Genomic DNA, 57671 nt, shown 5'->3' with positions numbered 1-57671 from the left:
TTACGAAGATTATCTGAAACAACCCAAAGATTTAAGGTGTTGTCTTGAGATTCATCTCTACGAATTCTACCTACAAAAACTTCATCTTTATTGTGTGCTGTTATTGGCATTGGATATAAATTATTAGCTACATCATCTTGCACTATAATTCCGGCAGTATTATTTAAGATTTCACGAACTTCTTTTAAATCGAAATCATTTTTAAACTGCACATTCACTGCTTCTGAATGTCCGCCTGCAGTAGGAATTCTAACCGCAGTGGCAGTAATAGAAAAAGAATCATCACGTAAAATTTTCTTTGGCTCTTTTACCAATTTCATTTCTTCCTTAGTGTATCCGTTTTCTAAAAAAACGTCACAATGTGGCAAAGCATTTCTTCCTATTTTATGAGGATAAGCCATTTCGCCTTCAATGCCAGCCTCTTCGTTATCTAATTGCTGAACAGCTTTTATACCGGTTCCTGAAACAGATTGATAGGTAGAAATTACCACACGCTTCATCATATATTTTTTATGCAAAGGCGCTAATGCCATTACTAACTGAATCGTAGAACAGTTAGGATTTGCTATAATTTTATCTTCTGATGTTAACACATCTCCGTTAATTTCAGGAACAACTAATTTTTTGGTCGGATCCATTCTCCAAGTAGAAGAATTATCAATTACCGTTGTACCAACTTCAGCAAACTTCGGAGCCCAAATTAAAGAAGTTTCACCTCCCGCAGAAAACAATGCCAAATCTGGCTTCATTTTAACGGCGGTCTCTAAACCAACAACAGTATATTCAGTTCCTTTAAAATCAATTTTATTACCTACTGAACGTTCAGAAGCAACAGGTATTAATTCTGTTACGCGAAAATTACGTTCTGCTAATATTTGTAACATTACATTACCTACCATTCCGGTGGCGCCAACAACTGCTACTCTCATTTTTTATTATTTAGTTGTGTTAATCAATAATACTACAAAGGTTTAAAAAAATTGAATTAGTTGTATCTGTTTTTATTGATATTTTTAGTTAAAGTTCAAAAAACATCAAATTGCAGTAAAAAGTGTGGTTTTAAACATTAAAAATCAAAAAAGGACTACATTTGCAAAGATTTTATAGAAATCACCACATATTTTGACTAACTAAAAAAAGTATAGCATGCAACTGTACAATAAGTTAAGCGCAAAAGAACGCGCTGCATTAATTGACGAAGCCGGTAAGGATCGTTTAACAATTTCTTTCTATCAATATTTTAAGATAGAAAATCCACAATTATTTAGAGATAAATTATTCCTAGAATGGAATGAATTAGAAGTTCTTGGTAGAATATACGTTTCTTACGAAGGAATTAACGCCCAAATGTCTGTTCCTGCGGATAATTTCTTACAACTGAAAGAGCAATTAGATGCTATTTCTTTTTTAAAAGATATTCGGTTAAATGTTGCGGTTGAACACGATAACAAATCATTTTTAAAGTTAAAAGTAAAGGTTCGTAACAAGATTGTAGCCGATGGTTTAAATGATGATACTTTTGATGTTACCGATAAAGGTGTGCATTTAAATGCTAAAGAATTTAATGAAATGTTAGCCAACCCAAACACTGTTTGTGTGGATATGCGTAATCATTACGAAAGTGAAATTGGGCATTTTGGTGGCGCAATTACTCCCGATGTAGATACTTTTCGAGATTCTTTAGATATTATTGAAGAAGATTTAAAAGACAACAAAGAAGATAAAAATTTATTGATGTATTGTACTGGCGGAATTCGTTGCGAAAAGGCTTCTGCATATTACAAACACAAAGGTTTTAAAAACGTTTTTCAGTTAGAAGGCGGAATTATAGAATACACACGTCAGGTAAAAGATGAAGGTGTTGAAAATAAATTTATTGGTAAAAATTTTGTTTTTGATCACAGAAGAGCAGAGCGCATTACAGATGATGTAGTTTCTAATTGTCATCAATGTGGCGAATCATCTGATGAGCATGTAAATTGTGAGAATCAAGCGTGTCACTTATTATTTATTCAATGTAAATCTTGTTCAGAGAAAATGAATACTTGTTGTTCTGACGAATGTAAAGAAATTGCTGCATTGCCTTTTGAAGAGCAAAAAGAACTTCGTAGAGGAAAAGGAAATAGTAATAAAATTTTCAAAAAAGGAAGATCTGAAGTCCTAAAGTTTAAGAAATAAATCAATTTAAAAGCGCTCTTTCGAGTGCTTTTTCTTTTTAAATGAGTAATTTCATCTTCTAATTTAGCTTCAAAAAATGTCTCTTCAACCGCCATATCGTAAAATTATTCATGTAGACATGGATGCCTTTTATGCTTCGGTTGAGCAATTAGACAATCCTGACTTAAGAAATAAACCTCTTGCTGTTGGCGGTAATGAAATACGTGGTGTAGTTTCAGCTGCTAGCTACGAAGCTCGAAAATTTGGCGTTAGATCAGCCATGAGTGGTATGTTAGCTAAAAAAAAATGCCCTCATTTAATATTTGTTCCTCCTAGGTTTGATCGTTACAAAGAAATTTCCTCAAAAATTAGAGCAATTTTTTACGATTATACCGATTTGGTAGAACCACTGTCTTTAGATGAAGCTTATTTAGATGTTACCGATAACAAAAAAAGTAATTTATCAGCTAGTTTAATTGCCGAAGAAATTCGTGAACGCATTTGGAACGAACTCGAATTAAGAGCATCCGCAGGAATATCTATCAATAAATTTGTAGCTAAAATTGCTTCTGATATTAATAAACCTAACGGTCAGAAAACCATTAATCCTGATGAAGTTGTTCCGTTTTTAGAAGAACTGTCTGTCAATAAATTTTACGGTGTCGGTAAGGTTACCGCTGCCAAAATGCATAATTTAGGTATTTTTAAAGGGTTAGATTTAAAGAAAAAAACACTAGAAGAGCTTACTATTTTATTTGGCAAATCTGGGTTGCATTATTACAATATTGTAAGAGGGATTCATAATAGCGAGGTAAAACCGAATAGAATTAGAAAGTCTGTTGCTGCCGAAACTACTTTTAATGAAAATTTATCTTCTGAAATTTTTATGTTACAACGTCTTGAAAAAATAGCAGATGAGTTAGAACGCAGAATGAAAAAATCAAATACCAAGGGAAAAACCGTTACTCTAAAGATAAAATACAGCGATTTTACACAACAAACTAGAAGTAAAACTATTGATAATTATATTCAAGATAAAAAAGATTTTTATCCGATTATAAAAGAGCTATTATATCAAGAATCCTTAAAAAACTCTGTTCGTTTACTTGGTATTTCTTTTAGCAATTTAAACACCGAAATAAAAGAAACAACATGGGTGCAGTTAAAATTTAACTTTTAAATTAAAGGTAGTTTTAAAGATACTTTTGTTCCTTTAATTTCACCTTTTTCATCTATTAAATCAACATAAACCAATGAATAATCATTTTCAAATTGAGAAGAAAAATTCATCAATCTTTCTTTAGTCAAATCAATACCTATCGATTTTCTATTTAATGTTTTATTGCTTTTAATTCTAAAAGCTTCTTTACGTCCAACTCCGTTATCTTCTATATCAATTTGAACAAATTTATTTGAGATTTTATCAACAGATAATACTACTTTTTTATTTCCTTTCTTTGAAGACAAACCATGCCAAATAGAATTTTCTAAAAAAGGTTGTAAAATTAATGGTGGTATTTTAATAACTTCCATATTTACATTTGAATTTATTTTTTCTTCATATATTATTTCATTTGAAAAACGAATATTTTCAATACTCATATATAAATTCATTGTTTTAAGCTCTTCTGCAAGACTCACTTCTTTTACCGTACTAGACTCTAGAATGTTTCTGATTAACTTTGAAAATTTATTTAAATAACGAACTGCATTTTTTTGTTCGTTATTAATAATATACAACTTAATAGAATTTAATGCATTAAACACAAAATGAGGGTTCATTTGAATTCTTAAAGCATCTTGTTCTAAAAGTAATATTTGTTTATCATTTTTTAACAAACGCTGTCTGTATATTGAGTATAATAAAACTCCAAATAAAGCTATTGATACCAGTGCTATAATTAAAATATTACGGTTTCTTAATAATTTTAGTTTAGCTATTTCATTTTCTTTTGCTAAGCCTTTAATTTTATTAGTATTTACCTCACTATCATACCTATCAATAAGGCTGTTTACATATCTAATATTTTTATTATTATACGTTTTTCTCTCTACATCTATAGATTTGTGATAGTAATCTAAAGCCTTTTTATAATCTCCTTTTTTTTGATTTAATTCAGATAAGTGTGCATATGATAATGTTAAACTAGAAAGAATATTATTTTCTAAGCCTATTTTAAGTGATCTTTCTAAATAATCTTTAGCATCTTTATCTTTATTTAACTTTATAGATATCCAACCAAACGTATTGTATACTTCTGCTAAATAATATCTATTACCTATTTCTTCTGCTACGGTAATAACTTCTATAATATATTCGTATGCTTCATTGTATTTTCCTTTTTGAATTAAAACATCAGCAATACTATTATGGCAAATTACTTTTCCTAATTTGTCATTATTTAAAGTATTATATCTTAATGATTTTTGATAATTTTCTAACGCTAAATCTAAATCTCCAATGTTTTTATAGGCAAACCCAATATTTTGATGGTTAATTGCTAAACCTTTTCTATCATTTAAGTTATCCTGAATAAGTATAGATTGGTTAAATTTTTCTAAAGCTCTTCCGTATTGTTTTAGTGCCAAATAAATGTTTCCAATACTATTTATAGTAATACTATTGCTCTTTTTAATATCCTCATTTGGGTTTTGTATTTTAGAAACAATTTCTAAAGCTGCTTGATGATGGTTTAAGGCTGATTTAATTTCATCTTGACGCCTATAAACAACTCCTAATTGATTTAATATTACAATCTCTGCTTCTTTACTGTTTATTCGTTTTGCTAACTGTAATGCCTCGTTATACTTTTCTACTGCCTTGCTATACTCTGTTGTATTTCTAAATAAACGCCCTTCAACCTTTTTTGCAAATATTTCTCCTATCACATAATCACTCTCAGTACTTTCTTTTAAAAGTCTTTTTATCTGTGCTTCAGTAAATATCGCTCTTTTAAAATGTTGTTGAACTTTAAAATAATTGGTTTCTTTTTTATCTAAAAAACTTGTAATCAAGCTATCAACTTTGTTCTGTGATAGACAAATACTAGTAGTTAAAAAAAATAAGAATACTATATGGAAGGATTTCATTTTTAAAATTTTTCTAGAAAGTCAGACTTCCTTTGGCGTGAAACAGGTATTTTATGATTATCTTCTAAAATCACATAACCATCCGACCTTAAAAATTCTTTAATCTTATTTAAATTGATAACAAATGAATTATGAATTCTAAAAAAATGTTCTTCTGGGAGTAATAAATTAATTTCTTTTAACTTTTTTGTTACTACAATTTTTTTATTGTTGGTGGTATGAATAGAACAATAATTCCCATCAGATTCAACAAATAAAATTTCTGATTCTTCTAAGAAAATTAATTTTCCATCAGTATTTATTGTTATTTTTCTTTTTTTAAATTTCTTGTTAAAGTTTGAAAGTATTTGCTCGAATTTTTCGTGGCTATTATTTTTAACGTAATGACTTTTAATTCTATTTAATGTTTCTTCCAAATCATCAGAATCTACAGGTTTAAGCAAATAATCGATTGCTTCATTTTTTAGAGCCTTTATAGCATACTCATTATAAGCTGTTGTAATTACAATTGCAAAATCTTTTTTATCTAATTTTTCAAGCAATTGAAAACCATCCATTGTTGGCATTTCAATATCTAAAAACAAACAATCTATAGAGTTACTATTAATATATTTTATAGCTTCCTCTGCATCAGTAAATGTTTCTATAACTTCTAAATCAGTGTCAAAATTAGACAATTCCCAAGTAAGCCCTTGTATAGCCTTAGGCTCGTCATCAACAATTATAGCTTTTAACATATAGTAGTATTTCTACCAAATGTAACTGATATTAATGTAATAATAAAACGTAAAAAATGAAGAAACTGTCTAAAAAACATAAAAACTTACCTAAAAAAACAATACAAAAACCATTTATACACAAATTAATGCCGTTTACACATTAGTGGCTTTATAAAATATATTTACATTATATATTTGCGTCATAATACACAAGGGAATCATATTGATAAATTGGGGGATTAATCAATAAGAAATTAAAAAAACAAGCATTACTTTATAGTAGTGTTTTTTTTTGCACTAAATTTAATTTCGTTTTAAAACACAAAAAAGCTCAAACAACATGTGTTTGAGCTTTAATTTATTAAATCAAAAATTTCTTAAGCCTCGAAAGGAACTATAGAAACGTATGATCTGTTGTTTCTTTTCTTTCTGAATTCAACTACACCATCAACTCTAGCATGTAAAGTATGATCTTTTCCCATGTAAACATTTTCACCTGGGTTGTGAGTTGTTCCTCTTTGACGAACAATAATGTTTCCTGCAATTGCAGCTTGTCCTCCAAAAATCTTTACTCCTAGTCGTTTCGATTCTGATTCTCTACCGTTCTTCGAACTACCGACACCTTTTTTATGAGCCATCTCTCTAAGTTTTTAAAGTTAATTATTTGCTTAACGCTTCAATTAATTCTGCTTTCTTTAAAGAAGTATATCCTGAGATACCATTTTCTTTAGCTAAAGCTTTTAATTCAGCAACAGTCATTGAACTTAAGTCCTTAGATTCCGCTTTCACTTCTTCCTTAGAAGCTGCTGCTTTAGTTACTGTTTTTTTAGCACCAGATGCAGCAATTCCTTCGATTTGAATCTCAGTTAAATACTGTCTGTGTCCGTTTTTCTTCTTGTAACCTTTTCTTCTTTTCTTCTTGAAAACGATTACTTTATCACCTTTTAAGTGACGTAATACCTTTGCAGTTACTCCTGCACCTGTTATAGCTGGGGCGCCAATAGTTACGTTCCCTTTGTCTTCAATTAGCATTACATTATCAAAAATTACTTCTGATCCTTCTGCGTCTTGTAAACGGTGTACGAATACCTTTTGGTCTTTTGCTACTTTAAATTGCTGCCCTGCTATCTCTACGATTGCGTACATACTTTTTGTTTTGCGTTATACTTATTTTACACTTTCTTAGTGAAAATGCGGATGCAAATATACATTTTTTACAACAAACAAGCTTTAATTCAGTAAATTAATCTTCAGTTTATAAAAAATAATTTATTCTGCCTTTTTTAGTGTAACGAATATCTTAATTTCACGTCACATATATTAAAATCAGTTAAAACTAAAATTTTATCAATGAAAAAAAGTATTATAACTCTTAGTGCTGTTTTGTTTATTGGCTTTGCTGCTAATGCACAAAAAGTAGCCTTTGAAGAGTACGATTTAAGTAATGGAATGCATGTAATTTTGCATCAAGATAAATCTGCACCAGTAGTAACAACAGCTGTAATGTACCATGTTGGTGCTAAAGATGAACAGCCAGACAGAACAGGAATGGCTCATTTTTTCGAACATTTACTGTTTGAAGGAACCAAAAACATTAAAAAAGGAGATTGGTTTAAAATTGTTTCTTCTAACGGAGGTAAAAACAATGCAAATACAACCGACGACAGAACATATTATTACGAAGTATTTCCTTCTAACAACTTAGAATTAGGTTTATGGATGGAATCTGAGCGTTTATTACACCCCGTTATTAACCAAGGTGGAGTTGATACTCAGAATGAAGTTGTAAAAGAAGAAAAAAGATTACGTGTAGATAATCAACCTTACGGTAGCTTTTTAGAGAACGTTAAAAAGAACGTTTTTAAAAAACACCCTTATAAAGGAACTACTATTGGAAAAATGAAACATTTAGATGATGCTACTTTAGCTGAATTCTTAGCGTTCAATAAAAAATTCTACGTTCCTAATAACGCAACTTTAGTTGTTGCTGGTGATATTGATATTAAAACAACTAAGAAAATGGTACAAGATTATTTTGGCCCAATTCCTAGAGGTGCAGAAATAACTAGAACTTTCTTAAAAGAAGACCCTATTACCAAGCAAATAAATGCAAAGGCATACGATGCTAACATTCAAATACCTGCAATAGTTAATGCCTACAGAACTCCATCTATGAAAACAAGAGATGCTAGAGTTTTAGATATGATTTCTACTTATTTAAGCGATGGTAAAAGTTCTGTTTTATATAAAAAATTAGTAGATACTAAAAAAATGGCATTACAAGTTGGTGCTTTTAGTTCTAATCAAGAAGATTACGGAACGTATATTGTTTACGGTCTTCCTTTAGGAAAAACACCCTTAACTGATTTAACTAAAGAAATTGATGAAGAGATTGTAAAAATTCAAACCAATTTGATTTCTGAAAAGGCATATCAAAAATTACAAAACAAATTCGAAAACAATTTTGTAAACGCTAACGCTAGTGTTGAAGGAATTGCAAATTCATTAGCTCGTTACAATGTTTTATATGGAGATACTAATTTAATTAATACAGAAATTGATATTTACCGTTCAATTACTCGTGAAGAAATTAAAGAGGTTGCTAAAAAATATTTAAACCCTAATCAACGATTAGTTTTAGAATATTTACCAAAAAAGAAATAAATCAAAAGACAATAATATATTATGAAGACAAAAATAGTATCACTTATCGCAATCTTAGCAATGTCTTTTGCTACAACTGCACAGATAGATAGAAGCGTACAACCCAAGCCAGGACCAGCACCAAAAGTGCAATTAGGTAAAGTTGATAAATTTACATTGCCAAACGGGCTACAGGTTATAATGGTTGAAAACCATAAATTACCAAGAGCCTCTGCAAGTTTAACTATTGATAACAAAGCTGTTATTGAAGGGAACAAAGCAGGTGTATCTAGTATGATGGGAAGTTTATTAGGCCGCGGAACAGTAAATATTACAAAAGATGAGTTTAACGAAAAGGTAGATTATCTTGGTGCTCGTGTTAACTTTTTTAGTTCTGGAGCTGCTGCTGCATCATTAAAAAAATACTTTCCTGAAGTATTAGGGTTAATGGCAGACGGAGTTAAGAACTCTCAGTTTACTCAAGAAGAATTCGACAAAGAGGTTAAAGTTACTTTAGACGGATTAAAATCTGAAGAAAAAAGTGTAACAGCTATCGCTAGAAGAGTTGAAGGTGCTTTAATCTATGGTAAAAATCACCCTTTTGGTGAGTTTACCACCAAAGAATCTATCGGTAACATTTCACTTACAGATGTTCAGAATAATTTTAACACCTATTACAAACCAAATAATGCTTACTTAGTAATTGTTGGAGATATTGATCCTTCAGAAACTAAAAAAATGGTAACAAAGTTGTTTGGTGACTGGAAAAAAGGAAATGTACCTGCGGTTGCTTTTTCTAAGCCAGAAAACGTAAATACTACCGAAATTAACTTTATCAACATGTCTAATGCAGTACAATCAGAAATTGTAGTTGCAAATAACATTGATTTAAAATTAGGTGATAAAGATTATTATGCTGCTTTATTAGCAAACAGTATTTTGGGTGGTGGCGGAACTGCTCGTTTATTCATGAATTTACGTGAAGATAAAGGGTACACTTATGGTTCTTACTCTAGTGTTAGGCAAAGCAGAGATGCTGCTACATTTAGGGCTACAGCAAGTGTTCGTAATGCTGTAACTGATAGTTCTGTTGTAGAAATTCTAAAAGAAATCAACAAAATTCGTTATCAAAAAGTATCTGCTGAAGAATTAAAAAATGCCAAAGCTAAATATGTTGGTGATTTTGTAATGGAGGTTCAAAAGCCAGCAACTGCTGCACGTTATGCTTTAAACATTGCACTTTATAACTTGCCTGCAGATTTTTATGAAAACTACTTAAAAAATATTAACGCTGTAACTTTAGACGATGTTCAAAATGCAGCAATTAAATATTTTAGAGGTGATAAAGCTCGTATTATAATTACTGGTAAAGGAATTGAGGTTTTAAAGAATTTAGAAAAAAATTCTGATTATAAAATCAACTACTTCGATACTGAAGGAAATCCTACTACTAAGCCTGCAATGACACTACCTGTTCCTGCAGGAATGACTTCTGCTAATGTTGTAGATAAATATTTTACTGCAATTGGAGGTAAAGACAAAGTTGCAGCTGTAAAATCATTAATGATTTCTTCTGATGCCAAAATACAAGGAATGCAATTGAATTTAGTTCAAAAAAATGTAGCTCCTAATAAATCATTAGTATTAGTTTCTATGATGGGTAATGTAATGCAAAAAGTAGTTTTTAATGGAGATAAAGGCTATCAAGAAGCTCAAGGTCAGAAAAAAGAAATGGCTGGTGAAGAGTTGGATGAAGCAAAATCTACAGCAGCTCCTTTTACAGATTTAGCTTACAAAAAGGGTGAATTATTAAGAGTAGAACCTATTGATGGTAAAAATGCTTATGTCATTAAATATGGTAAATCTGAAATATTTTATGACGTGGCTTCTGGACTAAAGATAAAAGAAGTGAAAACGGCAAAAGGCCCTCAAGGAGAAATGAAAGTTCCAACAACTTTTTCTGATTATAAAGAATTCAAAGGGATTAAGTTCGCGCACAAAGTTACCCGAACAAACGGACCTATGAAAATGGAATTCATTGTAAAAGAAATAAAAATTAACGAAGGTGTTTCTGATGCCGATTTTCAGTAAATAGAAAAATGTTAAAATAAATAAGAGAGCCGAAGCGAAAGTTTTGGCTCTCTTTTATTTTGATCTATTTGTAATCCAAACTCCAAATAAGATAACTCCACCAGCAAGCAATTGAATTACACTTAATTGCTCACCGTCAATAATTCCCCACATTACTGCTATAATCGGAATTAAATAAGTTACAGACGAAGCAAAAATTGGCGAAGAAATATGTACTAAATCATTAAAAATAACCTTTGCCATTGCCGTTCCTAAAAGCGCTAAAACAATTATATATAATAACGCTGGCTTAGTTTCAGAATTTAATTCGAACTCAGTAAAAAAGCCTGTACAACCTAATATTATTAACACAGGAATTATCACTATTAAAAAGTGCCCAGTAGTAATAGTAAGTCCATCTAAATCATGTAAATATTTCTTTATAATATTTACATTAAACGCATAACCCACTGAAGAAATAATAGGTAACAAAGCATACCAATAATTCTGATTTGGATTTAAGTCTGCTCCTTTTAAAATTAAAATTAGCGTTCCTACCAAACCTATAAAAATTCCTATAAACTGCCTTTTCTTAAAAGCAAAACCAAACACTAAAGCACCAATAATAAAAGTATTAAATGGTGTTAGTGAATTTAATATTGATGCTATTGAGCTATCGATTCCTTTAATTGCGTATGCAAACAAAAATGCTGGAAAAAAAGTACCTACTAAAGTACTTATGAAAACATATTTCCAATGTCTTTTTTTTATTTTTCGTAAACTTTTAAAACCAACTATAATCACAAAAATAGCAGCAAAAAAAGTTCGTAAAGCAGCCACATGAATAGGCGATATACTTATTAATGCTTTTTTCATTAAAATAAAAGAACTTCCCCAAACTAGTGAAAGAACTACTAAATAGAACCATTTTCGTTGTTGATTATTCATTTTCAATTCATTTAAGCACAAAATTCGTTTATTAATATCTATAAATTTGATTTTATTAATAACTTTGCTAAATAACTCAATAAATTAAAATAATGAAAATTCAAAAAATAATATTCGTTTTAACTCTTGTTAGTTTTTTGTCCGTTGGATGCAAAAACGAAGCAAAGAAAGATGACGCTACTAAAGGTGAAAAAACTGAAGTTGCTGCAAATACAAAAGAGCTTTCTTTAAATATTTCAGGAATGACCTGCGAAATAGGATGTGCTAAAAAAATAGCATCTGATTTATCTAAAAAAGAAGGAGTATTAGAAGCTAACGTGGTATTTAACGATAGTATTGCCAATGTAAAATATGATGCAAACATTACAAACAAAGCCGATTTAATTGCTTTTGTGGAAGGAATTGGTAGTGGCGACATGTACAAAGCTTCAGAAACAAGTAAAAAAGAATGCAAAGAAGGTTGCACCATGGCTTGTTGTGCGAAAAAAAACATAGAAAAGAAAACCTGTGATGCCGACTGTAAAAAAGAATGTTGCACAAAAGGTGATGCTAAGAAAAAAGCATAAATTTGGTCTTAAAAATAAAAATCAAGCTCCTCTTTTGAGGGGCTTTTTTTATGCGATTATCTTATCTTTGTAAAAACTTTTCTTCTGATGAAAAAACATTTTCCGCTCATAGTCAAAATTTCATTGATTGCTGTATACCTTATTTTTTTAGCAGGTTCTGTAGTTCGTATGACAGGATCTGGAATGGGCTGCCCAGATTGGCCAAAATGTTTCGGGTATTACATTCCACCAACCTCAGAAGAGCAAATTACTTGGCAACCCAACACTTCATATAAACAAGGAATGATAATCGTTAAAAACGAGGTTTTATTCGTTGCTGAGAGTGATGTGAAAACAACAGTAGAGTTTAACAATAATAATTGGATTAAATACACCAAGCACAGCTACGCAAAATTTAATAAATTTCATACTTGGACAGAGTACATCAACCGGTTAGCTTCTGCTTTGGCTGGAATTCCGTTTTTGTTTTTAATTTTCGTTTCCACTAAATTTTGGAGAGAAAAGAAAATCATTACACTTTTATCTTTCGGAGCTTTCTTTTTAATGCTTTTTGAAGCTTGGCTAGGTAAAACTGTGGTAGATTCTAACTTAAAACCTACTATTATTACCATTCACATGGTTGGTGGTTTAGTTATTGTTGGCTTGCTATTATGGTTGCTATTTATAGTTTCTAAAGCTAAAAATATATCAGCTACGCACGAAGAGACAAATAAAAGTAAATACAATTCGCTTTTTAATAAATTGTTAATCGTTTCTGTAGTATTTTCTTTAGTTCAAATTGCACTCGGAACTCAAGTTCGTCAATTTATTGATGAGCAAGTAAAATTATTCGGATTCGACAACAAACAGTATAGTTTACTAAATCCCAGTTTTAAGTTTTACTTTCACCGTTCGTTTACCATTGCAATCGTATTGGTAAATATGGGAATATTTTACTTAAATCAAATTAAAAACTTAGGGTACAAATTAGTAAACTGGATTGTGTTCTTGATTTTTTTAGAAACCATGACTGGTATTTTAATGTATTATGCTGATTTTCCTATCGGAACGCAAGCAATACACTTACTTTCTGGAGCTATTTTATTCGGATTACAATTTTACTTATTACTACAAAATAGGAGTGTGAAAGAATAAGTTCGAAGTAACGAAACTTTATGAAATTTCTAGCCCCGATTGTAGCATTTGTTTGAGCTCCTCGCAGAGAGCGAGTGCGGAAAGCGGGAAATAGCTTCAACAAAAATTAATCCTCCCACTCTAAGGTTTCCAACATATGAATCATATCTTTTTTGATATATTCAACTGCTGGTAAAATAGAATCGTAATTAGGTTTTGTGTAAAAAAACAGCGATCCTTTTAAAAAATGATTTGTGCTGTCGGTAACATGAAATTGAATTTGAGAGGCCGCATTTCCTGATATTTCACACATTTTACCATATATTTTTTTATCTGCATCTGCATAATCTCTCCAAGAAATATGGTCGGCTTTTACGGTATGCTCTAAAACCAATTTTTCAGCTTCAACTAGCAATTCTTTTAAATTATTATTTACAGGTCGGTACGTAATATCTACCGAAGCCTTTAATTTAGGGTATTGTATTTTTAACCAATTTTGCGGTAAATTTGTAACCGTCGCGTTTTTTGCAACATCAAAACGGTAAGGTCTTGTTTTATTTAACTTATTATATGCTGTTTCTGGATACTCAAGACTTAAATAACCTTTAGGTTTTGGCAAAATTTCTTCACCACAACTTAATAATAACATTACTGAGATCAACAATAAAAATTTATGCATTTCGTGTTGCTTTTACTTGTTTTATACGCTTCTTATCTAATGCTTCTATAGTAAACGTATAAATATTAAAGATTATTTTCTCCCCCTTTTTAGGAAACTTACCAGATACCTCTAAAATAAAACCTGCTAAAGTTTCACTTTCTCCTTTTAACTCTTCAAACTTCTCTTCATCATTATCATCTAATACACGACAAAAATCTTTAATAGTTGTTTTACCTTCAAAAATATAATTGTTTTCATCAATTTTAGAATATGTTAAATCATCATCATCAAATTCATCATTTATATCTCCTACAATTTCTTCGATAACATCTTCTAGCGTTACAATTCCGCTTGTTCCGCCATATTCATCTACAACAATTGCTAAGTGTTTTTTCATCTCCTGAAACTCACTTAATAAATCATCTAATTTCTTATTCTCTGGTATAAAAAAAGCTTCGCGCAATAATTCCTGCCACTGAAAACTCTTTTTATTTAAATATGCCAATAGATCTTTTGCATATAAAACACCTCTAATATTATCTATATTTTCGTGATAAACAGGGATTCTTGAATAACCATTTTTTAAAATCATTTTTAAAACCTCTTCATACGAAGTATCGTCTGCAATTGCACAAACATCAGTTCTCGGTTTCATAATCTGTACCGTTTCAGTATTACCAAAACTTACAATACCTTCTAAAATTTTTTGCTCTTCTTTTGTTGTTGCTCCGCTTGATGTTAACTCTAAAGCCTGTGACAAGCGCTCTACAGAAAGATTGTTATTTTTGTTACCTAGCTTATTTTCTACAATACTAGTTAACTTTATAAGTGGCGTGCTTAACGGAGTTAAAAGAATATTTAAAACCTGAATAGGCTTAGCCATAAAACTAGCAAATTTCATTGATTTTCTGGTCGCATATACTTTTGGCAATACTTCACCAAACAATAAAATTAAAAAAGTTACTAAAACAACTTCTATTAAAAATTTTATTCCGCTAGAAAGTCCACTAAAAAAAACCTCCCCTAAGGAAGCAAATATTAGTACAATAAGAATATTTATGAAATTGTTTGTTATTAAGATTGTTCCTAATAATTTCTTCGGATTTTCAAGAAGCAATACAACGGTGCTTTTTCCTTTTAATGAAGATGAAAGCTCATCTAATTGAGTTTGTGATATTGAAAAAAAAGCTACTTCGGTTCCTGAAACCAAAGCTGAGCAAACTAATAAAAAAAGTAATGCAAAACAGTTTATTGTTGTTAACCAATTAATGGCTGACAAGACTAAAAACAAGGAGTTGGGTTCTGTATCCAATTTTTATAATTTAAGTAAACTAGAATGGTAAATCATCATTATTTCGTGGTGCTACATTAGGTGCAGCATTATTTTTTTGTACTATTTCGGTATTAGAACCTCCGTTAGTTAAGTCTTTTTTTGTTGTTAGAAAAGTCATTTCTTGTATCTGAATTTCTGTAGCATAACGTTTTTGACCGTCTGCTTCGTACTGACGTGTTTTAATTCGTCCTTCACAATACACTTTATCTCCTTTTGTTAAATATTTCTCACAAATTTCTGCCAGTTTATTGCGTACAACAATATTATGCCACTCTACATTGGTTACTTTCTCGCCTGTTTGACGATTTGTGTACGTTTCGTTTGTTGCCAAAGGGAAACGACCAATAGCGCTACCGCCTTCAAAATAATGCATTTTTACAGCATCACCTAAATGACCTATCAAAATAACTTTATTAATTGTACCTGCCATAATTTACTGTATAAAATCAAATATACAAAATTTACTATTTGTTCTCTGTAAATTCGTTCAAAAACTTATCTATCAAAACAGGCACAGGATACTGCTTAATATCTTGCCATAAAATAGTTTTTTCTTCGGTATTTGAAATTTTAACAATCCAAAATTTTGTAAATAAATGCTGATGTGATAATTTATGAACAATATCTTCTTTATTAAATAACGACAATAAGGTTTCTTTAGGAAAAAGCAATGAAAATTGCTCGCTAGCAACTAATGCTGTTTCAGATACTGGTTCTTTTGTTTCAATTAACGGAAATTGATACATTCCTTGCCAAATACCTTTACCTATTCTTTGCTCTATAATTGTTTTTTTTTCATCTGTAATAACCACCAAGAAATTAAAATAACGCTTTTTTATTTTGATTTTCTTCTCTTTTACAGGAAGTTCCTTAATTTGTTTTTTAGCTAATGCAATACAACTTTCAGATAACGGACAAGAATCGCATAGCGGATTCTGCGGCTTACACTGCATTGCACCGAAATCCATTATTGCTTGATTGTAAGTTCCTGGTTGAGAAACATCAATTAATGTTTGTGCTAATTCTTTAAACTCCTTTATTCCTTGTGATGAGTTTATTGGCGTACTGATTCCGTAATAACGCGCCAAAACTCGATACACATTTCCATCAACAACCGCCACAGGCTCATCGTAACAAACAGATGCTATTGCAGAAGCTGTATAATCTCCAACTCCTTTTAATTTTATGAGCTCTTTATAGTTTTTCGGAAAAACACCGTTAAGTTCGTTAGCTATATGTTTAGCTGTAAAATGTAGGTTTCTTGCCCTTGAATAATACCCTAAACCTTGCCACAATTTAAGCACTTTACTTTCATCGGCTTTTGCCAAGTCAAACACTGTGTCAAACTCACTTGTAAAGGTCATAAAATACGGTAATCCTTGCGCTACTCTTGTTTGTTGCAACATAATTTCACTTAACCAAACCAAGTAAGGATCTTTAGTTTTACGCCAAGGCAAATCTCTTTTGTTTTTTAAATACCATGTTAAAATTCGTTTATTCATTTTTATCTTTTTTGTTTTTTTTTAAAAAAACTCATAAAAAAAAGTTAAATTGTTATTTTTTCACTACTTTCACAGCCTAATTCATCTTTAATATACTATAAATAAATACAAGACTAAATCATTAATTTTTAAGGTTTTTAATAGAGTGTTTTATTTCTACTCTAATATTTAAATATATTAACCAGCAAAAATAGCAGTAAATATGTTCCATTGCTTTAGATAAAAGGGATATTTTACAAATACTAATTCAAATATTTAATTTTATGCACAAAATTACAAAAACACTGATACTGTTTTTTATTTTAGCTTTTCAACTCACCTATGGACAGGAAGACCTAACCATTAAAGGTGTTGTTTCTGATCAATCTGGGCCATTGCCTGGTGTTACAGTAATAATTAAAGGTACTACACAAGGTACTGAAACAGATTTTGATGGAAATTACTCTATTAAAACAAAATTAAAAAGTGTACTTGTTTTTAGTTTTGTTGGAATGATAACTGTAGAAAAGACAGTTAACTCAGTCGCTCCTATTAGAGTTGTTATGACTGAAGACAGTAATCTTCTTGAGGAAGTTGTTGTTACTGGTATGACAGTTACAGATAAAAGGTTATTTACTGGAGCCTCAACCTCTATAAAAGCAGTAGATGCAAAATTAGATGGTGTTCCAGAAATAAGTAGAGCATTAGAAGGTAGAGCTGCTGGTGTAACTGTACAAAATGTATCGGGAACTTTTGGTGCTGCTCCAAGAATTAGAGTTCGTGGTGCAACATCAATTTATGGTAACTCTAAACCTTTATGGGTTGTTGATGGAATTATTTTAGAAGATGCAATTGACATCTCTGCAGGTGATTTATCTTCTGGAGATGCAACTACGTTAATTAGTTCTTCTATCGCTGGTTTAAACGCTGATGACATTGAAAGTTTTGAAGTTTTAAAGGACGGTTCTGCAACTTCAATTTACGGTGCACGTGCAATGGCAGGGGTTATTGTTATTACCACTAAAAAAGGTAAGGCGGGTGTTAGTAATATAAACTATACAAATGAAACTACCTACAGAATGAGACCTTCTTATAATGATTTTAACATTATGAATTCTCAAGAGCAAATGTCTGTATACGAAGAAATGCGTACTGGTGGATGGTTAAATTATGGAAGTGTCGCTAATGCTAGAGATAGTGGTGTGTACGGTGAAATGTACCAATCATTTAATCAATTAGATTCAAACGGAAATTTCCTTGTTCAAAATACCCCTGAGGGTAGAGCTGCTTTTTTAAGAAAAGCAGAACTTAGAAACACCAATTGGTTCAACGAATTATTTAATGTAAATGCTATGCAAAATCACTCTATTAACATGTCCTCAGGAACTGATAGAGCAACATACTATGCTTCGTTAAGTGCTTTAGTAGATCCAGGATGGACTAAAGCAAGTAGCGTTAACCGTTATACAGCTAATTTTAAATCAATCTTTAAAGTTTCAGATAAATTAACTTTAAATACTATTAGTACAGGTTCTTATAGAAAACAAAAAGCACCAGGTACATTGTCTAGAGATGTTGATGTTGTAAGTGGTACGGTAAAAAGAGATTTTGATATAAATCCATATTCTTTTGCGCTAAACTCTTCAAGAGCATTAGATCCAAATAAGAATTATACAAGAAACTATACTGATTTTAATATAGCTAATGAATTAGAAGAAAACTATATTGATATTAACATTGTGGACTTAAAGTTTCAAGGAGAATTACAGTATAAAGTAAATTCAAAAGTAAATTTAAGTGTATTAGGGGCTTTAAAATACCAAACTTCTTCATTAGAACACAATACAACAGAGTTTTCTAATCAAGCAAATGCTTTCAGAGCTATGGGTAACGAAATAATTAGAGGTTCTAATACATTCTTATACACAGACCCAGATGATCCTTTTGCTGTACCTATAAGTGTTTTACCAGAAGGTGGTATTTATAGAAAAACAGATTATGATATGTTAGGATATGACCTTAGGGGTACTTTTTCATATAAAGATGTTATTAAAGACGATCATACTGTAAACTTTTATGCTGGAGCAGAAATGAATTCAGCTGATAGAAGTACAACTAATTTTACAGGATGGGGACTACAGTACTCATTAGGCGAAGTACCTTTTTATGGATATGAATTATTTAAAAAAGGAGTTGAAGAAAACAACCTTTATTACGGTGTAGGTAATACAAAATATAGAAATTTAGCTTTTTTCGGAAACGCTACTTATTCATGGAAAAGACGTTATACTGTTAATGGTACTTTCCGTTACGAAGGATCAAATAAATTAGGAAAAGCTACTAGTTCTAGATGGCTACCTACTTGGAACGTATCTGGTGCTTGGAATGTTCACGAAGAAGATTTCTTCGAAAACTTAGGTCCTTTGGAAAATCTTACACTAAGAGCTTCTTACAGTTTAACTGCAGATAGGGGGCCAGAAAGTGTGTCTAATTCTTTAGCTGACATTAGAAGTTTTAACCCTTGGAGACCGTCTGCAGGAGTAAAAGAAAGCGCTTTATTTGTAAGTTCTTTAGAAAATAGCGAACTAACCTATGAGAAGAAACATGAATTGAATTTAGGACTTGATGCAGGCTTCTTTAATAACCGTTTAAGTTTAGGTATGGACTGGTATCAAAGGAATAATTTTGATCTTATCGGGCCTATTAATACACAAGGTATAGGTGGTGAAATTACAAAATTTGGTAACGTTGCAGAAATGGAGTCAAGTGGTTTAGAATTAGCTATATCAGGAACTCCTATAAAAACGGATAACTTCTCTTGGCAAACAAGTTTTATCTATTCTAAAACAAAAAACAAAGTAACCAAATTAGAATCTCAACAAAGAGTAATCGATTTAGTTACTGGATATGGTTTTGCTAGAGAAAACTTTCCTGTAAGAGCAATTTTCTCAATTCCTTTTGCTGGGTTAAACGATGAAGGGTTACCTACATTCTTAGATCAAGATGGTAATACCTCTATTTCAGATGTTAATTTTCAAGAAAGAGATAAATTAGATTTTTTAAAATATTCAGGTTCTGCAGATCCTACAGATGTAGGTAGTTTTGGAAATATCTTTAAATATAAAAATTTACGTTTAAATATTTTTACAACGTATTCGTTTGGTAATGTAATAAGATTAAACCCTGTATTTAGTTCATCATATTCAGACTTATCTGCTTTACCAAGAGAATTTGAAAATAGATGGGTGTTACCTGGTGATGAAAACAGAACAGATGTACCTGTTATTGCAACAACAAGACAGGCTCAAGAAATTGGAGCATTTAATTTAAGAACAGCATATAATGCGTATAATTATTCTGATGCTAGAATAGCAAAAGGTGATTTTATCCGTCTTAAAGAAGTTTCTTTAGCTTATAATTTTCCAAATGATCTTGTAGAAAGATTAAGCCTTAAAAGCTTATCACTAAAATTACAAGCTACTAATTTATTACTATTATATTCAGATGATAAATTAAACGGGCAAGATCCAGAATTTTTTAACTCTGGTGGAGTTGCAAGTCCTTTAGCAAAGCAACTTACATTTACATTAAAATTAGGATTATAATTTATAAAAAATAATAAAATGAAAAATAATATAAGCAAATTATTTGCACTACTTTTTCTATCTTTTATTGTTGTTTCTTGTGATGAATTTTTAGATGAATTACCTGATAACAGAACAGAAGTAGATAATAATAATAAAATCCGAAAGATATTAGTTTCAGCATACCCAACAACCAGTTATGGTTTAATTGCTGAATTATCTTCAGATAATATTGATGACTATGGTGAAAACGCACCAGGTTCTACTAGATTTTATGAGCAAACAGCATATTGGGAGGAAATTACAGAAACCGACAACGATGGTCCCTCTTCTGTATGGGGTGCACTTTATAGTGCTATTGCAAATGCCAACCAAGCATTAGACGCAATTGAAAGTCAAGGAAGCCCTGCTACATTATCTGCAGAAAAAGGAGAAGCTTTAATGGCAAGAGCTTACGGACACTTTATACTAGTAAATATGTTTAGTCAGCACTACAATACCCAAACAAGTGCTACTGATTTAGGTGTTCCTTATTTACAAGTTGCAGAAACTACTCTTAACCCACAATATGAAAGAGGTACAGTAAAAGATGTCTATGAAAAAATTAATGAAGATATCGAAAAAGCATTACCACTTATTCGTGATGATATTTATGATGTGCCTCAGTATCATTTTAATGTAAAAGCATCATATGCATTTGCTGCAAGATTTAACTTATATTACGAAAACTGGGCAAAAGCAAAAGAATATGCATCTGTGGTATTAACAACAAACCCAACTAGTGTATTAAAAGATTGGCAGGCGTTAGGGTTAATACCTAATGGTAACAAACCTATTTCTTATACAGAAGCTAATGGTAACTTACTAACACAAGCCACTGGTGGTTCTGCAGGAGTAGTTTTTGGAGCCTATAGAGCTGGTGAACGCTTCAATCATACAAGTACCGTTAATAATAGAGAAACATTAGGTGTTGCCTTGCCTTGGGCTAGCAATGCACGATTATACCCTTATTTCCAACCTCGTTCAATAGTTATTGCTAATCTTGACAAAATTCTATCTTTAAAATTAGCATATCTATTCGAAGTAACAGATGCTGTTTCAGGAATTGGATTTAGTAGATGTGTTAGAAACCCTTTTACTACTGACGAAACATTATTAGTAAGAGCAGAAGCTAATATTATGTTAAAGCAATATGCTGATGGTTTAGAAGACTTAAATATATTTACAAGAAACTATAATCAATTAAGTCCTGAAACAAACATCGCTGAGGTGAATTCTTTTTATGATGGCGTTGCTTATTCTTCTGAGGCTACAGCAACACAGAAGAAAAACTTAAACCCTAAGTTTACGATTGATGCAGGTACACAAGAGAACATGCTACATTACACACTTCAACTAAGAAGAATACTTACCATGCATGAAGGTTTACGTTGGTTTGATAATAAAAGATATGGAATGAGTATACCTAGATACCAAAACGGAACAGGTGTTGTCGATGTATTGGCTGCCGATGATGCTCGTAAGGCAATACAATTACCACAGGATGTTATTTCTGCTGGCTTAACACCTAATCCTAGATAAATTTAAAATATTATAATTATGAAAAATATAAAATATTTAATCTTAGCTTTTGTAATTACTCTTGGTAGTTGTGAAGAAAAAGATTTACCGAACCCGGATAAAAGCGCAATTAACACTGATTTTGGGCCACAAAATCAATTTGATAACTTCTTAAAAAGAGAATTTGTAGCACCTTATAATATTGAAATTTTATATAAGCTACCTGATATTGAAACTGACTATTTATATACGTTAGTGCCAGCTGAGTATGAAAAATCTATTAGGTTAGCAAACCTTATTAAGTACTTATGTCTAGAACCTTATAATATTGTAGCTCCTGCAAACTTTCTAAAACAAACGTTTCCTAAACAACTTGTTTTTGTTGGTTCAGCAGGTTACAATGCCAATTCAAGACTTTTAGGTACTGCTGAAGGTGGTGTAAAAGTTTCTCTATACGACATCAACGCTTTAGATATTAATGATGTTGATGCTTTAAATGAATTATTTTTTAACACCATACATCATGAATTTGGTCACGTGTTGCATCAAAGAATACCTTTCTCTACAGATTTCACTCAAATAACTTTTGATTCTGGTGAGAGATATGTAGCAGGTAGTTGGAATACTGTTGACGGATACGGAAGTGATGCTGCTGCTTTAGAGGCTGGTTTCATTTCATTATATGCGAGTAACCAAGAAAGCGATGATTTCGTTGAGTTAATTGCTCGTTATGTTCTTTCTACAGAGGCAGATTGGGCAACTAAAATTTCAAATGCAGGACCAGGAGGACCAATCATCACTTCTAAAATGGCAATTATTAAAACGTATTTAAAAAGTAATTGGAAAATAGATATTGATGATTTAAGAGATGAGATACAATACAGGTACGATAATTTAAGTTCACAAGATTTAGATAACATAAATTAAGAAAAATGAAAAAATTTATAAACAAAACCTTAGCGATTTTGCTATTTGTTGGTGTCGCTATATCTTGTGATAACAATGAAGATGCGATATTTAATGAACCTTCTTCTGAAAGGATTCAAAACGCTATTAGCGAATATAAAGACCTATTAACTTCATCTGATAATGGATGGATTATGGAATACTACCCAGATGAATCACAATCTTATGGTGGTTTTAATTATGGCGTTAAGTTTAACAATGATTTAAATGCTGAAGTTATAATGGAATTATTTGATTTCTCTTCTAGAGAAACAAATTCTTTTAATATAATTGCTAACGGAGGACCAGTTTTAACTTTTGACACTCATAATGCAATAACGCATTTCTTTGCTACACCTAATCAGTCTAATCCTAATGCTTTAGGAGGAGATTACGAATTCTTCTTAATTTCTAAAACAGAGAGTTCAATTACTTTAAAAGGTGCAAGATCAAGTAATACAATGCGCATGTTTAAGCTTACTGAATCACCAGAAGCGTATTTAACAAAAGTACTTGATGTTAAAGAATATTTAGCTCCTGCTGCATACACTATTGCTATAGACGGTACTGATTTAGATTTACCTAATACAGGTAGTAAGTTGGTTTTTCCTCAAGGAGATGAAGAATCTATTCCTATGGCATATAATTATACTGACAAAGGTATAAAGCTATACCAACCCGTTACAATAGGTGGTGTTGAAGTGTTAGAATTTATTTTAGATAAAGATGCAAATGAGTTAGTTTCTTTAGATGGTAGCGTGGTTATCTCAATTATTTTGATACCAGATGCACCAATAAATATGGAACAGGATTGGCAAGTGCTTCCTACAAATCCAGTTGCTGCTTCACCTGCAATTATAGACATGTTTGCTCAAGTAGATGCAGCAAATACAGCTCGTTGGGGAGAAACTTTAAGAACTTTCTTTCTTATTGGTAATACTGACCCAACAGGTAGTGCTGTTAGCCCTGGAGTTATGTTTATTTCTGACCCTGGACCTTATGCAGCCCAATACTTATTAGCTTTTAAAGGAGTTATTGGAGCACCAGATCAACTTAATATTACGAAAGTTGAGGGTGGTTTTAATTGGACTTTTTATAACCAAATTGAACCACTGGTTGATTTAATTGCTAACAATGCACCGTACACAGTAGATACTACTGACCCTGCTGCAACGCAAATAAAATTAACTAGTGCTGCTGATCCTACAATTTGGTTTTTTATATTAAGATAAGGTATAAATGTTATTTTAAAAAATGTAACAAAAAAGCTCTAAGATTTAATATCTTAGAGCTTTTTATCTTTAATATTATTATTTTTAATTTTAACTTTTTGGAATAGATATAATTATCTTATATTTGCAGCCTCATTTCAAAAAATAAATTCAAAATATATATAGAATGACAAAAGCAGATATCGTATCTAAAATTTCAGAGAAGAGTGGAATTGAAAAAGCAGATGTTTTAGCAACTGTTGAAGCGTTTATGGACGAGGTAAAGGATGCATTAGAGAGCGGTGATAATGTATATTTAAGAGGTTTTGGTAGTTTTATCATCAAGACTAGAGCAGAAAAAACTGGTAGAAATATTTCAAAAAATACAACTATTAAGATTCCTGCACACAACATACCTGCTTTTAAACCATCAAAAGTGTTTACAGAGGGTGTAAAAACTAAAGTTTCTGTAAAAGAATAAAATCATTAATCAAAGGTCTTTATTTCTAAAGACTTTATAAAACATTTAAAATTATGCCAAGCGGTAAAAAAAGAAAAAGAGCTAAGATCTCTACACACAAAAGAAAGAAAAGAGCAAGAGCAAATCGTCACAAGAAAAAGTAAGCTAACGCTTACTTTTTCGTTGCTTTTATAAGCTTATTTAAGTTCATTGACATTAAGGTTTAAACACCTTAAAACGGTATAAAAATTATACCTGTTTACAAATTTTAATCCGTCTTCGTAAAATTATTACGTTGGCACAAAACTATATTCAGAATGAAAACAGAATTAATAATTCGTTCAAATTCTTCTGATATTGATTTCGCCTTACTAAGAGATGGTAGACTTATTGAATTAAACAAAGAAACAAGCGATAATAAATTTTCAGTCGGAGATGTTTTTCTAGCAAAAATAGGAAAAGTGATGACTGGTTTAAACGCCGCTTTTGTAAATGTTGGTTACCCTAAAGATGGTTTTTTACATTATCATGATTTAGGACCACAAGTACAATCTTTAAACAAATTCATTAAGAAGGTAAGCACAGGTAATTATAAAGAATTCACTTTAAAAAACTTTCGCTCTGAGAATGATATCAATAAAGACGGGAGTATTAATGATGTACTAAAATCAGGTCAAAATTTATTAGTACAAATTGTAAAAGAACCAATATCTACCAAAGGTCCGCGTATTAGCTCGGAACTATCAATAGCTGGTAGATTTTTAGTTTTAGTTCCTTTTTCTAACAGAGTATCTGTATCTCAGAAAATAGCAGACCCAAAAGAAAAAGAACGTTTAAAAAAATTAGCAAAAAGCATAAAACCAAAAGGTTTTGGGCTTATTTTACGTACTGTTGCCCAAGACAAAAAGGTAGCAGAACTAGATAAAGATTTACAAAATTCACTGGAACGTTGGGAGAAAATGTGTAATAGCATCGCTAACAAAAACACGCCAACAAAAATATTAAGTGAGTTAAACAGAGCATCTTCTATTTTAAGAGATGTAATGAATGATTCTTTTACAAGTATTGTAACAAACGATGAAGATTTAATGATTGAAATTAAAGAATATTTACAAGAGATATCACCTGAAAAGGAAAGTATTGTAAAACTTCATAAATCTGACACTCCAATTTTTGAAAAATTTGGTATTGAGCGTCAGATAAAAACATCGTTTGGTAAAACAGTTTCTATGAGTAAAGGTGCGTATTTAGTTATTGAACACACCGAAGCTTTACATGTTATTGATGTAAATAGTGGTAATCGCTCAAACAAAGCTTTAAGCCAAGAAGAAACTGCATTAGAAGTTAACTTAATTTCTGCTACTGAAATAGCACGACAGTTACAACTGCGTGATATGGGTGGAATTATAGTAGTTGACTTTATTGATATGAAGAGTACTGAAAACAGACAGAAATTATATCAGCATTTAAAAGATGCAATGTCATTAGATCGTACAAAGCACAAAATTTTACCTCCGAGTAAATTTGGTTTAGTACAGATTACAAGACAACGTGTACGACCTGAATTAGAAATAAAAACACGTGAACCAAACCCGAATAAAAACGGAGAAGTTGAGGCTCCTATTGTTTTAATAGACAAAATAGAAGCTGAATTAGAACGCATATTAAATAGCGGTAGAGATTACAAGGAAATTACCTTAAATACACATCCTTTTATAGCTGCTTATTTAACTAAAGGCGTAAACTCTATTCGTTTTAAATGGTATGTTCAACACAAAAAGTGGATTAAAATATTACCTAGAGATGCATACCAATACTTACAATATAAATTCTTTTTGAAAAAAAAAGGAAGTAAGTAAGGCAATCTTATTATGAAATAAAAACCCGTTTCTTTCGAAACGGGTTTTTTTGTACTCTAGAACCAAAAACCTAAATTAAACAACCAGTATTTTTCATTATGATCTGGCGACCATGTGTATTTTAATTCTACCGGACCTAAAAAAGTTTCAACACTATAACCCAAAGCATAACCTGATTTGGTGTTTTTAAATAGATTAGCGTCAGAAAAGACATCTTCATCTACTCTAGCGTAATTAGCAATAAAAGAAGCGTAATGCTTCTCTATAACCTGATACCTAAAATTAAACTCTGATTTTAAAAAAGATTGATTATTTAAAGCTCCTGTTTCATATCCATAAAAGGGTTTGAAATTATTAATATAGTTTTGGTTATAACCACCCAAACGATAATCAAACATTATAGATGTTTTTTTTCCTAAAGTATATCCTCCTTCTGCAGTGTATTGAAAAGTTAGTTTGTTATAAAAAGTAGTTGCAAAACCTAATGTTCCTCCGGCTTGTGAAAATTGCTGAAAGGGCTCACCTCCTAAAGCAAATTTTGATAGATTACCATTCCTATCTGACCATACAAACCATTTAAAACCTACATCAGCATAAAAACCTTTTGAAGGAAACATCTCTTTATTATAAGTATCTAACTTTAAAAATGAATAAGCATTTATATAATTACTATCATCAAAAAAGGTTTCTTGACCATTGCTTAATACATTGCTCGATTTTATTTCTATCTTCTTTTGTTCAACACCTACGCCTATTGCAAATTTTTTATCCATTGTTGTTTGCAAAAAAAATGAGTTTGTAAAATCGGCATACCGCACATTAATTAAATCAGTAGCATATAAGAAATCATTGTTAAATGTATTATATCTAGATTTTATACCATAGCTAGGTAATAATCCATTATCTACAAAGTACTGAAAATCGTATCTAATTTTATCTCCAATTCCTACATCTAAAGATAATTCATCATTTTGAGTTAGTAATTTTTTATGGTTATAATTTAATAATACAGCTGATTTATATAACAAATCGTAATGCAAACCAAACCTTAAGTAAGAATTAACATCATCTTCTTGCACTACTAATTCTAGTTTTTTTCCTTTAAAGGATTTTTTAAAATGATAATCTATTCTTTTAAAGTTTTTGGAAGCTGTTAGCGTATTTATTTTGTGGGAAATATCGCTGTATGAAATACTATCTCCTTGGTTTAATTGTAGCTTCCCTAAAATATAATTATTCGTGTAATTTTTGTTTCCTTTAATAATGATTCTATCTACTAAAAACTTTTCTTTTTTAACTTTTAATTTTTTGGGTAACTTTTTATTATATTGGAGTTTAGCTATACTATCAAAGACAATTTTAAAAGTTTTTGCTGTTTTTTTTCCCTCCTCAATAATTTCTTCTTTTTTATCAAAAGAAATCACATTATATTCTTCAACATTTGGTTTAATATAAAAATTTAACAACTGAACTTGATTATCTGATTTTTCATACATTTTAAAATTTACAATTTGCATTAATAAAGAAGCAACAGATGATAACTCTTCTCTTTTTAATAACTCGCCCTGAACACTAACTCCAATTATTATGTCCATATTTTTTTTCTTCATAATATCAACCGGAAAGTTATTTACAACGCCTCCATCAATTAGTAATTTCCCATCAATTTCAACAGGGTTTAATAACGACGGAAAAGAACCACTTGCTCTTAATGCTAAAGGCAAAGAACCTTTATCTAAAATAACCTCTGCGCCAGTTTCGATATTTGTTGCAAGGCAATAAAAGGGTATTGGTAGTTGAGAAAAATCACGAATATCATCTATAGGAGCTAATAGTTCTGTTAAGAAGTTTAAGATGTTTTGTCCTTTCGATAATCCCAAAGGGAGTCCTATTTTCCCTTCTTTAATAGGCAAACTAATAGCATATTTTTCGCCATATTCTTTATTAAAAAGAGGTTTTTCTCTACGAGAAATTTTATCTCTTATAATTGTTTCAAAATCGGTATTTAAAATAATCTCTTCAATTTTATCTGCAGAATATCCTGCAGCATATAAACCACCAACGATGGCTCCCATACTTGTACCGCCAATATAATCTACCTGTACTCCTGCCTTTTCTAATTCTTTTAAAACGCCAATATGGGCAAAACCTTTAGCCCCACCTCCACTCAAAACCAAGCCTACTTTAGGTTGGTTTTGTGCCAGTATAATTGCAGGTAAAAACAATATTATTAATAACTTTTTCATTCTTTCTCTTTTTGATAAAACTGATACACTTTTTGAGCTCTTGAGAACCCAACAATTTCTTTTAATTCTTCTAACGTAGCTTCTTTTACCCTTTTCGCTGATTTAAATTTACGTAATAAATTAGTAATCGTTTGTTTACCAATATCCGGAATTTGTTCTAATTCTGATTGGATAGCACTTTTGCTACGCTTATTTCGGTGTAATGTAATTCCGAATCGATGAGCTTCGTTTCGTAAAAACTGAATTATTTTTAAACTTTCTGATTTTTTATCTAGATATAAAGGCACAGAATCTCCTGGGTAATAAATTTCTTCTAATCGTTTTGCAATTCCTATAATAGCTATTTTTCCTCGTAAACCTAAAGCGTCTAAACTTTTTAAGGCTGATGATAACTGTCCTTTTCCTCCATCAATAACAATTAATTGTGGCAACGGTTGCTTTTCTTCTAACAAACGTCTGTAGCGACGAAAAACCACCTCTTCCATCGATGCAAAATCATCGGGTCCTTCAACGGTTTTAATATTGTAATGACGGTATTCTTTTTTACTCGGTTTTCCGTCTTTAAAAACCACACAAGCAGCCACAGGATGCGTTCCTTGAATATTCGAGTTATCAAAACACTCTATATGGCGTGGCTCTTCATGCAAACGTAAATCTTTTTGCATTTGACTCATGATTCGTTTTACATGACGATCTGGATCTACAATTTTTATTTGCTTAAACTGCTCCATGCGATAATACTTCGCATTTCTTTCTGATAAATCTACAATTCGTTTTTTGTCTCCTAATTTCGGTACCGTCACTTTAATTTGCTCTCCTAAATTGACTTTAAAAGGCACATAAACTTCTCTTGATAACGAATTAAATCGGTTGCGAGTTTCTATAATAAACAACTCTAACAATTGCTTGTCGGTTTCTTCTAGTTTCTTTTTTATTTCCGTGGTATAAGATTGTACAATTGCGCCATTCATCACTTTAAAAAAGTTTGCATAACCGTGAGTTTCATCAGAAATAATAGAAAAAACATCTACGTTATTAATAGACGGATTTACAATAGTAGATTTCGCTTGATAATTTTTTAAAGAATCTAATTTATCTTTAATTTTCTGAGCTTCTTCAAACTTCATATCCGAAGCAAAATCGAGCATTATTTGTTGTAATCGCTCTAAAATTTCTTTAAAATTTCCTTTAAGAATATTACGAATTGCCCTAATTTCTTCTAAATAATTATCTTCATGTTGATGTCCTTCACAAGGTCCTTTACAATTACCTAAATGGTATTCTAAACACACTTTATACTTGTAAGAATCTATTTTTTCTTGACTTAAATCGTAAGAACAAGTTCGTAGCGGGTATAACTCTTTAATTAAACTTAAGAGTGATTGCACCATTTTCATGTTGGTGTAAGGTCCAAAATATTCTGAACCATCTTTTACAACTCTTCGAGTAGAAAAAACTCTCGGAAAACGTTCTTTTTTTATACAAAGCCACGGATATGATTTATCATCTTTTAATAAAACATTGTAACGTGGTTTATACTTTTTAATTAAGTTGTTTTCTAGCAATAATGCATCTGTTTCAGTATCAACTACAACATGCTCTATCCGAACAATTTTTTTGACTAAAATTCGCGTTTTACCATTCTCATGAGTCTTCGTAAAATAAGAAGAAACACGTTTTTTTAAGTTTTTAGCCTTACCTACATAAATAATCACCTCATCTTTATCAAAATATTGATAAACTCCTGGTGAAGAAGGTAATGTTTTTAGCTGAAGTTCTAATGAAGTTGGCATACAACGAAAATACAATTTTATAAAGATATGTAAGTTGCTATATGTACATTTACACTAATATTTATTTACTACACAATGCAACAACCAATTCCTTTTTATAAAGAAGAAATCAATAGTTTAAATACCGTTTTAATTGCGTTAAAAAAACGATTACGAATAACTCGTGTTTTACGTCTTTTGGCTTTCTTAACCATTTCTTTTTCAGCCTATATAGCTATTACAAAAAACAACTTATTTTTTATTGCAAGTGTCATCGCTTTAATTGCTTTTGTTTATTTAGTAACAAAACACTTACGTTTAAAACAAATAAAAAGCCTTCTAGAAGCAAAACTGACTATTAATAAAACAGAAATAGCTGTTTTAAATGGTACATTTTCTGATTTAGAGAGTGGAAAAGAATTTACAAATCCCGAGCATTATTTTAGCAATGATATCGATTTGTTTGGCGTTGGTTCTTTCTTTCAATACATAAACAGAACGGCAACCAATGAAGGAAAAAAGTTATTAGCGGCTATTTTAACAAGTAACGATATTAACAGTATTGAAGAAAAACAAAAAGTAGCACAAGAACTTGCGTTAAAAATAAAATGGCGCCAACATTTTACAGCTGTTGCTAGTTTAATAAACACAAAAACGGCAATACCTGTTATTGTAAAATGGGTGCATTCTTATGAGCAGAAACTACCTGCTTTCTTAACACTTTTTTCGTATGTTTTTTCTGCTATTTCAATTATTTTAATTGGCTTATTAAGTTTTGATGTTATTCCGTTTTCTGTACTTTTAATCTGGTTTATAATTGGGTTAATAACTACTGGTTTCTTTTTTAAAAACATTCAAGATTTAGCGACTGAAACTACCAAAGCTAAAGAAACATTTAATCAATACCATCAGTTATTAGCACAAATAGAAAGTGAGGAATTCACCAATTCAACATTAAAAAACAAACAAGCAAAAATTCAACAAGAAAACAAAAAGGCTTCTACCATATTTAAAGAGTTTTCTAAAAAACTAGATGCTTTCGATCAACGTAATAACATTATTATTGCTGTTGTTGGTAACGGACTTTTTCTTTGGGATATTCGCAACACTATTAAAGTAGAAAAATGGATTGCTACCTACAAAAGCACTGTTGAAGAATGGTTTAATGTTGTTTCTTTTTTTGATGCACAAAATTCGTTAGCAAATTTTGTTTTTAATAAACCCCAGTATATATTTCCTACTATAAATAACGAAAAATCAGTTTTAAACGTATTGAATTTAGGACATCCTTTATTGAATGCTACAAAAAGGATAGACAATGATTTTATAATAGATAATGAAGAATTTTTTATTGTTACTGGCGCAAATATGGCAGGAAAAAGTACTTTTTTAAGAGCTGTTTCGTTAGCAATTGTAATGTCTAATACTGGTTTACCAATATGTGCTGAAAAAGTAAAATACAATCCGGTAAAACTAATTACAAGTATGCGAACTTCAGATTCTTTAAGCGATGATGAATCTTACTTTTATGCCGAATTAAAACGTTTAAAGTTTATCGTAAACGAAATTAAAACAGAAAATTATTTTATCATTTTAGATGAAATTTTAAAAGGAACAAATAGCATGGATAAAGCAATCGGTTCTAAAAAATTCATCGAAAAACTAAACAAATCAAACTCTACCGGAATAATAGCCACACACGATGTTAGTTTATGTGAATTATCATCAGAATATACGACCATTAAAAACTATTATTTTGATGCTGAGATTATAAACAACGAGTTACATTTTGATTATAAAATGAAAAACGGCGTGTGTAAAAACATGAACGCTTCCTTTTTATTAAAGAAGATGGAAATTGTTTAATACCTTTACAATATGAGTAAACTTATTGATAATTTCGGCAGACAAATTAGCTATGTTCGATTGGCAGTAACCGATCGTTGCAACCTTCGCTGCCAATATTGTATGCCTGCTCATGGTATTGATATTGTGCCACGAAAAGAACTATTAACTTATAAAGAAATGTATCGCCTTATTCGTGTACTTACCGAATTAGGTGTTAATAAAGTTCGTTTAACAGGTGGTGAGCCTTTTGCTCGTAAAGATTTTATGTCATTTTTAGACATGTTATCTTATAACGATTTGTTAGAAGAAATTAATATTACTACAAACGGAGCATTAGTTGCTAACCATATTCAAACTTTAGAAAAATTAGAGAAAATAAAAAACATCAATTTAAGTATTGATAGTTTAGACACTCATAAATTCGCAAAAATTACACGTCGTGATGTATTTCCTGAAGTATATAAAACTTTCGAATTATTAGAGAACAGCTCTTTAAACTTAAAGTTAAATGTAGTGGTGCAATCTGGTTTTAATACTGATGAAATAAATGATTTTGTTGCTTTAACAAAAGATAAAAATATTGCAGTTCGTTTTATTGAAGAAATGCCGTTTAACGGAAAAGGACAGCGTGACATTAAAGAAAGCTGGAATTATAATAAAATTATAGAAGAAATAAAATCTGAGTATACTGTTGCGCCTATCGTTTCAGAAAAATCATCTACATCACGTAATTTCTCTATCGAAAATCATCAAGGAACTGTAGGGATTATTCCTGCATTTACACGTACTATTTGTAACGATTGTAATCGAATAAGAATTACCTCAACCGGTACTTTTAAAAACTGTTTGTTTGATGATGGTGTTTTTAACTTGCGTGATTTTATTCGTAACGGTGCAAGTAACGACGATTTAAAAGAACTTTTTTTATCTCTGATAAAAGAAAAACCCGAAAATGGATTTATAGCAGAAGCAAACCGTAAAAAAGGAAGTGTTACTGAAAGCATGAGTACTATTGGTGGGTAATAATGTATTATAAAGCCAATATATTCACACAAAAAAGAGATTGTTAGTTGTAAACTAACAATCTCTTTTTTATTAAAAGTAAGTTTAAAAACCGGCTCTTAAATTTTATTTATAAAATAAAGAAGATTATTTCTCTAAATCATCCGCCAATTTATCAAAGCTATTTTCAACATCTTTGTACGCTTTTTCAAAACTACCTTTAACTTCTTCCCAGTTATCTTTGGTACTATTTCCTAATTTATCAAAACTTTCCCCTAATGCAACTCTTTTCGCTTTTAACTCCGCTAACATTTTATTGTTTTGCTCTTTAGTTTCAGCTTTAGCTTCATTAAAATTTTCTTTGATATTTTTCTCAGCTTTTTCAATTTCAGTATCAAGGTATTTTAATTCCTCCTTAACTTTCCCTTCTAAATCTGTCTTTTTATCAAACGCGTAATCACTTAGGTTATCAAAGCTGTCTTCAATATCATCTGCAACATCTTCTAAGCTCTCTTTAGCATCCTCCATTAACTCTTTAGCGTCCTCAGTAATTTGTTCCTTTTTTGTTTTGTTATTATCACAAGACACTAATACCAATGATAAAACTAAAGTTATAGCTGTTAATTTGATTAATTTCATTTTTATATTTTTATGTTAATGCCTACTATTTTAAGGATGTTCGGCTTTAGTCCTAATGATGATACAAAACTAAACATATAAAAAGCTCAAGTATTGCTCAAATAATAATAAAGTTGACTCATTTAAAAAAGTCTTTTAAAGTTCATTGATAATTAAGCACCTATTTGCTTAATATAACAACTACTAAACATATATAAAATCTACAAAAATGTAAACCTTATATTTTCTGACTAAATAAATTCATAACTTTGATTTTTAACAAAAGTGACATCATTATTAGACCTCTGATAACTTAAAATATGATTTCTGTAAAAGAAGCTAAACATATAATTTTACAAAACACTCAAGATTTCGGAACAGAAGAAATTCCGTTTATAACATCTGTAGGCCGAATTTTAAAAGAAGATATTATTGCCGATAGAGAATTCCCCCCTTTTAATCGTGTTGCTATGGACGGAATTGCAATAAACCACTCTTGTTTTAAAAACAACCAACGTAACTTTAAAATTGAAGGAATTCAGCCAGCCGGTAGCAAGCAGTTATCTATGCAAAATTCGGAAAACTGCATAGAAGTAATGACTGGCGCTGTATTACCTAACAACTGCGATACCGTAATTCGTTATGAAGATGTTATTATAGAAAACGGAATTGCAAAAGTTACTGTTGATGTTATAAATGAACATCAAAACATCCATCCGAAAGGAAAAGACAAAGCACAAGGAGTTGTTTTAATTAACAAAAACACTATTATTTCACCTTCCGAAATCGGTGTGATTGCTACTGTAGGTAAATCGACTATTAAGGTAGCCAAACAACCGAAAGTAATGATTATTTCTACAGGTGATGAACTGGTTGATGTGCATGAAACTCCTTTAGATTATCAAATAAGAAGGTCTAATGTATACACGTTGGTTTCTTTATTAAATGAACTAAACATTCCTTCTGAAACAGCACATATTACTGATAATAAAACTATTTTAAAAGAGAAGATTGCTGGCTACCTACAAGAATATGATGTGCTTTTATTTAGCGGAGCGGTAAGCAAGGGTAAGTTCGATTTTTTACCTGAGGTGTTAACTGAATTAGATGTAAATAAGCTGTTTCATAAAGTAGCACAACGCCCCGGAAAACCTTTCTGGTTCGGCATCACAGATGCTTTAGGTATTAATAAGCAGCATGTTTATCAGGGTAAAAAAAACAATAAGACAACTGTCTTTGCTTTTCCTGGAAATCCAGTTTCTACTTTTGTAAACTGTTTGGTTTATTTTTATCCGTGGTACTATGAATCTGCAAGTATAAAACAAAATGAAAAAACAGCTATTTTAGCTCATGACATAAAGTTTAAACCTAATTTAACTTATTTTTTACAAGTAAAATTAAGTTATCGTTTTGGGCATTTAATTGCAACTCCTATAGAAGGAAATGGCTCTGGGGATTTAGCAAGTTTAGTTGCTGCTGATGGTTTTATTGAAATTCCGAAAACAACACAAATTGAATTTAAATCAGGAAGTACTTTTCCTGTAATTAGGTATAAAAAATGAACAAATTCACACACATAAACGAGCAGAATCAACCTAAAATGGTGAATGTTTCTGATAAGAAAATCACCAAACGAACTGCGGTTGCAAAAGCCAGGATGTTTTTAGGATCAGAAATTATTTCTCATTTTAAAAATGAGGACTTAATTACTAAAAAAGGACCTGTTTTTCAAACTGCAATTATTGCTGGTATTCAGGCTGTAAAGAAAACATCCGATATTATTCCTATGTGTCATCCGTTATTAATTAACGGTGTAGATATTGATATTAATATTGTTGATAATGAAAATTTAGAAGTGCTTTGTAAAGTAACTATTGAAGGTAAAACAGGTGTTGAAATGGAAGCTTTAACCGGCGCTTCAGCAACTTGTTTAACTATTTATGATATGTGTAAAGCCATCAACCAAAAAATGGTGATTAAAGAAGTTAAATTAGTTGAAAAAACTGGTGGTAAATCGGATATTAAAAATGGATAAAATAGCAATTATAGGTGCAGGGAAATTAGGTTGTGCAATCGCAGACGGCCTTTTAGAAAGTGGACTACTTCCTTCTTATTTAAGTTTATCAAGAAGAAAAACAAGCTCTCTTAAAAAATATACTGAGGCTGGAGTTTTAGTAACTTCAAATAATAACGAGGCAATTAAAAATGCAACTGTTATTTTATTATGCATAAAACCTCAAAAAACTACGCAAATATTAGAAGAGTTAGCTATAAAATTAACAAATCAGATAATTATTTCTACAGTTACAGGGATAAGTTTATCAGAACTGAAATCTATCATTAAAAAAGAACTTCCTCTGTTTAGAGCAATGCCAAATACAGCAGCTGCGATTAAACAATCAATGACTTGTATATCTACAATTAACAGCACAAATGAGCAAAAAGACCAAGTAGAAACTATTTTTAAAAACTTAGGCAAAACAGTTTTTATTGAAGACGAACTAATGGCTTCTGCAACGGTTTTGGCCGCAAGTGGAATTGCATTTGCTCTCCGATATCTTCGTGCTTCTATGCAAGGCGGTATAGAAATAGGTTTTAGTTCTGAAATGGCACAGAAAATATCAGCTCAAACAATAAAAGGAGCTGCTGAATTAATTTTACAACACGGTAATCACCCAGAAAGTGAAATTGACAAAGTAACCACTCCACAAGGAATTACCATTACAGGGTTAAATAAAATGGAACAAGAAGGTTTTAGTTCTTCCATTGTTCAAGGGATTTTAGCTTCTCAAAATAAGATAGATAATTTATAGATGGCACATCAAAAACACGCAAATATCACCAAAAAACACAATGACAATTATGCTACTAATGAGGTTGCTATTTTAGGAACTAAATGTGGAGTTATTGCCGAAATAGTTACAAAGGTTTCAACTAAATTATCGAACTATAACTTAGCGTATTTCGACGCTTCCCACGCAAAAAATCTTGATGAAAACATAGTAACCGAATATACCTTTCATCATGAAGGTAATTTACACGTAAACACAACATCAACAGTTAATAAGTTTGAGCAACGTTTACAGTTTATAAATCATGATTTTGTATTTATAAACGGAAATCATTATCAAGGTGCCAAACAAATATTGATTTTAGATAATGAAAAAGAAGCATCTATAAAAAAGAGATTAGATCAAATAACAAACATCCAATTTATTGTAAAATTAAATCCTGCTACTAAGATTTTTAATTGCTTGATTGAAAAATTTCCGCTGATAAAAAATACCACCTGCTATACGATTCAAGATATTGATAAAATTACAAATCATATTCATAATTTAATAAAAGAAAATATTGCACCTGTTAAAGGATTAGTACTAACTGGCGGAAAAAGTACCCGAATGGGAGCAGATAAATCTGAATTAGATTATTATGGAAAACCTCAAAAAGAATACGCAAAAGAACTTTTAGAAAACAATGCTTTAGAAACATTTTATTCTGTACAATTACCTTCTAAAAAACCAACTGAAATTCACGACACTTTTTTAAACCTTGGTCCTTTTGGCGGAATTTGTTCTGCTTTTCAAAAAGACCCTAATTCAGCTTGGCTGGTAGTAGCTACAGATCTTCCTTTTGTAAATGATAATTTGATTCAGTTATTATTACAGAAACGAAATCCGAGTAAAACAGCAACAGCAATTAAAGGGGTAAGCAAAGAATTTCCTGAGCCTTTAATTACCATTTACGAACCAAAGGCGTATTCTAAATTGCTACAATATTTAGCACAAGGCTACTCGTGCCCGCGTAAAATGTTAATTAATTCTGATGTTGAAATTATCGAAATAGATGATCGTTTAATTAGAAACATCAATACGCCAGAAGAGTTTAAAATCGCTAAAAAAGAGATTCATGAACATGAATAAATTAGTAATAATAAAAGGTGGCCAAAAACATTTTATCTTTCGGTTTATAGCAGCTATTCTTTATGCTTTTGCTGTTTTTATCTTAGTAAAGTTTTTTATCAATACCTCAATATCAACTATCGAAAATTATACCATTTCCTTTTTACATGTTCTGGAAATGGAAATTTATATTATAACACTTGCGTTATTAGCTTCTGTTGTAAATAATCATCATTTTAACCTTAAAGAAAATGTGTATCGCAAGTATTATGCTGTTGGTCCTTTTGGTTATGGGAGATGGCAAGATATAAGTAAACTTACTTACACATCAATTTATTTAAATAGCAATGATGTTTACGAGGTAATTATTTGGGATGAAAGTAATGATCGTTTTAAAATTTCATTTCATAACGAAGAGAATAATGCCATTGAAACTGCAAAATATATAGCAGATAAGTTAAGTATTGACTATTATGCTAAGAACGCATAATATTATAAATCGCTCATTTAAACAAAATGAGCGATTTATATGAAGTAATTATTTTTTAGTCTTAAGCTTCTTTTCGATAGCTTCAATCATAATATTTGCAATATCTAAACCTGTTGCTCCCTCAATACCTTCTAAACCAGGAGAAGAATTTACCTCTAATAATAACGGACCTTTATTAGAGCGAATAATATCTACACCGGCAACTGGCAGATCTAAAATTTTAGCCGCTTTAATTGCTAATTTTCGTTCATCAGAAGTTATTCTAATTTTAGATGCAGATCCTCCTTGATGAATGTTTGCTCTAAACTCACCTTTTTCGGCTTGCCTTTGCATTGATGCTACTACTTTACCATTTATCACAAAACAACGTATATCTTGTCCGTTAGCTTCTTTGATAAATTCCTGAACAAGAATATTTGTTTTAACACTCTTAAAAGCATTAATTACACTTTCTGCCGCTTTCGTAGTTTCTGCTAAAACTACACCTTTACCTTGGGTACTTTCTAATAACTTAATTATTAATGGCGCTCCGTTTACCATTTTAATTAGGTCTTTTGTATCTAAAGGAGAGTTTGCAAAACCTGTTATAGGAATCTGTATATGATTTTTAGCGAACAGCTGTGTTGCTAACAATTTGTCTCTTGATTGATTAATTGCATCTGCAGAATTTAAACAATAAGTTCCCATTGCATCAAACTGCCTTATTAAAGCACAAGCATAAAAAGTAACAGAAGGCTTAATACGAGGTATAATAGCATCAAACTCATCTATAATATTCCCACCGCGATAACGTATTTGAGGCTCTTTAGCATCAAATTTCATATATGCTTGCTGAACGTTAAGAAACACCATTTCATGACCTCTTAAACGACCCGCTTCCATTATACGCCTGTTGCTAAAAAGATGTGGATTACTAGCTAATAAAGCTATTTTTAATCCTGTTTTTTCTTTCTTAAAAGTGGCATATTTTTCATCTAAATCTTCTTCGCTAAAAGTTCCTGATAAATACGTTTCTGAAGCGTTTACTAAGTAACCGTTTGACAATGCTTCACGCCCCAACAACATCCTAAATTCCATAGAATCTCTATTGGCAAGGGTTAATTCTATCTCAAAAGTTTCATCACCTAAAGTTATAAGTGTTTTTATTACGATACGTGGTTCTGAAATACCTGTTGAGCTTTTTATTGAACGTTTTGAATGAATTTTAGATTCACATGTTATACTAATACTTCTGTTTTCTTGTAGCGGATTAACATCAAATCTCACCCATTCTTCAGTATCTTTTAAAAATCTAGTGATATTATTAGCTTGTATTGATGATGTTTTTGCACCTGAATCTACTCGTGCTTTTATGGCTGGTATACTGAAAGATTTAAATGAACACCATTCTTCGCTTCCTATTATTTTTAAATTATTCAATATTATATTTTTATTTAATGTAAAGGTTAAATTTATTCTTCTGTAAGCTAAACCATTTTATAGCATAAACATTTCATTCTCTTCAATAAAACTTTTAAATTCTATTGTATAACCGTTAGGATCTTTCACAAAAAAAGAAACATGTTCTCCGTTTTTATCTTTTAAGAATGTTTTGGTAATAATGGTTTCTGATGACCAGCGGTTAATTCTGTCATGCATTTTTTCCCATTCCTCAGCGTCTAAAACAACCCCGAAGTGAAAAGAGGGTAAAACATCTTTATCAAACGTGTAATTAGGTGATTCGAAATTAAACTTTTCTACTAAAACGTATGTCAATTGGTTATTAAATAAATTTATATCTAGCCAATCGCTCGTTTCCCTACCAAAGTTTAAACCTAAATCTTCAGTGTAAAATTTTTTAGTTTCCTTAATATTTAAACAAGGAAGCGATAAATGAAATATAGATGCCATGATTTTAAGCTTTTTTAGGGTGTTTTTTTTCTATATAAATATCTTCTTATTTTTAAATATACTAATTTTAACTATGTAATAAGTAGACATCTTTTTAAAAATACAAATTATTTTTGATTTTGTATCAACTCAATACTTTTATAAAGTATTATGGTATTAGGTATTGTTATTTTTCTATTTCCTTCTGGTATATGTAACATCACATAAAAACCAGTAATATTTTTTACTTCACCAGTTAAATCATATTCTTTGTCCATAATTTTTATAGTATCACCAATACGCATTGGATGATAAAAAAACAAAATTACACTAGCCGTTAAGTTAGATAAAATGGACCATTGTGCAAAAAAACCAACACCTAATACTGCTAAAATAGAAGAAGCAAAAACACCTATTTGTTTAAACTCTATTCCTAAAATTATAAGAATTAAAAAAAAAGCAAACACATAGTAAACTAAGTAAAAAAGATTAAGTATTAACTTTCTTCTATGAGGTTCTATAGCATTTTTAATAACATAACTCTTGGTTATTTTTTTAGTAATAATAACCGAAACAGAAAGCACTATTAATAAAATTAATAGTAGAATATATTTGTTAAACAAAAAATTATCCATTGTTATTTTTATTGCAAAATTATGTTTTTAATTTTTTTATAATTGATTTTATTTTAAAAAAAATTATATTTGATAAAATAATTGTAATCAACTTATTATGAAAAATATATTAATTCCATATGATTTTTCTGACACAGCTATTAATGCTTTAAACTATGCTAAAAAACTTTTTAAAGGATTAGATATTTGTATTTATTTATTAGATGTTTATATCGCAGAAAAACCACATTTACTGAGTTCAGAAAAAAGCGAAGAATGGTTTAATGAAATGGATAATGAGATTGAAGAAGAATCTAAATACTTAATTGATATTCTTAACAAAGAAAACGAAAATTTCGAATATCATTTTATTATTAATGCAACTTCATTAATCAGCGCGATTAAAGAAGTTGTTTCTGACAAAAAAATAGATTTAATAATTTCTGGTACAAAAGGAGCCAAAAGCCTAAAAGAAACCTTTATTGGCACCAATACTATGAAAATTATTAACACCGTTCATAATTGCCCTATATTAATGGTGCCAACCGACTATAAATACAAATTGTTGCATCAAATTGTGTTTTCTACAAATTATAAAAGATCTTTTAACAATAAAGAGTTAAAATCGTTACTTCAATTAAGTATTTTAAAAGATTGCCCAATTGAAGTTATAAACCTCTCTGAAGAATATGTCTTAAACAGTAAACAAAAAGCACACAAAATACAATTAAGAGAAATTTTTAAAGATTTAGGTGTTGAATATAAAAAAATAGATTGGGATGACTCTGAAACTAATACCTTAGAAAAGTACATAGAACAAACAGAAAGCGAATTATTAGTTTTAATAAACCATAAACACAATTTTTTTAATCGACTGTTAGAAGAAAATGTCATTAAAAAATCTGCTTTTCACAGTAAAATTCCATTATTAATTTTACCAGAATTATAAATATCTATAATCGTTTAAAAAAACCGACTAAAATACAGTTGTTTTTTACTCTTAAGAGATCCTTTATTTTGTAGAAAAGAGTTTACTTCATTTTTTTTATTTTTATTATGTCTGAATAAGAATTTAAACAACAAGTATTTATAATCATATATTAATATTTTTATACTCAAAAATTTAATTTTAGAGTTCAAGGACTTAAAAAACTACACCTCAAACCCCCTATCAACACTGTATATTTTGCAAAGATTTCGATCATAAATATAATATAGTGCTATAATTTAATATTATTGTTCAATATCTTATTATTACTTATATCATAACTTTGATTTATCTCAATAAATAGAGTAAAAAAATTGGAGCTAGAAAAACTACTAAAAGAAACAAAATCGAAAGCAATTTTCCTTTTAAAAGAAGATGGAGAAACTATTGATTTTTATCCTAAAGAAAATGATTTAGGAGATTTACAAGATAAAATAACAGTGTTTAAGGCTACTATATTTAACATGAGTAATCATTTTTTTAGTAATTATTTTAATGCTAATTTAAAAGAGATTATACTTAAATCTGACAATGAAAATATACTTATTATTAAACACAATGAGTATATATTATGTTTCTTATCAGATAAAAATATAAATATTGGATTGCTAGAACTTATTTTGAAAAAAGAATTTAACTACTAACTATAAAACAAATAAAAAATGCAAGAAATTTTAGACAAATTGGTAACTAATGTAAAAGAGAATATTTCAGGATACATAGGAATTAGCGTTGCGGAAATGGCATCAGGTGAATCACTTATATCAGATTCTGCTTTAGAAGGCTTTGATCCTGCTTTAGCTTGTGCATATAATGTAGAGATCATTAACGCTAAACGTAAAGCAATGAAATCTTTAGGTTTAAACGAACAGTTAACTGATATCCACTTTAACCTAGAAACTCAAATACATATCATAAATATTTCTCCCAGTGGTGAGTATTTTGTTTATTTAGCTGTTGATTCTAAAAAAGCGAATTTAGCGCTTACCAGAACACTTTTAAATAAGTATAAACAAGATTTAAATAATGAACTATAATGAGATTCATTTAACAAATTATAATTTTGAAGACACATTTATTGATTTTATAAATTCTTATCAACAAGCTTATAAAATCAAAGTTCTACAAAATGCACCTGCCCCCCTAGAAGTGCAAAACAATACTTCAGAGAAAAGAGATATTAAAGCAATACTTGAAGATTTCTTTTTTTCTCCAAAATACGACAGCGTTTTAGATGTTATAGGATTTGGAAATAAAAAAACAATAGAAAGTTAAATAAACTAGAAGAAATTCTCGTTTTTTTGTTCAAATTCATGATTAATAAATGTTATTTTTAATCATTAAAAAACCTCAACTATAAATAGTTGAGGTTTTTATTTGTACTCGAGGCGGGAATCGAACCCGCACTTCCGAAAAAACTGGATTTTGAATCCAGCGCGTCTACCAATTCCGCCACTCGAGCATTAAGCAGTGTGCAAATCTATAAAATATTTTAATTAATTCGTTTAAAAATAAGTTTTAAACTCTTAAAATAGTTTTACTTTTGCTCTAACAACAACACTAACTATAAATACAAATTTATAAATGCCTGTAGATCAATTAAGCCCAAAGATTTTTGCATGCTCTCAAAGTACTGATCTTGCTGAAAAAATTGCTAAAGAATACGGAGTAACTCTTGGTAATATAGAAACAACTCATTTTAGTGATGGTGAATTTCAACCTGCTTTCGAAGAATCTGTAAGAGGTCGAAGAGTTTTTCTTATTGGATCAACATTTCCTTCAGCAGACAATTTAATGGAAATGCTATTAATGTGCGACGCTGCTAAGCGTGCTTCTGCAAGACATATTACAGCTGTAATGCCATATTTTGGATGGGCTCGCCAAGACAGAAAAGACAAACCTCGTGTAGCTATTGGTGCTAAATTAGTTGCTAAGCTATTAGAATCAGCGGGAGCTACTAGAATTATGACAATGGACTTACATGCTGATCAAATACAAGGGTTTTTCGAAAAACCTGTAGATCATTTATTTGCTTCTACTATTTTTCTTCCATATGTAAAAAGTTTAAAATTAGATAATCTTACAATTGCTTCTCCTGACATGGGAGGTTCTAAAAGAGCATATGCATACTCTAAATATTTAGAAAGCGATGTAGTTATTTGTTATAAGCAACGTGAAAAAGCCAATGTAATTTCTCATATGGAGTTAATTGGTGATGTAGAAGGTAAAAACGTAATTCTTGTTGATGACATGATTGACACAGGAGGAACACTTACTAAAGCTGCTAATTTAATGATGAAAAGAGGCGCATTAAGCGTTCGTGCAATTTGTACACATCCTATACTTTCGGGAGATGCTTATGAAAAAATTCAGAACTCTAAGCTAACGGAGTTAATTGTTTCAGACACAATTCCTTTAAAAAAGAGTGTATCTAAAATAAAAGTGGTAACTTGCGCCACTTTATTCGCTGATGTGATGCATAAAGTTCATGATAATACATCAATTAGCGGACAATTTTTAATGTAAATAAATTTAATAAATAAGAAGTAATGAAATCAATTACAATCAACGGATCACAAAGAGAAAGCGTAGGTAAAAAAGCAACTAAAGCCTTACGTAATGCTGGAAAGGTTCCTTGCGTATTATACGGAGGAAAAGAGGCAGTACATTTCTCAGCAGCAGAAAAATCATTCAAGCCTTTAGTATTTACTCCAGATGTATTTACTGCTACGATTGAAATAAACGGTACAAAATATAGTGCTGTTTTACAAGATATCCAATTTCACCCAGTTACAGACAGAATTTTACACGTAGATTTCTACCAAATCTTTGAAGACAAAGAAGTAACTATGGAAATTCCTGTACATTTAGTAGGTACTGCTAAAGGTATTATGTTAGGTGGGGCTTTACGTCACAACTTACGTAAGTTAAGAGTAAAGGCTTTACCAGCTAACTTACCTGACTTTATTGAAGCTAACATTACTAGATTAGAGATTGGTAATAAATTATATGTTACCGAATTAAGAAATGATAACTACGCTTTATTACACCCAGATAACACAGTAGTTGCTCAAGTACGTATGTCTCGTAACGCAGCGAAAGCAGCAGCAGAAAGTGCTGATGCTACTGCAGAAGCATAAGAAATTATACTACAATTTTATAAAAGCGTTACCTTTGTGTAACGCTTTTTTTATTTTTACCGCATGGTTTTAAACTCATTATTTAAAAAGTTACTTAACTTTTCTAAAACACATACAACAGATACAGCGCAACATTCGATGAAGAAATTTTTAATTGTAGGTTTAGGTAATATTGGTGATAAATATCACAACACACGTCATAATATAGGCTTTAAAATAGTAGATGCTTTTGTTAAAGAGCACGATGCTAGTTTTGAAACTGAAAAACTAGGGGATATTGCCAAATTAAAAATCAAAGGAAAAACAGTAATCGTTTTAAAACCTAATACTTATATGAATTTAAGTGGCAAAGCGGTAATGTATTGGATGCGACAAGAAAATATTCAGGTTGAAAACTTATTGGTAATTACCGATGATTTAAATATTGATTTCGGAAAACTACGTATAAAACCAAAAGGTAGTTCTGGTGGACATAATGGATTAAAAGATATTCAAGATAAATTTAACACCGGTGCGTACCCTCGTTTTCGTTTTGGTGTTGGTGCTGATTATGGCAGAGGTCGCCAAGTAGATTATGTATTAGGCGAGTGGAACAAAGATGAAGAAAGCGAAATGATTGAACGCATACCAACTTCTGTTAACGCTATTACTTCTTTTATTACAGCCGGAATGGCAAATACGATGAATGAATTTAATGGCAAATAATTCTTTATATAAACATAAAATGCTCAGCGTTAATTTAATGCTGAGCATTTTATGTTTATTCTTTTTCAAATATTAATTATCACTTGCAAACCATTCTGCAAAACTTGTATCCGTTTCTTGTAGTTTTATAGCGTGAAGTTTAATATTTTCTGGAAGTCTGTTTTTAATTTTTTCTGCAAAATCAATCACCATCATTTCACTTGTTGGTTGATAATCTACCAAAATAACATGATGATCTCTATCTTTTAACTCTTTAGCCAACTCAATATGAGGTGTATTTTTATTAAATACGGTAGCATGATCAAAAACATCAACAATCTCTTCTTTTACAATTTTCTTTAAATCTGTAAAATCAATTACCATTCCGTATTTCACATTCGAGTTATCGGTAATAGGCTGACCCATTACAGTTACAGAAAGCTTATAACTATGACCGTGAACATTTTTACATTTACCATCATAACCATATAAAGCATGGCCTGTTTCGAAACTAAATTGCTTTGTGATTCTAATATTACTCACTATCTTTTGTGTTTTTTATTACCTCTGTATTTATTGTAAAAATATACAATTGCTACTCCTGCTGCTAAAATGGCAAATAAATAATCTCCACCCATAATTTACGTTTTTTATTCGCCAAAAGTACGAATTTGTTTTGCAATTTTTGTTAATAACCATACGAAACCTATTGAAATAACAACTCCTACCGCTATTGATACTATTGGGTTATGATAAATCCATCCACCTAATTCATATCCTATTTTATAACTTTTAGTTTCTTCCATCTGTTTACTTTAAAAAGATTTTTATTTTTTGAACTTTGCCAATGCTTTTTTAGTGAAATCAGATAATACTAACTTACCCGATGTTTCGGCCCTTTCTATCAATAATTCTTGCCAGTGTTCAGTTCCTTTCCACAATGCGCTTTTCATTTCTGATAATGCTTCTGGATTATAAGAAGCCAATTTTTCAGTAAAAATAGTTAACTCATTATCTAAATCGGTAATTGAATCAAAAACACGAGCATATAAACCTTTCTCTTTTGCCCAATAAGCATTTTTCCAATTAGATGCATCTAATGTTAATTCCGCCAAACCACTCACGCTAATTTTACGCTCTACGGCAGGCGCAATTACAAACGGACCAATACCTATTGTAAATTCAGATAATTTAATAGAAGCATGCTCTGTTGCCAATACATAATCACAAGCAGCTGCTAAACCAACTCCGCCACCAACAGTTTTTCCCTGCACACGACCTACAATTAATTTAGAGCAACGGCGCATTGCATTTAGCACGTTTGCAAAACCAGAAAAGAATTGTTTTCCATCTTCTAAATTATCAATTGCCACGAGCTCATCAAAAGAAGCACCTGCGCAAAAAGCGCGATCTCCTTCTGATTTTAACACCACAATAGCCACTGCTTCATTGGTTGATAATTTATCGAACTCGTTTGCTAAACGGGCTAATAACTCACTCGGAAACGAATTACTTGCCGGGTGCCCGAATTCAATAGTTGCTATTTTATTATCAATATGCGTATATAAACTTCCGTTTTCTCTTGTTGTGGTCATTTTGTGATTATTTTATCCTCAAAATTACACTTTTTGTGAGCGTGATAAAAACGTATTTCTAAATTTAAAAATTAAAGGAATTCCACGAGCAATTATCCAGGCAAAAAAGGCTATCCAAATAGCATGTAATTTATAATCTATCGAATCAAAAAATAATAAAGTCGGAATAAAAACAAGTCCTGTTGAAAGTAATAGTACATTCCTTAAATATTTCATTTCTCCCATTCCTTTAAACATTCCGTCATAAATAAAGGCTATCGAACAAATTGGCTGCATTACTAAAATAACCCAAAACGTATTGTAAAACTCTATTAACACCTCTTGTTCTTGTGTAAATATATTTCCTATAAAATTATAAAAAACGAATCCTACAACTGCCAAAAAACTACCAAATGCAAAACCATAAATAATTAGTTTATTACCTAATTTAACCAGGTTTGTATAATCTTTTGCTCCTAACAACTTTCCTGATAATATATTTCCTGCGGACGAATAACCATCAATCATAAAGGCACCCATTAACCATAAATTAAGTCCGATTGTATAGGCTGCGATATATTCTTTTCCGTAAGAAGCTGCATAAGAGGTTGCAAAATATAAGGCTGTATTTAACGCAATTGTACGCACAAATAGGTTTAAAATCATATTTATAAACCTCGGAATTTCTTTATTAAAAGGCAATTTTATTTTTAATGAAATATCAGTTTTTGTTACTAATAAATACCCCGAAATAAGTGCCATCACAACTTGTGCAATTACACTTGCATAGGCTGCTCCTGTAATATTCATTGCGGGTATATAACCATCAATACCGTAAACCAAAACGACATCAAATATTATATTTACACCAGTACCTATAATAGCAATTAACATGGGATAATAGGTGTTTTGTAATCCTCTAAAAGTACCGAAAACAGCAATTACAAATAGCGTAAACGGAAAGCCGAAAACACGTATTTTGTAGTAATCAATAGCATATTCTAAAATAGTTCCTGAAGCATTGTAAAACTGGAATATTTCTTTCGTAAACGGATAACTAATTACTAAAATAATCAAACTAGTTATCAATATTATCAAAATTGCTTGTGCAGGTAAATTTTTAACTTCGGCTAATTTATTAGCACCAACATATTGAGAAATGATAGACGAAATACCACTACGAGCTTGTCCGAAAACCCAAATAAGCATCGATAAAAAAGCACCTACAATTCCGATTGCAGCAATACTTTCTGTAGCCTTGAAATCAATATTTCCAACAATAGCTAAATCTGTCGTAGACAATAAAGGCTCTGCAACTCCTGCTATTAAAGCCGGAAAAGCAAGTTTATTAATTCGTTTAAAACTTATATCGTAACTCATACTTTTTTATTATAAGCAAAAGAACAGTTATTATAGTACATTAAGAAGCAAATTACTTAAATTAATGTATTTTAAATATCTTTGTATATTACTAACCACATCAATACCTTAAAATTACTAAAAACATTTTATGAAACATATATTAGTTCCTATTGGCTCAACAGACAACTCTATAAACACCTTGCAATATGCCATTGATTTTGCTGAAGCTATGAATGCAAAAGTATTTGTAATGCGCGCCTACAAAGTATTATCTAAAGCAGGTACGTTTGTGAACCCAGATGATACTATGCAGCGAGAAACAAATTTATATTTACGCACAATGATTAATGCTGTTGACAGAAAAAATGTAACTATAAAAATGATTTCTGCTAAAGGAAATGTGTTAGAAAGTATTACTTCTATAAACAGAGAGTTAAATATCGATTTAATTATTATGGGCCCTAAAAGTAATTCTATTAAAGAAGAAATGTTTTTAGGCAGTACTTCTGGTAGTATTTTAAAACAAACTGATATTCCGATGTTAGTTGTTCCTGATGGTTATAAATTCATCCCTATAAAATCTGTGTTAACAGCTTTTAAATCGGGGGTTATGAATAAAAAAAATGTACTAGATCCTTTACATAAAATTTTAGATACTTTTGTTGCTTCATCTAATTTACTGTTAGTAAAAACACCTAACTATACCGAAGAAGATTTAGTTTTAGATGCTGAATTAAAAAAAGCTCATAGTAATTTAACGGTTACAGAAAACGCAACTACTTTTCTAGGAGTTTTAGAGCATTTTCAATCTCATAATCCTGATTTATTATGTGTTTTTAGAAGAAAAAGAGGTTTTTTTCAAAAACTTTGGGAAAAAAATTCGATTCAAAAAAAGGAGTTTAATTGTAATGTTCCTGTTTTAGTTTTAAGAGGAAAGTTATAAAATATACAAACTGTTTAGAGAGTTTTTAAAACTTCATTCTGAACTTGTTTCAGAATCAAATCATACTGATAACCAATTTGTATGAGAACCTGAAATAAATTCAGGTTGACGGAAATTTATCTTTCTAAACAGTTTTATTTTTTAACCAACATTCGCTTAATTTCATTCAACTTCATTAAGGCTTCAATTGGCGTAAGTGTATCAATATTTGTAGCTAAAATTTCGTCGCGAATGTCTTCTAATAAAGGATCATCTAACTGAAAGAAACTCATTTGCATGTCTTCATGTTGACTATCTTTTAAAACTTCTTTCACTTCTTTATGAGCATTATTTTCTTCTAATTTTTTTAGAATTTTTTGTGCTCTACTAATTACCAAATTCGGCATTCCTGCAAGTTTAGCTACATGAATACCAAAACTATGGTTACTACCACCCGCAACCAGTTTACGTAAGAAAATAATACTATCCTTTAGTTCTTTTACCGATACATTAAAGTTTTTAATTCGCTTAAACGTACTTGTCATTTCATTTAACTCGTGATAATGCGTAGCAAATAACGTTTTTCCTTTTGATGGATGCTCATGTAAATATTCGGCAATAGCCCAAGCGATTGAAATTCCGTCGTAAGTAGAAGTTCCTCTACCAATTTCATCTAACAATACTAAACTACGCTCAGATATATTATTTAAGATCGATGCTGTTTCGTTCATTTCAACCATAAAGGTAGATTCTCCCATCGAAATATTATCACTCGCGCCTACTCTGGTAAAAATTTTATCAACAATACCAATTCGGGCATTCTGAGCTGGAATATAACTTCCCATCTGCGCTAACAAAACTATCAAGGCTGTTTGGCGTAGTATTGCCGATTTACCCGACATGTTGGGCCCTGTAATCATGATTATTTGCTGCTGATTACGATTTAAAACCACATCGTTTGCAATATACTCTTCGCCAATTGGCAACTGTTTTTCTATAACTGGGTGGCGTCCATTTTTAATTTCAATATCTGTACTGTCATCCATCATCGGACGCACATAGTTGTTATCTTTCGCCAATTGTGCAAACGACAATAACACATCTATCTTTGCAATATTTTGAGCATTTTGCTGTACAGGCTTTACAAAACCAATAATAAACTGTACCAGTTTTGTAAAAATATCTACTTCTAATTGCTGAATTTTCTCTTCGGCTCCTAATATTTTTGTTTCGTATTCCTTTAACTCTTCTGTAATATAACGCTCGGCATTTACCAAAGTTTGTTTACGAATCCACTCTTCAGGAACCTGATCTTTATACCTATTTCTAACCTCTATATAATAACCAAAAACGTTATTAAAAGCTATTTTTAAACTCGTAATACCCGTTCGCTCGATTTCTCGAGCCAACATTTTATCTAAATACTCTTTTCCTGAATTAGAAATACTTCGCAATTCATCTAACTCGGCAGAAACACCGTTTGCAATAGCGTTTCCTTTATTAATATTTACAGGTGCTTCTTCTAAAACAGATGCTGTTATTTTATCAATTAATAGTTTACAATCGTGTAATTGCTTTCCTATTTCTTGTACTGTTTTGTTATTCGTTTTTTCTGCGGATGTTTTTATCGGTAGAATAGCTTTTAACGAGTTTTTTAATAAGATAACCTCTCTCGGGGAAACCTTACCCGTGGCTACTTTCGAAATCAACCTTTCGATATCTGAAACCTGATTTAATTGATACGCAACCGTTTCGAAAAAAGTATCGTTATCTATTAAAAACTTTACCAACTCATGGCGCTTTTTAATCTGCTCTAAGTCTTTTAACGGTAATGCTAACCAGCGTTTTAACAAACGCCCTCCCATAGGAGAAACTGTTTTATCAATTACATTTAATAAAGAAACAGCATTTACATCGTTTCCGCCATATAACTCTAGGTTTTTAACGGTAAAACGATCCATCCAAACATAATTATCTTCAGCAATTCTGCTTATCGATTGAATATGTTCTATTTTATTATGCTGTGTTTCTGATAAATAATGCATCGCTGCACCACCAGCAACAATAGCTTGTTCTAACTCTTCAACACCAAATCCTTTTAAATTTTTAACCTTAAAATGATTGCTTAATAATTCGTTTCCGTATTCCTTTTGAAAAACCCAATCTTCTAAATAAAAAGTATGAAAACGATTGGTAAACAATTCTAAAAATCGCTGTTTATTTTTTTTCTCAACCAATACTTCACTTGGCGTGAAGTTTTGCAAAAGCTTATCTATATATTCTTCGTTTCCTTGCGCAATTAAAAACTCCCCCGTAGAAACATCTAAAAAAGAAACACCTACTCGTTTTTTACCAAAATGTATTGCTGCTAAAAAATTATTTGATTTCGATTGTAATACCTCATCATTTAAGGCTACACCTGGTGTAACCAATTCGGTAACACCACGTTTTACAATCGTTTTTGTCATTTTAGGATCTTCTAACTGATCGCAAATAGCAACGCGTAAACCCGATTTTACTAATTTAGGCAAATAGGTATTTAACGAATGATGTGGAAAACCAGCCAAAGCAGTTTCGCTTTCGCTACCGGCACCTCTTTTTGTTAAAATAATTCCTAAAATCTTAGATGCTTTTACAGCGTCTTCACCAAAGGTTTCGTAGAAATCTCCCACTCTAAACAGTAACATTGCATCCGGATATTTAACTTTAATTCCGTTGTACTGCTGCATTAGTGGAGTCACCTTTTTTGCCTTTGTTTTTGCCAACTTTTTAGATTTTTTCAATTAGTTTTGCGAAGATATGAAAAGCGTTATTGTTGTTATATAATTCTATTTAATTATTTGATACAGTGATTCTTTTAAATCAAAAAAAACAACACGTCATTACAAAGAAGAATAACGAAGTAATCCCTCTGTTTAGAACTAAAAAGCTAAAGATTGCTTCGTGCCTCGCAATGACGTAAATTAATTCCCTTTGATCACAATGACAGAAACAATAATAACACGTCATTACGAGGAGAAACGACGAAGTAATCTCTTAATTCAGAATGCACAAGCTAAAGATTGCTTCGTGCCTCGCAATGACGTAGATTAATTCTCTTTGGTCGGAATAATTTAAAAAAACGTCATTACGAGGAGGAACGACGAAGTAATCTGTTTAATTAGAAGCAGAAATATAAGATTGCAGCCTTATAGTAGCAATGACACCATAAAAATTAAAACATTATGAGAAAACTAAAAAATAGTGAGTTAGGTAGAATTACGGTTGATGAGTTTAAACAAACCGAAAAAACACCCATCATTGTCGTGTTAGATAACATTCGTAGTTTAAATAATGTTGGATCTGTTTTTAGAACTTCGGATGCTTTTTTAATTGAAAAAATATACCTCTGCGGTATTACCGCTACCCCACCAAATAAAGAAATTCATAAAACGGCGTTAGGAGCTACCGAATCTGTTGCTTGGGAATATGTTGAAAACACGATTGAATTAGTTACAAAACTTAAACAAGATAACGTTAAAGTATTAGCCATAGAGCAAGCTGAGAACAGTACAAAACTAAATAAATTCACTCCCGAAGCTAACCAGAAATACGCTGTAGTAATGGGTAATGAAGTAAAAGGAGTACAACAAGAAGTTGTTTCTGATGCCGATTTTTGTATTGAAATACCACAATTAGGAACCAAACATTCTTTAAATATCTCTGTTAGTTGCGGCGTTGTACTTTGGGATTTATTTAATAAAATGGCTTCATAACAAGGCTTCTCGAGAGAGGTACGAACGAAGTAATCTCACAGTTCGGAATGCATAAGCTAAAGATTGCTTCGTGCCTCGCAATGACGGAAAAATTACATTCTAAATAACAGAAACACAAAACGCAGCACGTCATTACGAGAGAGGTACGAACAAAGTAATCTCACAGTTCGGAATGCATAAGCTAAAGATTACTTCGTGCCTCGCAATGACGGAAATACAAAATAGCACGTCATTACGAGAGAGGCATAAACGAAGTAACCTCATCATTCAGAACTCAAAAGTTAAAGATTACTTCGTGCCTCGCAATGACCGAAAAATTATGTAAATTGTAAAACATGAAAAACCCTTGTGTTTACTTCTTAACTAATAAAAACAATACCGTTATTTATATTGGAGTGACTTCAAACCTAATTAAAAGAATTCACGAGCATAAAAAAGGAAAGCATAAAGGTTTTTCAACTAAATATAACTGTAACAAATTAGTCTATTTCGAAGAATTTACTTCTATAAACGATGCTATTACTAGAGAAAAACAATTAAAATCAGGCAACAGGAAAAGAAAAGAGGATTTAATTAATCTAGATAATCCTAGCTGGTTAGATTTATCTGAAAACTGGTTATTCACTTTCTAACGTCATTACGAGAGAGGCACGAACGAAGTAATCTCAACATTCAGAATTCTCAAGTTACAGATTGCTTCGTGCCTCGCAATGACGGAAAAATTACATTCGAAATAACACAAACACAAAACGCAGCACGTCATTACGAGAGAGGCACGAACGAAGTAATCTCACAGTTCGGAATGCACAAGTTACAGATTGCTTCGTGCCTCGCAATGACGGAAAAATTACATTCGAAATAACACAAACACAAAACGCAGCACGTCATTACGAGAGAGGCACGAACGAAGTAATCTCACAGTTCGGAATGCACAAGTTACAGATTGCTTCGTGCCTCGCAATGACGTAAGGTTGTTTCATTTTTAGCCTAATGACGTGAGTTGTTTCCCTCTAGCAGCGATGACATAAGCAAAATAGCACGTCATTACGAGAGAGGAACGACGAAGTAATCTCATAATTTGGAACGCATAAGTTACAGATTGCTTCGTGCCTCGCAATGACCAAAGGTTAAAAATGCAATGACGTAAACACAAATAAAACGTCATTACGAGAGAGGTACGAACGAAGTAATCTCTCCATTTAAGACTCGAAAGCCAAAGATTGCTTCGTGCCTCGCAATGACGTACAGAAGGCAACATCATAAAAAACAGTTAATTCTTTGTTATTTAATTTTAAACAAACTAATTTAGTTGCTTTATTTAGTCCCCCACTAAAATTTTTAATTAAAAACTATTACTATGGAAAACAAAAATTTACAAGAAGTGGCAATGACTTTAAGCCCAGACACAGATAACCCTAAAACTGGTGGTACAGGAGGAACAGGAGGTACTGGTGGCGGTACTGGTGGTAGCCAAGGTGGCGATGGTAAATAAACTTATTTATAACACCTTGTTTAAAACAGGGTGTTTTTTTATTTTATGACTAAAAATTTTCTCTTATTTTCTCTCGTTCTCTTTATTAAATTTTCTTTTTCACAAAATAGAGAGATAGATTCTGTTAATTTCTATTTAAAAAAGATAGATAATATTTATGGCCCCAAAAACATTCCTTTACTTAAAAAAGCAGTTTTTTATGCTAATGAATCTGGTCTTGATTCTTTAATAAAAAAAACTAATATTCTATTAGGAACTAATTCTTATTTTAGTAAATCAACAGAAAACCTTCTTTTTGCCAATAAAAATATTCATAAGCTTTTCTTAAAAACCAAAGATTCTACTCTACTAGCAAAACACCTACATTTTAAAGCTCTTGAACAAAAAATTTTATTAAACATTGATAGTGCTTTTTTTTATTATTACCAATCTAAAAACATCTCGAAAAATTTAAAAGACTCTTTAGCCGCAGGAAGGCGTTTATTAAGTTTAGCAAATTTACAAAGAGGAGCTAAAGATTATTTAGGTGGTGAAGTAAGTGCTATAGAAGGCTTACAATATTTAGAGCCTATTAAATCAAATAAATTTTTAGAAAGGAATTACAATATTTTAGGCTTAGCCTCAGATGAACTAAATCAAAAAAAAGAAGCTTTATTTTATTACAATAAAGCATTAACATATAATAAAATAAACAATAACAATATTGGGTATTTATATATTATAAATAACATAGGCCTTCTTTATCAAAATCAAAACAACCACCAAAAAGCTATACCTTATTTTAAAAAAGGATTAGCTTTTGATAGTATTAAAGAGAAATACCCAATACAATACGCTTTACTATCAGAAAACTTAACCTATAGTAATTATCAATTAGGTAAAAAAACAAATGCATTAAAACAGTATAATGAGGTTTTAAAAATTAGAGAGAACAATAATAATCTTAGTAATGCTAGTATCACCCTTATAAACATAGCTAACTATTACAAAGATATTAATCAAAATAAAAAAGCACTCTTTCATTCAAATAAAGCATTAAAATATGCCAAACAAACCCACAATAACAAATATTGGCTAGAAGCTTTAAAAAACCTTTCAGCCTTAACAACAGGTGAGCAATCAAAAAGCTATCTACAACAATACATAAAACTTAATGATAGCTTGTTTACTAAAGAGCGTCAACTAAAAAATCAGTTTGCTAAAATTAGGTACGAAACTGATAAAAAAGAAAAAGAAAACACTGTTTTAAAGTCTGATAACGAAAAGAAGCAAGTAGAAATTACTTATCAAAAACAACAAAAAACTATTGGTTGGTTGGCGGCTGCAAGTGGCTTGTTATTATTTGGTGTGAGCATCTTATTTTACTTCTTTAGAAAAAGAAAACTATTATACTTGGCACAGTTAGAAAGAGTACAAGCTAGGGAACACGAGCGACAGCAAATTGCAAAATCATTACACGATGAGGTTGCGGGAGATTTGCGCTTACTACATCAAAAATTAGAAAAATCTAATTTATTAGAAGAAGCTAAAAAATTAGATGCCGTTAAAGAAAACGTACGTAATTTATCGCATCAATTAAGTAGTATTAGTTTTGGTAAAGTTTCTTTTAAAGACCAAATAATTAACTTAGTAAGTGATTATTTTGAACTAGGTTTTAGAATAACTGTTGCAGGTTTACAAGAAAACGAATGGCATACCATAAATGATGCTATTAAACGCTTATTGTATTTAAGTGTTCGTGAAAGCATTCAAAACAGTAAAAAATACGCACAAGCAAGTAAAATAAGTATCGATTTTACAATACATAAAAAATATGTACATTTGACTATTACTGATAATGGTGTTGGTTTTGATACCGCTATTAGTAAAAAAGGAATTGGTTTACAAAACCTACAAGAACGTGTTGATGAGTTAAATGGAGCCCTAAACATTGAAAGTAAAATAGGTAACGGAACCAAAACTAGCATACAAATACCCTTAAATGTCTGGACAAACAAAAATACTTTTAGTTGATGACCATCAATTAATTATCGAAGGAATCATTTCTTATTTAAAAGATATTGATAATTTAGAAATAGAAACCGCAAACTCTTGCGATGAGGCCTTTTCTAGAATAAAAACAACACTTCATAGCAATCCATTTCATATTGTTTTTACCGATTTAAGTTTCGATAACAATAACGGAAACGTTATTTTAGATGGCGGTGAGGCTTTAATAAAAGCGATTCAGCAAGAAGGAATTGATATAAAAACAGGTGTAATCACTGGTCATTCAGAAACCAATCGTGTTTTTAATGTTATTCATAATTTAAATCCGTCTGCCTATATTTTAAAAGGAAACTGCAGTACAGATGAATTAACCTTTGCTATTCAAAAAATGTTAAAGGGTGAAACATACTATACACATGAAATACATCAAAAACTTTTAAAGAGAGCATTAGTTGAAATTCAAATGGACGAGGTTGCTATTCAAATTTTAAAAGAACTACCAAACCATGCTAAAATTGCCAATTTAGAAGGTGTTGTAAAAAAACCTGATGGTTCTTTAGTTAAAGTTCGCTCTATAGAAAGTAAACTGGCTAAACTTCGTACCGATTTACAAGCACATAATAATACCGATTTAGTATTAAAGGCTAAAGAGTTAGGTATTCTTGATTAATACATTGCGGTAATTCACACTTTTTATTGCGGTAATCCCCTATGTGAAGCAAAATAAGCAGTATATATTTGCTATAGAATTTAACATTCTATGGGAAGATTCTGAAAAAGAAACATTATAAAAAACACCTATCATTGCTATTGATAGGTGTTTTTATTTATAATAATTAACAAAAAAAGCGCTACGGTAATACACACTTTTTTTTGCGGAAATCCCCTTTAAAAAATAAAATAAGCATTATATATTTGCCACATCAAATTTCGTGAATATGGGGATATAACGAAAGATGGTATTTAAGGGAAAAACTAAACCTTCTAGAAAACTCTAGAAGGTT

At 30.8% G+C, this 57671-nt stretch carries 53 protein-coding genes and 1 tRNA gene (1 of these 54 running past the window's edge); 32 read left to right on the top strand and 22 right to left on the bottom strand.

Features of this window, described 5'->3' with window-relative positions; genetic code table 11:
• Positions 1-929, bottom strand: partial view of an aspartate-semialdehyde dehydrogenase gene (locus AC28QF_RS02880; protein WP_488200861.1) — the 5' portion only. It extends 79 nt beyond the left edge of the window; the window shows 929 of its 1008 coding nt (coding positions 1-929); it begins with the start codon at positions 927-929; its stop codon lies beyond the left edge, outside the window.
• A gap of 217 nt (positions 930-1146) precedes the next feature.
• On the opposite strand from AC28QF_RS02880, the gene trhO reads away from it, so the two are divergent.
• Together trhO and dinB are read left to right on the top strand one after the other, a co-directional pair.
• Entirely contained in the window at positions 1147-2178 is a 1032-nt protein-coding gene (gene trhO, locus AC28QF_RS02875; RefSeq protein WP_488200862.1) for an oxygen-dependent tRNA uridine(34) hydroxylase TrhO, read from the top strand.
• A gap of 76 nt (positions 2179-2254) precedes the next feature.
• Complete coding sequence (gene dinB / locus AC28QF_RS02870; protein ID WP_488200863.1) at positions 2255-3337, top strand: DNA polymerase IV; 1083 nt, start codon at positions 2255-2257, stop codon at positions 3335-3337.
• Here the strand turns inward: dinB and AC28QF_RS02865 are convergent.
• The 4 genes from AC28QF_RS02865 to rplU form a co-directional block, all read right to left on the bottom strand.
• Positions 3334-5172: a tetratricopeptide repeat-containing sensor histidine kinase gene (locus tag AC28QF_RS02865; protein ID WP_488200864.1), complete on the bottom strand. Its 1839-nt coding sequence runs from the start codon at positions 5170-5172 to the stop codon at positions 3334-3336. The genes dinB and AC28QF_RS02865 overlap by 4 nt on opposite strands.
• Before the next feature lie 77 nt (positions 5173-5249).
• The gene (locus AC28QF_RS02860) at positions 5250-5984 is read right to left on the bottom strand and encodes a LytR/AlgR family response regulator transcription factor (protein ID WP_488200865.1); all 735 of its coding nucleotides are present in this window, start codon (positions 5982-5984) and stop codon (positions 5250-5252) included.
• 359 nt (positions 5985-6343) lie between these two features.
• Positions 6344-6604 (bottom strand): 50S ribosomal protein L27, encoded by a 261-nt coding sequence (gene rpmA / locus AC28QF_RS02855; RefSeq protein WP_488200866.1) that lies wholly within the window; start codon positions 6602-6604, stop codon positions 6344-6346.
• Positions 6605-6626: 22 nt separating this feature from the next.
• Complete coding sequence (gene rplU, locus AC28QF_RS02850; RefSeq protein ID WP_488200867.1) at positions 6627-7112, bottom strand: 50S ribosomal protein L21; 486 nt, start codon at positions 7110-7112, stop codon at positions 6627-6629.
• 204 nt (positions 7113-7316) lie between these two features.
• On the opposite strand from rplU, the gene AC28QF_RS02845 reads away from it, so the two are divergent.
• Positions 7317-8630, top strand: coding sequence for a M16 family metallopeptidase (locus tag AC28QF_RS02845; protein ID WP_488200868.1), 1314 nt, complete (start codon positions 7317-7319; stop codon positions 8628-8630).
• A 21-nt stretch (positions 8631-8651) separates the two neighbouring features.
• Positions 8652-10700, top strand: a complete 2049-nt coding sequence (locus tag AC28QF_RS02840; protein ID WP_488200869.1) for an insulinase family protein — start codon at positions 8652-8654, stop codon at positions 10698-10700.
• A gap of 54 nt (positions 10701-10754) precedes the next feature.
• Here the strand turns inward: AC28QF_RS02840 and AC28QF_RS02835 are convergent, their stop codons facing one another.
• On the bottom strand, positions 10755-11627 hold the full coding sequence (locus AC28QF_RS02835) for a DMT family transporter (RefSeq protein WP_488200870.1): 873 nt from the start codon (positions 11625-11627) through the stop codon (positions 10755-10757).
• A gap of 92 nt (positions 11628-11719) precedes the next feature.
• Between AC28QF_RS02835 and AC28QF_RS02830 the strand changes: the two genes are divergently transcribed.
• Together AC28QF_RS02830 and AC28QF_RS02825 are read left to right on the top strand one after the other, a co-directional pair.
• Positions 11720-12193 (top strand): cation transporter, encoded by a 474-nt coding sequence (locus tag AC28QF_RS02830; protein WP_488200871.1) that lies wholly within the window; start codon positions 11720-11722, stop codon positions 12191-12193.
• A gap of 87 nt (positions 12194-12280) precedes the next feature.
• Positions 12281-13327, top strand: coding sequence for a COX15/CtaA family protein (locus AC28QF_RS02825; protein ID WP_488200872.1), 1047 nt, complete (start codon positions 12281-12283; stop codon positions 13325-13327).
• Between the two features lie 106 nt (positions 13328-13433).
• On the opposite strand, the gene gldD is transcribed toward AC28QF_RS02825, so the two are convergent.
• From gldD to mutY, 4 genes are read right to left on the bottom strand one after another with little or no spacing between them, the layout of a single operon-like run.
• Positions 13434-13985: a gliding motility lipoprotein GldD gene (gldD, locus tag AC28QF_RS02820; RefSeq protein WP_488200873.1), complete on the bottom strand. Its 552-nt coding sequence runs from the start codon at positions 13983-13985 to the stop codon at positions 13434-13436.
• A complete protein-coding gene (gldE, locus tag AC28QF_RS02815; RefSeq protein ID WP_488200874.1) occupies positions 13978-15279 on the bottom strand; it encodes a gliding motility-associated protein GldE in 1302 nt (433 codons plus the stop codon). Before gldE ends, gldD begins: the two co-directional genes overlap by 8 nt.
• 19 nt (positions 15280-15298) lie before the next feature.
• A complete protein-coding gene (locus AC28QF_RS02810; protein ID WP_488200875.1) occupies positions 15299-15730 on the bottom strand; it encodes a single-stranded DNA-binding protein in 432 nt (143 codons plus the stop codon).
• Between the two features lie 34 nt (positions 15731-15764).
• On the bottom strand, positions 15765-16808 hold the full coding sequence (mutY, locus tag AC28QF_RS02805) for an A/G-specific adenine glycosylase (protein WP_488200913.1): 1044 nt from the start codon (positions 16806-16808) through the stop codon (positions 15765-15767).
• 257 nt (positions 16809-17065) lie between these two features.
• Between mutY and AC28QF_RS02800 the strand changes: the two genes are divergently transcribed.
• The 6 genes from AC28QF_RS02800 to AC28QF_RS02775 all read left to right on the top strand — a co-directional run bounded on the left by AC28QF_RS02800 (position 17066) and on the right by AC28QF_RS02775 (position 26400).
• Entirely contained in the window at positions 17066-20386 is a 3321-nt protein-coding gene (locus tag AC28QF_RS02800; RefSeq protein ID WP_488200876.1) for a SusC/RagA family TonB-linked outer membrane protein, read from the top strand.
• Positions 20387-20404: 18 nt separating this feature from the next.
• On the top strand, positions 20405-21946 hold the full coding sequence (locus AC28QF_RS02795; protein ID WP_488200877.1) for a RagB/SusD family nutrient uptake outer membrane protein: 1542 nt from the start codon (positions 20405-20407) through the stop codon (positions 21944-21946).
• 18 nt (positions 21947-21964) lie between these two features.
• Complete coding sequence (locus tag AC28QF_RS02790; RefSeq protein WP_488200878.1) at positions 21965-22852, top strand: zinc-binding metallopeptidase; 888 nt, start codon at positions 21965-21967, stop codon at positions 22850-22852.
• Positions 22853-22857: 5 nt separating this feature from the next.
• Positions 22858-24102: a DUF4302 domain-containing protein gene (locus AC28QF_RS02785; protein ID WP_488200879.1), complete on the top strand. Its 1245-nt coding sequence runs from the start codon at positions 22858-22860 to the stop codon at positions 24100-24102.
• Between the two features lie 166 nt (positions 24103-24268).
• A complete protein-coding gene (locus tag AC28QF_RS02780; RefSeq protein WP_488200880.1) occupies positions 24269-24562 on the top strand; it encodes an HU family DNA-binding protein in 294 nt (97 codons plus the stop codon).
• A 296-nt stretch (positions 24563-24858) separates the two neighbouring features.
• Complete coding sequence (locus tag AC28QF_RS02775) at positions 24859-26400, top strand: Rne/Rng family ribonuclease (protein ID WP_488200881.1); 1542 nt, start codon at positions 24859-24861, stop codon at positions 26398-26400.
• A 56-nt stretch (positions 26401-26456) separates the two neighbouring features.
• Here AC28QF_RS02775 and AC28QF_RS02770 read toward each other — a convergent pair whose 3' ends face one another.
• Positions 26457-28646 (bottom strand): patatin-like phospholipase family protein, encoded by a 2190-nt coding sequence (locus AC28QF_RS02770; protein ID WP_488200882.1) that lies wholly within the window; start codon positions 28644-28646, stop codon positions 26457-26459.
• Positions 28643-30439 carry an excinuclease ABC subunit UvrC gene (gene uvrC / locus AC28QF_RS02765; protein WP_488200883.1) on the bottom strand — a complete coding sequence of 599 codons (1797 nt, stop codon included), beginning with the start codon at positions 30437-30439 and terminating at the stop codon, positions 28643-28645. The genes AC28QF_RS02770 and uvrC overlap by 4 nt, the downstream gene beginning before the upstream one ends.
• Positions 30440-30514: 75 nt before the next feature.
• Between uvrC and AC28QF_RS02760 the strand changes: the two genes are divergently transcribed.
• Both AC28QF_RS02760 and moaA read left to right on the top strand, forming a co-directional pair.
• On the top strand, positions 30515-32284 hold the full coding sequence (locus AC28QF_RS02760; RefSeq protein WP_488200884.1) for a MutS-related protein: 1770 nt from the start codon (positions 30515-30517) through the stop codon (positions 32282-32284).
• A gap of 12 nt (positions 32285-32296) precedes the next feature.
• Positions 32297-33289 carry a GTP 3',8-cyclase MoaA gene (gene moaA / locus AC28QF_RS02755; protein ID WP_488200885.1) on the top strand — a complete coding sequence of 331 codons (993 nt, stop codon included), beginning with the start codon at positions 32297-32299 and terminating at the stop codon, positions 33287-33289.
• Positions 33290-33415: 126 nt separating this feature from the next.
• Here moaA and AC28QF_RS02750 read toward each other — a convergent pair whose 3' ends face one another.
• Positions 33416-33907 (bottom strand): sll1863 family stress response protein, encoded by a 492-nt coding sequence (locus AC28QF_RS02750; protein WP_488200886.1) that lies wholly within the window; start codon positions 33905-33907, stop codon positions 33416-33418.
• Positions 33908-34206: 299 nt separating this feature from the next.
• Between AC28QF_RS02750 and AC28QF_RS02745 the strand changes: the two genes are divergently transcribed.
• The 5 genes from AC28QF_RS02745 to AC28QF_RS02725 are packed head-to-tail and all read left to right on the top strand — an operon-like array spanning position 34207 to position 38278.
• Positions 34207-35448 carry a molybdopterin molybdotransferase MoeA gene (locus AC28QF_RS02745; RefSeq protein WP_488200887.1) on the top strand — a complete coding sequence of 414 codons (1242 nt, stop codon included), beginning with the start codon at positions 34207-34209 and terminating at the stop codon, positions 35446-35448.
• Positions 35445-35921, top strand: a complete 477-nt coding sequence (moaC, locus tag AC28QF_RS02740) for a cyclic pyranopterin monophosphate synthase MoaC (RefSeq protein ID WP_488200888.1) — start codon at positions 35445-35447, stop codon at positions 35919-35921. Before AC28QF_RS02745 ends, moaC begins: the two co-directional genes overlap by 4 nt.
• On the top strand, positions 35914-36699 hold the full coding sequence (gene proC, locus AC28QF_RS02735) for a pyrroline-5-carboxylate reductase (protein WP_488200889.1): 786 nt from the start codon (positions 35914-35916) through the stop codon (positions 36697-36699). Before moaC ends, proC begins: the two co-directional genes overlap by 8 nt.
• Positions 36700-37809, top strand: coding sequence for an NTP transferase domain-containing protein (locus AC28QF_RS02730; protein WP_488200890.1), 1110 nt, complete (start codon positions 36700-36702; stop codon positions 37807-37809).
• Positions 37796-38278 (top strand): hypothetical protein, encoded by a 483-nt coding sequence (locus AC28QF_RS02725; RefSeq protein WP_488200891.1) that lies wholly within the window; start codon positions 37796-37798, stop codon positions 38276-38278. Before AC28QF_RS02730 ends, AC28QF_RS02725 begins: the two co-directional genes overlap by 14 nt.
• 48 nt (positions 38279-38326) lie before the next feature.
• On the opposite strand, the gene rimK is transcribed toward AC28QF_RS02725, so the two are convergent.
• From rimK to AC28QF_RS02710, 3 genes are all read right to left on the bottom strand, one after another.
• Positions 38327-39700: a 30S ribosomal protein S6--L-glutamate ligase gene (gene rimK / locus AC28QF_RS02720; protein WP_488200914.1), complete on the bottom strand. Its 1374-nt coding sequence runs from the start codon at positions 39698-39700 to the stop codon at positions 38327-38329.
• Between the two features lie 54 nt (positions 39701-39754).
• The gene (locus AC28QF_RS02715; RefSeq protein WP_488200892.1) at positions 39755-40168 is read right to left on the bottom strand and encodes a VOC family protein; all 414 of its coding nucleotides are present in this window, start codon (positions 40166-40168) and stop codon (positions 39755-39757) included.
• A 107-nt stretch (positions 40169-40275) separates the two neighbouring features.
• Positions 40276-40782 carry a mechanosensitive ion channel domain-containing protein gene (locus tag AC28QF_RS02710; protein WP_488200893.1) on the bottom strand — a complete coding sequence of 169 codons (507 nt, stop codon included), beginning with the start codon at positions 40780-40782 and terminating at the stop codon, positions 40276-40278.
• Between the two features lie 97 nt (positions 40783-40879).
• On the opposite strand from AC28QF_RS02710, the gene AC28QF_RS02705 reads away from it, so the two are divergent.
• The 4 genes from AC28QF_RS02705 (at position 40880) to AC28QF_RS02690 (ending at position 43024) form a co-directional block, all read left to right on the top strand.
• Positions 40880-41710: a universal stress protein gene (locus AC28QF_RS02705; protein ID WP_488200894.1), complete on the top strand. Its 831-nt coding sequence runs from the start codon at positions 40880-40882 to the stop codon at positions 41708-41710.
• Between the two features lie 353 nt (positions 41711-42063).
• On the top strand, positions 42064-42393 hold the full coding sequence (locus AC28QF_RS02700; protein ID WP_488200895.1) for a hypothetical protein: 330 nt from the start codon (positions 42064-42066) through the stop codon (positions 42391-42393).
• 18 nt (positions 42394-42411) lie between these two features.
• Complete coding sequence (locus tag AC28QF_RS02695) at positions 42412-42786, top strand: hypothetical protein (RefSeq protein ID WP_488200896.1); 375 nt, start codon at positions 42412-42414, stop codon at positions 42784-42786.
• Positions 42776-43024: a hypothetical protein gene (locus AC28QF_RS02690; protein ID WP_488200897.1), complete on the top strand. Its 249-nt coding sequence runs from the start codon at positions 42776-42778 to the stop codon at positions 43022-43024. Before AC28QF_RS02695 ends, AC28QF_RS02690 begins: the two co-directional genes overlap by 11 nt.
• Before the next feature lie 105 nt (positions 43025-43129).
• Here the strand turns inward: AC28QF_RS02690 and AC28QF_RS02685 are convergent.
• Positions 43130-43211: transfer RNA gene (locus AC28QF_RS02685), tRNA-Leu, on the bottom strand.
• Positions 43212-43333: 122 nt separating this feature from the next.
• Between AC28QF_RS02685 and AC28QF_RS02680 the strand changes: the two genes are divergently transcribed.
• The 3 genes from AC28QF_RS02680 (at position 43334) to pth (ending at position 45594) form a co-directional block, all read left to right on the top strand.
• Entirely contained in the window at positions 43334-44275 is a 942-nt protein-coding gene (locus tag AC28QF_RS02680; RefSeq protein ID WP_488200898.1) for a ribose-phosphate pyrophosphokinase, read from the top strand.
• A gap of 23 nt (positions 44276-44298) precedes the next feature.
• Positions 44299-44889: a 50S ribosomal protein L25/general stress protein Ctc gene (locus AC28QF_RS02675; RefSeq protein ID WP_488200899.1), complete on the top strand. Its 591-nt coding sequence runs from the start codon at positions 44299-44301 to the stop codon at positions 44887-44889.
• Positions 44890-45027: 138 nt separating this feature from the next.
• Positions 45028-45594 carry an aminoacyl-tRNA hydrolase gene (gene pth, locus AC28QF_RS02670; protein WP_488200900.1) on the top strand — a complete coding sequence of 189 codons (567 nt, stop codon included), beginning with the start codon at positions 45028-45030 and terminating at the stop codon, positions 45592-45594.
• A gap of 72 nt (positions 45595-45666) precedes the next feature.
• Here pth and AC28QF_RS02665 read toward each other — a convergent pair whose 3' ends face one another.
• The 4 genes from AC28QF_RS02665 to AC28QF_RS02650 all read right to left on the bottom strand — a co-directional run bounded on the left by AC28QF_RS02665 (position 45667) and on the right by AC28QF_RS02650 (position 48527).
• Positions 45667-46116 carry a 6-pyruvoyl trahydropterin synthase family protein gene (locus AC28QF_RS02665; protein WP_488200901.1) on the bottom strand — a complete coding sequence of 150 codons (450 nt, stop codon included), beginning with the start codon at positions 46114-46116 and terminating at the stop codon, positions 45667-45669.
• Positions 46117-46223: 107 nt separating this feature from the next.
• Complete coding sequence (locus AC28QF_RS02660) at positions 46224-46379, bottom strand: hypothetical protein (protein WP_488200902.1); 156 nt, start codon at positions 46377-46379, stop codon at positions 46224-46226.
• A gap of 21 nt (positions 46380-46400) precedes the next feature.
• Complete coding sequence (locus AC28QF_RS02655; RefSeq protein ID WP_488200903.1) at positions 46401-47168, bottom strand: enoyl-CoA hydratase/isomerase family protein; 768 nt, start codon at positions 47166-47168, stop codon at positions 46401-46403.
• Positions 47169-47192: 24 nt separating this feature from the next.
• A complete protein-coding gene (locus AC28QF_RS02650) occupies positions 47193-48527 on the bottom strand; it encodes an MATE family efflux transporter (protein ID WP_488200904.1) in 1335 nt (444 codons plus the stop codon).
• A 130-nt stretch (positions 48528-48657) separates the two neighbouring features.
• On the opposite strand from AC28QF_RS02650, the gene AC28QF_RS02645 reads away from it, so the two are divergent.
• Complete coding sequence (locus tag AC28QF_RS02645) at positions 48658-49452, top strand: universal stress protein (protein ID WP_488200905.1); 795 nt, start codon at positions 48658-48660, stop codon at positions 49450-49452.
• A gap of 134 nt (positions 49453-49586) precedes the next feature.
• Here AC28QF_RS02645 and mutS read toward each other — a convergent pair whose 3' ends face one another.
• Positions 49587-52196: a DNA mismatch repair protein MutS gene (gene mutS, locus AC28QF_RS02640; RefSeq protein WP_488200906.1), complete on the bottom strand. Its 2610-nt coding sequence runs from the start codon at positions 52194-52196 to the stop codon at positions 49587-49589.
• A gap of 459 nt (positions 52197-52655) precedes the next feature.
• Here mutS and AC28QF_RS02635 point away from each other — a divergent pair, with 459 nt between their 5' ends.
• The 5 genes from AC28QF_RS02635 to AC28QF_RS02615 all read left to right on the top strand — a co-directional run bounded on the left by AC28QF_RS02635 (position 52656) and on the right by AC28QF_RS02615 (position 57337).
• Positions 52656-53186 (top strand): RNA methyltransferase, encoded by a 531-nt coding sequence (locus tag AC28QF_RS02635; protein WP_488200907.1) that lies wholly within the window; start codon positions 52656-52658, stop codon positions 53184-53186.
• Positions 53187-53521: 335 nt separating this feature from the next.
• Positions 53522-53818: a GIY-YIG nuclease family protein gene (locus tag AC28QF_RS02630; protein ID WP_488202376.1), complete on the top strand. Its 297-nt coding sequence runs from the start codon at positions 53522-53524 to the stop codon at positions 53816-53818.
• 725 nt (positions 53819-54543) lie between these two features.
• Positions 54544-54678 (top strand): hypothetical protein, encoded by a 135-nt coding sequence (locus tag AC28QF_RS02625; protein WP_488202377.1) that lies wholly within the window; start codon positions 54544-54546, stop codon positions 54676-54678.
• Positions 54679-54723: 45 nt separating this feature from the next.
• A complete protein-coding gene (locus AC28QF_RS02620) occupies positions 54724-56691 on the top strand; it encodes an ATP-binding protein (protein ID WP_488202378.1) in 1968 nt (655 codons plus the stop codon).
• On the top strand, positions 56660-57337 hold the full coding sequence (locus AC28QF_RS02615) for a response regulator transcription factor (protein WP_488202379.1): 678 nt from the start codon (positions 56660-56662) through the stop codon (positions 57335-57337). The genes AC28QF_RS02620 and AC28QF_RS02615 overlap by 32 nt, the downstream gene beginning before the upstream one ends.
• Positions 57338-57671: the final 334 nt, after the last annotated feature.

The organism is Tenacibaculum sp. M1.3A (assembly GCF_057732375.1).
Note: the sequence above shows the minus strand (reverse complement) of the source record. Positions and strands in the feature narration are given on the sequence as shown.

Excerpts from the sequence above, each read along its gene's own strand:
- AC28QF_RS02660 (WP_488200902.1), bottom strand. The coding sequence starts at position 46,379 with ATGGAAGAAACTAAAAGTTATAAAATAGGATATGAATTAGGTGGATGG.
- AC28QF_RS02780 (WP_488200880.1), top strand. The coding sequence starts at position 24,269 with ATGACAAAAGCAGATATCGTATCTAAAATTTCAGAGAAGAGTGGAATT.
- AC28QF_RS02650 (WP_488200904.1), bottom strand. The coding sequence starts at position 48,527 with ATGAGTTACGATATAAGTTTTAAACGAATTAATAAACTTGCTTTTCCG.
- AC28QF_RS02730 (WP_488200890.1), top strand. The coding sequence starts at position 36,700 with ATGGCACATCAAAAACACGCAAATATCACCAAAAAACACAATGACAAT.
- gldD (WP_488200873.1), bottom strand. The coding sequence starts at position 13,985 with ATGCATAAATTTTTATTGTTGATCTCAGTAATGTTATTATTAAGTTGT.
- AC28QF_RS02705 (WP_488200894.1), top strand. The coding sequence starts at position 40,880 with ATGAAAAATATATTAATTCCATATGATTTTTCTGACACAGCTATTAAT.
- AC28QF_RS02800 (WP_488200876.1), top strand. The coding sequence starts at position 17,066 with ATGCACAAAATTACAAAAACACTGATACTGTTTTTTATTTTAGCTTTT.
- proC (WP_488200889.1), top strand. The coding sequence starts at position 35,914 with ATGGATAAAATAGCAATTATAGGTGCAGGGAAATTAGGTTGTGCAATC.
- AC28QF_RS02715 (WP_488200892.1), bottom strand. The coding sequence starts at position 40,168 with ATGGCATCTATATTTCATTTATCGCTTCCTTGTTTAAATATTAAGGAA.
- AC28QF_RS02680 (WP_488200898.1), top strand. The coding sequence starts at position 43,334 with ATGCCTGTAGATCAATTAAGCCCAAAGATTTTTGCATGCTCTCAAAGT.
- AC28QF_RS02625 (WP_488202377.1), top strand. The coding sequence starts at position 54,544 with ATGGAAAACAAAAATTTACAAGAAGTGGCAATGACTTTAAGCCCAGAC.
- AC28QF_RS02810 (WP_488200875.1), bottom strand. The coding sequence starts at position 15,730 with ATGGCAGGTACAATTAATAAAGTTATTTTGATAGGTCATTTAGGTGAT.
- AC28QF_RS02710 (WP_488200893.1), bottom strand. The coding sequence starts at position 40,782 with ATGGATAATTTTTTGTTTAACAAATATATTCTACTATTAATTTTATTA.
- dinB (WP_488200863.1), top strand. The coding sequence starts at position 2,255 with ATGTCTCTTCAACCGCCATATCGTAAAATTATTCATGTAGACATGGAT.
- AC28QF_RS02795 (WP_488200877.1), top strand. The coding sequence starts at position 20,405 with ATGAAAAATAATATAAGCAAATTATTTGCACTACTTTTTCTATCTTTT.
- AC28QF_RS02760 (WP_488200884.1), top strand. The coding sequence starts at position 30,515 with ATGCAACAACCAATTCCTTTTTATAAAGAAGAAATCAATAGTTTAAAT.
- AC28QF_RS02825 (WP_488200872.1), top strand. The coding sequence starts at position 12,281 with ATGAAAAAACATTTTCCGCTCATAGTCAAAATTTCATTGATTGCTGTA.
- trhO (WP_488200862.1), top strand. The coding sequence starts at position 1,147 with ATGCAACTGTACAATAAGTTAAGCGCAAAAGAACGCGCTGCATTAATT.
- pth (WP_488200900.1), top strand. The coding sequence starts at position 45,028 with ATGAAGAAATTTTTAATTGTAGGTTTAGGTAATATTGGTGATAAATAT.
- AC28QF_RS02630 (WP_488202376.1), top strand. The coding sequence starts at position 53,522 with ATGAAAAACCCTTGTGTTTACTTCTTAACTAATAAAAACAATACCGTT.
- AC28QF_RS02840 (WP_488200869.1), top strand. The coding sequence starts at position 8,652 with ATGAAGACAAAAATAGTATCACTTATCGCAATCTTAGCAATGTCTTTT.
- rplU (WP_488200867.1), bottom strand. The coding sequence starts at position 7,112 with ATGTACGCAATCGTAGAGATAGCAGGGCAGCAATTTAAAGTAGCAAAA.
- AC28QF_RS02775 (WP_488200881.1), top strand. The coding sequence starts at position 24,859 with ATGAAAACAGAATTAATAATTCGTTCAAATTCTTCTGATATTGATTTC.
- rpmA (WP_488200866.1), bottom strand. The coding sequence starts at position 6,604 with ATGGCTCATAAAAAAGGTGTCGGTAGTTCGAAGAACGGTAGAGAATCA.
- AC28QF_RS02785 (WP_488200879.1), top strand. The coding sequence starts at position 22,858 with ATGAAAAAATTTATAAACAAAACCTTAGCGATTTTGCTATTTGTTGGT.
- uvrC (WP_488200883.1), bottom strand. The coding sequence starts at position 30,439 with ATGCCAACTTCATTAGAACTTCAGCTAAAAACATTACCTTCTTCACCA.
- AC28QF_RS02845 (WP_488200868.1), top strand. The coding sequence starts at position 7,317 with ATGAAAAAAAGTATTATAACTCTTAGTGCTGTTTTGTTTATTGGCTTT.
- AC28QF_RS02835 (WP_488200870.1), bottom strand. The coding sequence starts at position 11,627 with ATGAATAATCAACAACGAAAATGGTTCTATTTAGTAGTTCTTTCACTA.
- AC28QF_RS02695 (WP_488200896.1), top strand. The coding sequence starts at position 42,412 with ATGCAAGAAATTTTAGACAAATTGGTAACTAATGTAAAAGAGAATATT.
- AC28QF_RS02770 (WP_488200882.1), bottom strand. The coding sequence starts at position 28,646 with ATGAAAAAGTTATTAATAATATTGTTTTTACCTGCAATTATACTGGCA.
- AC28QF_RS02690 (WP_488200897.1), top strand. The coding sequence starts at position 42,776 with ATGAACTATAATGAGATTCATTTAACAAATTATAATTTTGAAGACACA.
- AC28QF_RS02655 (WP_488200903.1), bottom strand. The coding sequence starts at position 47,168 with ATGACCACAACAAGAGAAAACGGAAGTTTATATACGCATATTGATAAT.
- AC28QF_RS02750 (WP_488200886.1), bottom strand. The coding sequence starts at position 33,907 with ATGAAATTAATCAAATTAACAGCTATAACTTTAGTTTTATCATTGGTA.
- AC28QF_RS02830 (WP_488200871.1), top strand. The coding sequence starts at position 11,720 with ATGAAAATTCAAAAAATAATATTCGTTTTAACTCTTGTTAGTTTTTTG.
- AC28QF_RS02860 (WP_488200865.1), bottom strand. The coding sequence starts at position 5,984 with ATGTTAAAAGCTATAATTGTTGATGACGAGCCTAAGGCTATACAAGGG.
- moaA (WP_488200885.1), top strand. The coding sequence starts at position 32,297 with ATGAGTAAACTTATTGATAATTTCGGCAGACAAATTAGCTATGTTCGA.
- AC28QF_RS02635 (WP_488200907.1), top strand. The coding sequence starts at position 52,656 with ATGAGAAAACTAAAAAATAGTGAGTTAGGTAGAATTACGGTTGATGAG.
- AC28QF_RS02745 (WP_488200887.1), top strand. The coding sequence starts at position 34,207 with ATGATTTCTGTAAAAGAAGCTAAACATATAATTTTACAAAACACTCAA.
- AC28QF_RS02620 (WP_488202378.1), top strand. The coding sequence starts at position 54,724 with ATGACTAAAAATTTTCTCTTATTTTCTCTCGTTCTCTTTATTAAATTT.
- AC28QF_RS02615 (WP_488202379.1), top strand. The coding sequence starts at position 56,660 with ATGTCTGGACAAACAAAAATACTTTTAGTTGATGACCATCAATTAATT.
- moaC (WP_488200888.1), top strand. The coding sequence starts at position 35,445 with ATGAACAAATTCACACACATAAACGAGCAGAATCAACCTAAAATGGTG.
- AC28QF_RS02675 (WP_488200899.1), top strand. The coding sequence starts at position 44,299 with ATGAAATCAATTACAATCAACGGATCACAAAGAGAAAGCGTAGGTAAA.
- AC28QF_RS02645 (WP_488200905.1), top strand. The coding sequence starts at position 48,658 with ATGAAACATATATTAGTTCCTATTGGCTCAACAGACAACTCTATAAAC.
- AC28QF_RS02790 (WP_488200878.1), top strand. The coding sequence starts at position 21,965 with ATGAAAAATATAAAATATTTAATCTTAGCTTTTGTAATTACTCTTGGT.
- AC28QF_RS02725 (WP_488200891.1), top strand. The coding sequence starts at position 37,796 with ATGAACATGAATAAATTAGTAATAATAAAAGGTGGCCAAAAACATTTT.